The organism is Mycobacterium sp. VKM Ac-1816D (genome assembly GCF_000416385.1).
Classification (GTDB): Bacteria; Actinomycetota; Actinomycetes; order Mycobacteriales; family Mycobacteriaceae; genus Mycobacterium; species Mycobacterium neoaurum_A.
The window spans coordinates 1-57,671 of sequence record NZ_AOHQ01000097.1; the positions used below are offsets into that span (position 1 = coordinate 1).

Below are 57,671 nucleotides of genomic sequence, written 5' to 3' on the forward strand. Positions count from 1 at the left end.
TGCCGTATAGGTGTACGTACCATCGGCATTGACCGTCACGGTGCCCTTGCTCGGACCATTGCCCAGGCTGTAGGTCATCAGGCCCTGCTCACCGGCAGACAGCCCCAACCCACCTGTCACCGTGCCATTACTGCCCGCCTTGGTCACCGGGATGTTCAGGTTGTGGGTGTTGACCGTGATCAGCGTGCTGGCCTCACCGCCCTTGCCATCGGTGACATAGATCGTGAAGGTGGACAACGCGATGGCGCCGAACACCGGATCTCCGCTGTCGAGGCCCGGGATGTAATGCCAGTTGCCGTTCTGGTCGACGGTCACGATCGCACCGTTGGACAGCACCTTCGTCGAGCTGCCACCGGGGCCGTCGACGCTGTAGTGCAGGGTGTCGCCGTTCTCGTCCGAGGCATTCACGGTGCCCGAGGCGATGCCGGAGCCGCCGATCACGGTGTCGCCGCCGATCAGCGGGGCGGTGGGCGCGACATTGGGCTTGGGGACCACCGTCACGGTCGCCACCGTGATCGATTGGCCGTCGACGGTGCCCACGATGGTGAACGTGTCGGACTCGTTCCAGCCCGCCGTGGTGGCCGTATAGGTGTACGTGCCATCGGCATTGACCGTGACCGTGCCCTTGCTCGGGCCGCTGCCCACGCTGTAGGTCAGCAGGCCGGTGTTGGCGTTGTTGCTGATCTGCAGCCCGCCCTTGACCACACCGTCGACGTTGGACGTGACCACCGGATCGATGTCCAGGTCGGCGGACAGCGTGACCGTGGTGGTCGTGGTGCCGCCGCGACCGTCGGAGACATGCACCTCGAACGAATCGAGGGTGAGGCCGCCGAGCAGACCGGCCGGCTTCGGGATGAACGTGAAGGTGCCGTCGGTGTTGATCAGCACGATGCCGCCATTGGCGCTGTGCCCGGAGGAGGCACCGTTGGCGAGCGTGAAAGTCAGGTCGTCACCGTCGAAGTCGGTGGCGGCGACGGTGCCGCGGACGACACCGTCGGAGTCCGGCAGCGCGACGGTGATGCCACCGATCGGGTTGGAATTGATGCGATTGATGGTCACCGTGACCGACACCTCGACGACACCGCCGTGCGCATCGTTGAGAGTGACGGTGAAGGTGTCGGTGCCGCCCTGCGACCGCGCCGCAAGGGTCGGGGTGTACATGTAGCCGAACGGCGTCACCACGACGACGCCGCCGCGCGGGGTCACCACGTCGCCGGTCACGATGACGAGGTCGTCGTCGTCATCCTTGACCTCGAAGGAGCCGGTGATGATGCCGGTGATCGGCTCGGTGGTGGCGGTGCCGACGGTGATCGTCGGCGGGGTGTTGGCGCTGACGATGTCGACGCTGACGACGGTCGGCAGCAGGGTGATGCCGCCGCGGCCGTCATTGGCCCAGATGGAGATCAGATCGCTCTTCACGCCGAGCAGTGCCGCGGCACCGTGGCGGGCGGCATCGGTCGGGGTGTAGGTGAACGTGCCGTCCTCGTTGCGAACGACGCTGCCCCACAAGGCGGAAGCCGTGTAGGTCAGCGGATCGCCGTCGGCGTCGGTGGCCTCCGCGGTGATGGTCACCTTGCCGGTGACGGGGTCGTAGCCGGTCACCTGTGCGTGTCCGCCCGAACCGAAGTACGGCAGGTTGTTGATGCCCAGGCCCGGATACCGGAAGGTCACCGTGTAGTAGGCATCGTTGCCGTCCGGGGTCAACGGATGGTCGAGGAAGCCCAGGCTGTCGTTGACCCGGACGGTGAACGTGACATCGGTGCCGTTGTTGAGGTCATCGAGCGAGCTGGGCACGAAGCTGAAGGTGCCGTCCGGGCTCATGGTGATGAGGCCGTTGCTCGGCTGTCCACTCAGGTCCACCGAGTAGACCAGCGGGTCGCCGTTGGGGTCGATGCTCTTGAGCTTCCAGGTCAACGGAAGCGGGCCGGCCGACACGGTCGGCTCACCCGGCAGCTGGTTTGTCGCCAGTCGCTCGTAGCGGCTGTAGGCCGCCGTCACCAGGACCAGTGCACCGAAGGTGAACGGGGTCGGCTCGCCGTTCCAATAGGTGCCCTGCAACCCGGCGAACAGCGTCATCACCCAACCGGCAGCGACCTGGGTCGGGTTGAGGATCGGATCGGCGGCATACGGCGGGAAGATGGCGTCGACGAACCCCGCCAGCGCATTGACGATTCCCATGAACGGTTCGAAGGCCGGGATGACCGGGGGCTTGGGGACGATGTCGATATCGAACAGCGCCGACGCCAGTGCCGGGGGTGTGGGCGTCGGATCCGAGCCGGCCAGCGATGCGTACTGAGCCGAGTGCCCGACCTCGGGCACGACGACCGGGGCGACGACCGGGGCATTGTCCGAGGGACTGTCGACGGTTCCGGGAGGCACCTCGGCGCCCTCGCCTCCGGGCACGGTGACCGGCGGTTGGGCTGCCGGTTCGGTCGTGGCGACGTCACCGCCGGTGGTGCCGGGTTGTTCGGTCGTGGTCGTCCCGGTGCCGGCCTCTCCCGTGATGGCGGTGCCGGTGCCCTCCCCGGTGGGCTGCTCCTCGACGATCGGGGTCGTACCCGCGCCGGCACCACCGCCTTCGGCACCGCTACCGTCGGTGCCCTCGAGGACCGTGCTGCCGACAGGCTCTTCGTCCTTGAGGCCTTCGTTCTTGACGCCGTCGTCCTTCAGTCCTTCGTTCTTCAGGCCGTCGTTGTCTTTCAGGCCGTCGTCGTCTTTGAGTTCATCGCGTTCTTTGAGGCCACCGGTCCGGGTACCGGACCCGCGGTCGTCGGAGTCATTCTCGGAAGTTCCGAGGCCACCGGTCTTGACGGTGCCCGAGCCACCGGCCCCGTTGGACGCGCCGCTGTTGCCACTGGCCTTGTGGTCGGAATCCGAGGCCGGTCCGGTCGACGGCCCGTCGGTCGTGTCCGCGGCGGCGACGGCAGGCGCGGCAGTGACCGCGAGACCGAGGAATGCCGCCACGGCGAACTCGCCGGCGCGCATCCGCTTCTTCGACGAATTCTTCCGATGGGTTGCCATAGTGCTCCTCGACATCGACCGCTGTGACGGGCCTTCGGCCAACCGCAAGGAGAAACCGAAGGGTATTGACTGCGGCGTAAGTTAACACGCTGGTCAATAACTGAAAGGCAACTTCGGCGGAAGTTTTGCCCGGGATTTCGTCGCCTGTCGGCACTACAGCGGACGCAATCGATCAGTCCGGGAGGCAAATTTCACGATCGGAAAGGTGCTGGTGGGCGCGCCAGCAACAAAGCCACAGCCAACCCACAGCCCATGCGGCGGAACCGTTGCGTACCAGCCGCGTCCGAACGGGCCGGAGAAGTACTGCCGGAACACCCCGAATCAGGCGCCCACGCTGGACTTTCGACATGCCGATACGCGCTGTCAAGTGACTCGACACGGCGGTCGAGGATTACGCGCATAGGTAAACACTTATTCACTTTTAACTACGCGGCAATCACGTGTCAGGAACGGTCACAATCGTGCGCGGCGACACCGCCGGAACCGTCGACCATCGAGAAAAATATTTCGCTTCCGGACCGGATCGCGACGTTCCGCCGGATGTTGTGGAGCTGACCTCGCGACGTTGCTGATTCCGCGTAGAGCGAAGCAAAAGCGTCAGCGCCCGCGTTCTCCCAGTAGCCGCTCGACGTACTTCGCAATCACATCAACCTCAAGATTCACAGGGGTGCCGACATCCGCGGAGCCGAGGGTGGTCAGACCCAGCGTCGTCGGAATCAGCGAAACCTCGAACCAATCCGGCCCCAACCCGGACACCGTCAGCGAGATGCCGTCGACCGTGATGGAACCCTTTTCCACGACATAGCGAGACAACGACGCCGGCAGCGACATCCGCACGACTTCCCAGTTCTCCGACGGCGACCGCGAGACCACCGTCCCGGTGCCATCGACATGTCCCTGGACTATGTGTCCTCCGAGTCTGCTGTTGACCGCGGCCGCCCGCTCCAGGTTGACCCGGCTGCCGACGCCGACGGCGGCCAGGCTCGACCTGTTCAGTGTCTCGGCCATCACATCGGCGGTGAAAGCACCGTCCGGGCGAACTTCGACCACCGTCAGACATACGCCGTTCACCGCGATGGAATCACCATGACCTGCATCGGAGGTGACCACCGGCCCCCGAATCACAAAGCGGGCGGCATCGGGCAAATCTTCCTTGCCGACCACTTCTCCGAGTTCTTCCACGATTCCGGTGAACATGCCCACAGGTTAGTGCGCTCCATGTATCGGACGTCCATCCAGAGCGCTCCACTACGATGCAGAACATGCAGACGCGCCCCCGTGCAGTCCGAATCCTTCTTCCCGTTCTCGCCGCGATCATGGCCCTCGCGTTCGTCGGCTGCTCGTCGAAGACCAACGACGCCCCACTCCCCGACGCCGCGACCTTGTTGACCGAGTCGGCGGCCACCACACGCGCCCAACAGAGCGTCCACCTCGAACTCGCCGTGGGCGGTGAGATCAAGGAACTGCCCATTGCCCACCTCAGCGGTGACCTGACCAATGCGCCCGCAGTCGCCGCGCAGGGCAGCGCCGATCTCATCTTCCTCGGCCAGAAGCTCACCGACGTCGGCTTCGTCGTCGTCGACGGCGATCTCTACGGTGCGATCACCAAGGGCGGCAACATGCAGAACTTCGGTCCTGCCGCCGATATCTATGACATCTCCGCGATCCTGAACCCCGACAACGGACTGGCCAACGTGCTGACGAGCTTCACCGACGCCAAGGCCGTCGGCCGCGAGGCCATCGGCGGCTCGGATGCGGTCAAGATCACCGGCACCGTCCCGCCCGAGGCGGTCAACAAGATCGCACCGCAGCTCAACGCGACCGCACCGGCCCCGGGCACCGCGTGGATTCGTGAGGACGGCGATCACCAGTTGGCTCAGGTGATGCTGGAGCCGTCCGCAGGCAACACCATCACGATGACCCTGTCGGATTGGGGTAAGCAGGTCACCGTCACGAAGCCCGCGACCTGATGTCGGCGGCCACCAGCCACCGAGCCGGGGGGCGCGCGGGTACCAACCGTCGCCTGGCGATAAGTGCGGGTGGCCTCGCGGTCACCCTCGGTGCGCTCGACACCTACGTCGTGATCACCATCATGACCGACATCATGCGCGACGTCGGCATACCGATAAACCAGATTCAGCAGGTCACGCCCATCGTGACGAGCTATCTGCTCGGCTATATCGCAGCGATGCCGCTGCTGGGCAAGGCCTCCGACCGGTTCGGCCGCAAGCTGATCCTGCAGGCCGGCCTGCTCGGCTTCATGGTCGGCTCGACGGTGACCGCGCTTGCCGGCGATCTGACGACCCTGGTCATCGGACGTACTCTGCTCGGTATCGCCAGTGGCGCGCTGCTGCCCGTGACCCTGGCGCTGGCGGCCGATCTGTGGTCCGACCGTGGCCGGGCGACCGTGCTCGGCGGTATCGGCGCGGCGCAGGAACTCGGCAGTGTGTTGGGTCCGCTGTACGGCATCGCCGTGGTGTGGGCGCTGAACACCTGGCGTGACATCTTCTGGATCAACATCCCCATGGCCGCAGTCGCGATGGTGATGATCCATTTCAGTGTTCCGGCCAGGGACAAGGATCAGCCACAGCAGAAGGTCGATGTCGTCGGCGGGGTACTGCTGGCGATCGCGCTCGGCGCGGCGGTCGTGGGCCTCTACAATCCGTCACCCGACGGCAAGAACCTGCTGCCGAGCTACGGCATGCCACTGCTGATCGTCGCCGTAGTGACCATCATCGGATTCTTCGTCTGGGAGAAGCGGGCCACCACGCGCCTCATGGAACCTGCGGGCGTGAAGTTCCGGCCGTTCCTTGCCGCTCTGGGGGCATCACTGTGCGCCGGCGCCGCTCTGATGGTGACGCTGGTGAATGTGGAGCTGTTCGGCCAGGGCGTGCTCGGCATGGACAAGAACGAAGCAGTCGTCCTGCTGCTGCGCTTCCTCATCGCGCTGCCGATCGGCGCGCTGCTCGGTGGATGGCTGGCCACCCGGATAGGTGACCGGCCGATCGCGGTGACCGGCCTGATCATCGCGGCCTTCGGGTACTGGCTGATCTCGCACTGGACCGTCGATGTGCTGTCGGCTCGTCACGATCTGGGTCTGTTCACGCTGCCCGCCTTCGATACCGACCTCGCCCTTGCCGGCTTCGGCCTCGGCCTGGTGATCGGTCCGCTGACGTCGGCGGCCCTGCGCGTCGTTCCGTCAGCCGAACACGGAATCGCCTCGGCCGCGGTGGTCGTCTCTCGGATGATCGGCATGCTCATCGGCATGGCGGCCCTATCGGCATGGGGCCTGTACCGCTTCAACCAGATCCTGGCATCGCTGCCGGTGGTCAACACCACCAACATGATGGACGCCGGTAGGCAACTCATGGAGAACACCCGGACCGCGTACACCATGCAGTACGGCGAGATCTTCGCCATCACCGCAGTCGTATGTCTGGTGGGTGCCCTGGCCGCGGTCTTCATCAGCAGCCGCGGCGAGGTCGTCGAGCCCGACCATGATGGCAGCGATATCGCGAAAACGGCTGGCAACGCCACATTTCCGGCATCTCCGCAGTCCTGACCGCTGAGCCCACCCGCCGCACACACTGTGACCGACTGGGTCACAAAAGGTAGACCCAACATCGGCGACCGACATTGCTAAGGTCGCTGCGTCATGTCTTATCTTGTTGCCGATCGAAGCGTGGCGCAGACGCCGCGCGTGCCGGTGGCGACGCTGGACGCGGCGCACAGCAGGCGTCGCTCGACCATCGTGGTCGGGCCGCTGGCGCTTCCCGCACCGGATCTACTCGCCGCACGACTCGATGCCATGACAGCGGCGGGACCGGTCGCCCGGCTCTGCCTGGTCCCGTCGCCGGCGAGTACCCGTTGGGGTCACGTCGATCCGGCCGATGCACCGCGACTGCACTCGATCGCGACGCCATCGGGCTCCGCAGACCCGGCAGAACTGCTGCACACCGTCCGCACCCTGGACGATCGCGCCGTCACGGTGGCCGCCGCCGGTCAGTGGTTGGCCATCGATTTCAGTCACGGACTCGGTGAGATACCGCTCATCCACACATTGCTCGACGTACTGTTCGGGCTCACCGATCCGGGTGATGCGGCAACCTGGCACCGCTATGCACGCACACCGCACCCGTTGCGCAGCGCAGCCATGAAGACGTTCGCCCTGCATCCGGTGCGCGTCGCCAAACTCCTGGCGGCAGACCGCCTGCGGCCGGTGAAGGCCGGGACCGCAAGGAGAACCGACCCCGGTCGCGATCCGGGGTCGGCCTACTCTCCCACCACCCGCGTGCTGGGACTGACCGCCGCGCAGCTCGGCGAGATGCGTGCGCGCCGCGATGCCGCACTGCCCGGTGTCAGCATGGTTGCGCTGTTCACCTACGCATTGCACCAGGCGTTCGACCGGGCCGGAGTCAGCGTGACCGACACGGTGAAGATCCCTTTCGACGTCCGCCGCTACCTGCCCAGCGGCAAAGACACGCTCGGATCATTCTCGGCGGGGCTGGATTTCACACTCGACCGGGCCGGCGGCCCGGCCGCACTGCAACGTGCGATGACACGGGCCGCCAGAACGGGCCGCCCGGTGGCGAATCTGTTGGTGGGTACGGCGAAAGCGCGCCGATACAAGGATCGAGACGTCATCGGCTCCCCCACCGTTGCACCGCCACCTCAACTGCTGCACTCCAATCTCGGCTGGGCGCAACGCAACGGTGCATGGCCGTTCACCGATCGGCGTCGCGCCTGCATGCTGGTCGCCAGTGATCCGGCAACCCCACGAGGCCTCACCGTCACATCGGTCGGTGTGGCCGAAAACCTGTGGTTCACTGTGGAATTCCACCGCTCGGCGCACGATCCGGACGCGGTCGCCGAGGCGCTGATCCTCCTTCCCCAGACCGTAGCCGACCTGACGGGCGCCGACTGAGATAGTCTGGCCTGAAACCATATTCACCACACTGCCGTGCCCCGTCGCGTTTCCCTGGAGTCGATGCCGTGCCGCCCGTACCAGCGCACGATGGTCTTGCCGTGTCCACGGTAGGCCTGTCGGTCGTCATCTGCTGCTATACCGCTGCTCGGCGCACCCAGGTGCTGCGGGGTATACAAGCCACACTCGACCAGATCGATGCTCGAGATGAGATCATCGTGGTGGTCGACCACAACGACGATCTGCTGGCCGACCTGCAGAGCACGCTGCCCGAACAGATCACCCTGATTGCCAACAGCTTTGAGCACGGGTTGTCCGGTGCGCGCAATACCGGCGTCGCCCGGTCCAGCGGCGAGGTCGTGGTCTTCGTCGACGACGACGCCGTGCTGGCGACCGGGGCGCTCGACCACGCGCGTGCCGCATTCGAGGATCGGAGCGTGGTCGCCATCGGCGGCGCGGTGCGGGCCGAGTGGGCTTGCGGATCAGCCCCCCGCTGGTTCCCCGACGAGTTCGGCTGGGTGGTCGGTTGCGACTACCGTGGACTTCCGGCCTGCGGCGAACAGATCCGTAACCCCATCGGCGCGGCGATGGCGGCACGACGGACGGCACTGGTCGAGATCGAGGGCTTCTCAACAGAACTCGGTCGAGTCGGCGATCTGCTCGCAGGTTGTGAGGAAACATTGATGGGTGTCCAGCTGCACGCCAGATTCCCCGGCCACCGCATCATCCGACACACCGGCTTCCTTGTCGATCATCACGTTCCGGCCGAGCGGGCCACCTTGGGGTACTTCACCCGCCGGTGCTACCAGGAGGGCAGATCCAAGGCCGTGCTGACCCGGATCTCCGGTCGACAAGCCGCCCTGTCCAGCGAGCGTAGTTACACCACCCGCATCCTGCCGTCCGGCGCCTGGCGGGCCCGCGGAAACCCCCGTCGTGTGCTCGCATTGGCCATCGGATTCGGCTACACCGCAGCGGGTTACGTGACAGGTCTGGCATTGAGTACACGATCCGCGAAGGCCGCAGCGTGAGACCGAGCCTATCGGCCCTCGGCAAGGGCTGCGCGCTGGTCGTCGTCGGCACGGTGGTAGGTGCCTGCGCTCTGCTGGGCACTGCCGACACGGCCGACGGTGCTCCGCGCATTCTGTTGAACTCCGAGTTCGACGGCCCCGCCGGCGCGCCGCCCGACGGGATCTGGCAGATCGCGACCGGCGGCGGCGGCTGGGGCAACAACGAGGCCCAGATCTACACCGACCATCCGGACAACATCGCGCTGGATGGCAATGGGCACCTGGCCCTGACCGCGCGTCGGGGCGCCGACGGACAGATCACCTCGGCACGGGTCGACACCAACGGCAGCTTCGCGTTCACCTTCGGCCGCGCCGAGGCACGGATCGCACTGCCCGCTGGCGCGGGGCTGCATCCCGCGTTCTGGCTGCTCGGGGCCAATCTCGACCAGGTCGGCTGGCCGGCCGCCGGTGAGATCGACGTCATCGAGACGCTCAACCAGGCCTCCGAATGGCATTCGGGCGTACATGCTCCGCAGAGCGGAACCGAACGCGGACAACAGATGTCGGCAACCGGTCCAGTACCCTTCCCGCTCGCCGGAGTATTCCGCACCTACTGGGTCGAACGCACACCTGGTCGTATCGTCACCGGCGTCGACGATACGACCCTGCTCACGGTCACGCCGTTGAACCTCGAAGAGGGTGCCACGTGGGTCTTCGACGCGCCGTTCCAGCTGTTACTCAACCTCGCCGTCGGTGGCGACTGGCCGGGCCCTGCCGATGAGTCGACACCATTCCCCACCACCATGCTCATCGACTGGGTAAGGGTCACCGAACTATGACTACCGCAGTGACAATCGGCCCCGTGATGGCACACGGCGGTGCGCCCGACGGCGCGCACGCGCGCTGGATCGGATGCCTCGATATCGACCGGGTGGGAGACCACAACGGTCGAGTCACCGTGAACATCACGCGATCGCACGGATATCGGCGGGCCCGGATCCTGTTGCGCGACCGGTCACAACCCATCGATTTCGTCGAGACCGATATCGTCGGCGACGCCGTCACCCTGGACCTTCCCGGGTCCACCCCGATGCTGGATGTGCCCGCAGCTGATCCAGCACCGCCGATATCGGTGGTGCTGTGCACCAGGGAACGGCCCGAGGATCTTGCCGGCGCCCTGGCATCACTGTCCGCCATCGACTATCCCGACTTCGAGATCATCGTGGTCGACAACGCGCCGGTGACGGATGCGACGGAACGGGTGGTCGCTGCGGCCGGGGATACCCGCATCCGACGCGTGCTGGAACCCATTGCCGGACTGTCCAACGCCCGCAACGCGGGTCTGCATGCTGCTCAGCATGACATCGTGGCGTTCACAGACGACGATGTCGTGGTCGACCCGTACTGGCTGCAGGGACTGGCTCGGGGCTTCGCCCGGTCCGCGGATGTCGCCTGCGTCTGCGGAATGGTTCCCAGTGGGGAACTCCGCACGGCGGCGCAGGTCTACTTCGACCAGCGGGTGTCCTGGGCCGGCACGTTGGCACCGCGGGCCTACTCGATGGCCGCACCGCCGCCGGACCTGCCACTGTTCCCCTTCCAGGTAGGCATTTACGGCACCGGAGCCAACTTCGCCATCAGACGCCGTGCGGCCTTCGAGATGGGCGGCTTCGACGAGGCGCTGGGTGCGGGCACCTCGACCAAGGGCGGCGAGGATATCGATATGTTCTTCCGGCTGGTGGCCGCCGGGCACACCCTGGTCAACGAACCGGCGGCCATCGTCTGGCACCGCCATCGCAGTGACAGCACTGCATTGCTGGCCCAGGCGCGCGGTTATGGTCTGGGCCTCGGCGCCTGGTTGACGAAGGTGTTCTGCGAACCGGCTCATCGCCGGCTGGCATTCTCCGTGGCGCGCAGACAGTTCGGGTCATCGGTGCGCGCCGGCGCAGGGTACGGCGCGATCATGATTCCGCCGGCGGACCTCGGCGACAGCATCCCTCGGGCGATCGGCCGGACGGAAGTCCTATCGGTTCTCGGCGGCCCGTTGGCGCTGTGGCGGGGCCGACGCCAGGGTCGCCGCCGTGATCCGATGCGCCGGGCCGGCTGAGCCGGTCCGGCTAGTCGGATGCCTTCTCCTGGTTGATACTCCGGAACACCAGGGTGGCACCGTCTTCGTAGAAGACCGTCCAGTTCGGCGACGCACGCAACGCGTCCTGCAGGATTTCGATGGCCTCCGGGCGGTAATCACCGTAGTAGCGCACCGCCTTGTTCGATTGTTCGCTGAACATCAGGTAGGCCATGTAAGCCTCGCGTGTCGCGTTGTCGTCCAAGGTGGCGATGTCGTCGTCGGCCGGGAAGTTCGCTTTCAGTTCCTGTAGCCGAGGATCGCGGCCATCCCACAGGTCGTAGGCGATCGACTCGTCGAAATAGGGGTTGAACAATGTCAGTTCGGCATAGTCCGCGTTGACCCGGGTGGGCATGCCGCTCGGCCGGATCATCACCAGCCGAGTGCGTGGATCGGCGCCCTCGGTGATCGAGTTCATCAGGTCGATCTGTGCGCGGGTCTCCACCACCATCGGCCACAGCGCCACATAACCGTGCAGGCCGGCCAAGGAGAGCCCGCTCAGGCAGAGTCCGGCGATCAGCCGACTCGCTGCCCCGCGCATGCCGACACGGCGGCGATCCACCGCACCGACCACGGCCGGTGCGATCAGGATCGCGCAACCCAGTATCGCGTAGAGGTAGACACGGAAGATCGCCTCGCCGCCGTAGTTCTGCCCGAGCAGCAGACCGAATGACGAGAACGCCACGATGCCCAGCGCCACCACCGGTTGCTTGCGCCGCCACCGCCACAATGCACAACCGAAGGCGGTGGCCACGACCACCAGTGACAAGGATCGGACCACGAGCGAGGTGAAATCCTTGGCAGGCATACCCGAACTCACGATATTGCTGGTGGCATTGCTCACCGGGCTGCTACCGGAGAACACCCCGTAGGGCAGCACCGCTTCGAGGTTGAGCAACAGGTAGCCGCCCACGATCGCGACCATCACCACCGAGATCCACCACGGTCGCGCGCGCCGCATCACACACAGCAGGCACACGACGGCGACAGCCCAGAACGGGGTCAGCTGGTGGGTGGGCACCGCGGCAGCGAACACGACGATTGCCAGGACGCCGGCCGATCGGCTGCGCGGTGAGGCCAGCAGTAGCACGATCATCCCGAAAGCCAACACCAACGACCATGCCTGTGGTGAGAAGTAGTCTTGACCAACCCAATTGACCACCTCGGCCAGAAACGCCGCGGTGAGGGCGGTGCGACGCGACTGCCCGATCACCCGCGCCGCGCAGTACACGGCAAGCGCGATCAGGACATGGATGATCGGCGCGAAGACATGGGCGATCGTGATCGGTTGCACACCGGTGACATCGCTGAACCAGGCGAACATGACGAAGAAGGCCGACCACTGGGCGTAGATATCGGTGCCGTCCGGCGCGATACGACCGTGCACGAGGATGTAGTCGACGACCGCCAGATGTTTGTAGGTCCAGTCGTAGAGCGGCACCTCGGTGGCCACGAATGTGGTCACACGGGAGACGATGATGGCTGCTGCGACGGCCACCGCCGCCGGGATCAGCCTTCGGTCGCGCACCGCGACCAGCAGCGCCGATGCGCACAGCACGATACACACCGCCAGCAGTGGCCCGGTGCCGGAGAACAGCAGCCCGTAGTAGCTCGCATCGACACCCGGCAGACCCGGTACGGCAATAACCCAGGTAAGGACCGCGGCAGCGCTGAGCACCAGCGAAAGGTGGGTGCGCACAACCGACCGGTGGGCCACCGTGGGGTTCGGGACCGTCCGCCAGCGCACGCCGGAGCCGGCGCAACCAGGATGGCGGTAGTACCAGTACCCGCTACTGACGCACACCGCGATGACCTCGGTCCACAAGATCTCGGGCGGATTCCAGCGGTAGGACCACATCGCCGCCATGGCCACCAGCGTGGTGATCGCGGCGCCGAGCACGGGAACCGTCGACAACAGCGCTCGCCGTGGAATCGGCACCCAGCTCAGCACAGCAGCGCCGGGACCTATCGCGATGAACACGAGCAGAGCGATCCCGCGCACCACATCGGGCAGGCCCGTCAGGGCGAGGACACCTGACACTGCGCCGGCCACCGCCAGATCGGCCATGCGCACCCGCAGCAATGGCACACGGCGCCTCACACCCGCCTCTGGTCCATCGGAACTCGAGGTCCCCGAACCAGCCTCCAGCGTGGCTGTCATCGACGAAATCCGTTGGCGATCATCGGGTGTACTCGGTTGGTTCGTGGATGCTGGCGGCCGGCGTCCTCGTCAATCCGACGGTGCCCACCGTGATGACGGTGACCAGGATTCCGTAGATGCACAACCGCTGCACCCCACCTGGTCCGACGATGTCCACACCACCGACATAGGCGAAGTACCCGACGAGACTGGCCAGCGACGCGAGCACGGCCACCAGGCGCCGCTCCCCCGTCATCCGGGTCGTCGAACTGGTCGCGATCAGAAACGCCCCCACCGACCCGAGGGTCATGAACACCATGATGGCGGTGAGATTGCCGGTGTAGCTGACGTTCTGCGTGATCGCACCGCTGACCGTCAGGCCGAGTCCCGCCGCCACGAGCAACAGCGCACCAGCCCGGTCGGACACCCGCTGGGCGAAGAGTCCGGCCGCAGTGAACACGACAGCCAAGCCGGCCACCACCAGGGCGATGTTCATCACCCGGTACAGCTCGCTGCACGGCCAGTTGCCCACCGGTCCACAGAAGGCCGTCCCGAGCGGGCCGAGCAGGTCCTCGTGATAGCCGTAGAAACCACGCCAGGACGCGGACACCACCCACTCGGCGGCGAAGAAGAGCAACGGCGCCAAGGACACCCATCCGGTGAACCGGGACAGAAAACTCGGACGCACTACCTCACCCTCCTCGGCCGCGGAGTCCTCGATTCGCCCCACGACGCCTCGCCGGTGACGAAAACACCGTCACGGCAATAGAGTTCGACTCAACTGCTGGAGACTAGCAACTACGCGTACGAAACTGGCCGCTACCTCTACCAGTATGATGAGCGTCACTACTTTGGGTAGGCTAACCAATTTGAAGACGACTCAGTATTGTCCTTCAGGTGGCGCTAACGCCTCATTCGACCTCCCGCTAGGAACTCCGCCACATGCCCACGATCGGCCGACCCGACACCCTGGAATCACGACAAAAGTCCTCGCCGGCAGCGGATCTGAGCGCCCCGACCCCATCTGTCGTCTCCGCGGCCCCGCGACGCGGCGGACTCAGCATCGACATCGCCGCGGTCATGACCTCCAGTGCGGCCACCGGCGTGCTGGGATTTGTGTTCTGGACCGTCGCCGCGCGCGGCTATGACACCGCCGAAGTCGGCCGCGCATCGGCCATCATCACCTCGGCGACGCTGATCGCCATTCTTGCCAATTTCAGCCTCGGCAGCCTGTACGAGCGCTTTCTCCCGCTCGCCGGCTACCGGACCAAGAGCATCGTCCGTCAAGGCATGATGTTCGTCGCCGCGACAGCTCTGGTGTTCGGCGCCGCCTTCACCGTCCTGGGACCGCGCGCCCAGTTGTTCCCGGATCCGGTTGACCTACTGTTCTTCCCATTGTTCGTGGTGATCCTGGCGATCTATGCGTTGCAGGACCAGATCCTGATCGGCCTGGGTCGGGCCCGTGCCATCGCCACCAAGAACATCAGTCAATCCATCGCCAAGCTGATCATCGTCGCGGCCATGATCCCGCTGGCGACGGGTTCGGCGATCGTCTGGTCATGGGTGCTGCCTGCGGCCGTCATCACCGGCGTCATCGCGATCGTCGTCATCCGCCGGGAGACGGGTGCCCGAACCGGAACGGCCGACCTGCCCGGCCGTCGCGAGTTGGTCAACTTCTTCGCCAGCTCCTACGCGATCAACGCCATCAACGTGATCGTGCCGCTGTTGGTACCGCTGATCGTGGTGGCACAGCTCGGCACCGAGATGAACGCGTACTTCTCGATGTGCTGGCTGGTGGTCAACACGCTGGGTGCGCTGATCGTGGCCACTGCGGCGCCATTCATCGCCACCGCATCCACCCCGGGCGCCGACGTGTGGGCGTGCACCAAGCGCTTTGTGCTGTTGTGCGGTGGATCGGCGGTCGCCGGCTGCGTGGTGCTGATGGCGGCCGCCCCGTTCATCCTGGGGATCCTCGGCCCACATTATGCGGCCAACGGCACCACGCTGATCAGAACGATGGCCCTGGTGTTGCCCGCGGTGGCATTGACGACCATCTACACCGCGCTGGCCCGGCTGCAGCGCAAGCTGCGGTTGGCCGTCATCTCCCAGGTGCTGCTCGGTGTGCTGGTGGTGGTCGGAGTCATCCTGACCACCCCCGAGTGGGGGATCGATGCGGTCGGATACACCTACGTCGCAGGCGAACTGCTCATCACACTCGTCGTTCTCGGACCGACGGTCGCATTGCTGCGCCGGGTGGCCGCGACCCCGAGCGGTCAGGCCCTCGACCGCCCGGTCCGCGCCATCCCCGTGAGGCCCGACCTGAGCTGTGTCGCGCCGATCGAGTTCGACTCGGTGAGTGAGCGATTCGCCGAGATTGCCGAACACAAGCGCGACAGCGTGGCAGTACGCACAGCGAATGCGGCCATCACCTATCGCGAGCTGAAAAGCGCCGCCGAGATGTGGACACACGCGTTGCGCCGGCGACACGATCCTGAGGCGCCAGTGGCCATGGTGGCTGATCTCAGTCCGCAGATCGCGGCGGTGGTTCTCGGCAGCTTCGCCGCCGGCGCACCGCTGGTGCCGTTGGATCCCGGCCTGCCCCCGGACCGGATCACCCATATTTTCGACGCCCTGCGGGAACACGGCCGCCACGTCGACACCGTCATCGTCGACGACTCGGGCCACGCACCGGCTCGGCAGATCGCCGACGGGTGCACCGTCTGGCCCGCACACACACCTCCGGAGCGAACACCCGATCCCGGGCCCCCTGCGACGCTTGGCCGGCAACGGGTCACCAGCATCCAGTTCACGTCGGGCTCCTCCGGCGAACCCAAGGCTGTGCTACACGTGCACGGAACCTGGTTGAGCGACTGGATTCTGCACCGCGACCGGTTCGGCATCATCGAGGACAGCCGCGTTGCGCTGTGTATGCCGGTCAGCTTCGCCGCCGGGATGAACGTCCTGATCGGTGCCCTGCTGTCGGGTGCTCAGGTCGTCGCGATCGACCCCCGCAACTGCACCCCGGAGTCGGCGATCGACCGACTCGCGGACGCGGATATCGTGATGTGCACGCCGTCGTTTCTGCAGTCGCTGACCGAGGCCGCCTCGGGTCGCACGCTGTCCGGTGTGCAGCGCATCGTGACCACGGGTGAGCCGGTGTACGGAAACGTCATACGACGCGCGCGGGAGCTCGCGCCGAATGCCGTAGTGACGAACTGGGCGGGATCCTCGGAGACACTGGGCATTGCGCATTTCGACATCTGGCCCGACGAGGACGTCCCCGCGGGCGTCATCCCGGCCGGCGTTGCAGTTCCGCACAAGGAACTCGGTATCGACGAACACGGCCGACTGACCGTCACCTCCCCCTATGTCGCCGCCGGATACCTCAGGGCAGACAGCGCGTCGACAACTTTCACGACCAATCCCGACGGCAGCCGCACATTCGTCACCAACGACCGGGCCAGGATCAACGACGACGGCACGCTCGTCGTGCTGGGGCGAATGGATGCCGCCGTCAAGATCCGTGGGTACCTGGTGGAGCCGGCCGAAGTGGAGGCCGCGCTGCTCGACTGCCCCGGGGTTCGCGAGGCGCTCGTCGTCGCCGACCAGCATTCCGGAACACCGGTGCTCACGGCCTACGTGGCCCCCGACCCAGAGCTGCGCAGTCCCGCGGTGGCCGATATCCGTGCCCAGTTACACACCAGGCTGCCGGCATGGATGGTGCCCACCAACGTGGTGATGCTGCAGGAGCTCCCCCGCAATGAGCGCGGCAAGGTCGACCGGCGGGCACTGCCGGCACCCACCCGCGGACCGATCACCGCACCCCAGGACGGCCTGGAGTCGGCCATCGCCACCGCCTGGGCCGAGGTGCTCAGGCTCGATCAGATCGGCCGGGACGAGAACTTCTATGCACTCGGCGGTGACTCGCTCAACGTCCAGCGCATGATCAGCCTCGTCGGAGGAGAGCACGACATCCGACTCACCGCGTCGGATCTGGCCGCGGCGCCGACCGTCGCGCAGTTCGCCGAGGTGGTGCGATCACGTCGGGCCGGCGAAGCGGTGTTGCGGGACAGGGGAATCCGACCCACCACCGTGGTGCTGCGCACCCCCGGCGAGCACACCCGATCGACGTTGTTCTGCTTCGCCGGTGCGGGCGCCTCGGCGCTGTCGTTCGTTCCACTGACCGACCGGCTGGGCGTCGACACCGCCGTGATCGCCTTTCAAGCGCAGGGTCTGGAAAATCGGGCCTTTCCGGACTGGACGATCGGGCGGGCCGCGCGGCGGCACCTGAGTGATCTGCTGTCCATGCAGCCGATGGGTCCGTACCGGTTGGCGGGCCACTCGCTCGGTGCATTCATCGCCATCGATGTGGCCAACCGGCTTCGGACGCTCGGCCACCAGGTGGAACTCGTCACCCTGCTGGACCCGTTCCTGCCCCCGCGGACCGTTCGCGCGGCGCGGCGGGAGCTACCCGGTGTCGGATCCACACTGCTGGAACAACCTCCGGCGGCGCCACGCGAACTCTGGCGGCAGCGACTGTGGTTGCCACTGGCCGGAATCCTCGACGGCACACCGGACGAGAAGGTGGCAGCGTTGCGTGAGGTGGGCGTGCGGGTCGGCCGGTTACACCGCCCCCGCCCCTACCCGGGCCGGACGCTGTTGATTCTCAGCAGCTTCAACCGCGACGACGAACGTGTGTGGCCGCAGCTGCTCACCGGGGAGTTGTCGGTACAGCGGATCAACTGCGACCACGATTCGGTGGTGCGAGAGCCGCACGTCGGACGGGTCGCCGAGATGATCCGCGCGCAGCGCTGACCTGGAGACGAGCACAAAAATACGGCCCCCTCGGGTGAGGGGGCCGTATTCTGTTCTGCGCTGGCCGAAGCCTCAGTCGCTGCTGGAGCTACCCGAGCTCGACGAGCTGCTGGATCCGGACGAGCTGCCGGCCGAGCTGCTGGAGGGCTTGCTGTCCGACGCCCCGGACTTCGCATCTGCCTTGTCAGCCTTGGCTGCCTTGCTGTCGGCCTTGTCAGCCTTATCGGCCTTGTCAGACTTGGCGTCCTTGTCGGCCTTGTCGGCCTTGGCATCCCTGATGTCAGCCTTGGCGTCCTTGTCAGCCTTATCGGCCTTATCAGACTTGCTGTCAGCCTTATCGGCCTTGGCGTCGGCCTTGTCCGCCTTGGCGTCGGTCGTGGCGTCTGCCTTCGCATCGGCCTTGCTGTCTGCCTCGGTATCGGCGTCCGCGCTCTCACCGGCGGCCGCATCGCCGGCGGTGGTCTCCTCAGAGACAGCCGGAGTGGTCGGATCGACCGCCGCGCCGGCATCGTCGGTGGCCGTCTCTTCCGCGGAACCGGCCTCTTCGGTCGGAACCGAGGTGCCCGGCTCGGCAGTCTCGCCACCGGTGGCCGATTCTTCGGTACCCGACGACACGGATTCGACGGGCGTTGCACCGGAGCCGGTCTCGACACTGAGCGTCACCGTGTCACCCTCGGCGGCCAGAGCGGTCGACGACACCTTGCTGAGCGTCTCAGCGCCGCTCTCCACGGCCGGCTGTCCGGTCAGCGCCTTGAGCGCATTGGCGATGAGCGATGGATACTGCACCAGGAACGAGTCGATCGGTCCGCCCGGCGTCAGCAAGCCGGGGAAGACATTCCAGTCCTCGGCGATGCTGGGGCTGTAACCGTTCAGGAAGGCGCCGAGCACCTTGATCGGCAGGTTGACCGTGTGGCTGATCGCCGTCACCACATCGCCGGCCTGTGCCGCGGCACGGATCTCGTCCAGGCTGTCGGTAAACCGGAAGATGGCGCTCACGAACGGAACCATGATGGCATGCGGGTAACCGGCCAGCGTGGTATCTCCCACCAGCAGCGCATCCAGGATGGCCGCGATGGCGGGAGCGCCGACATCATTGGCAACCTGGCCCGGCACCGCGAAGCTCGGGTACAGCGGCCAGCCCGCTGCGCCCAGACCGAAGATGAACCAGTCGTTGATATGAGCGAAGGCTTCGGTGAAGTTACCCGCCGCCAGTTCGCTGTTGGCCCGCTCCAGGACACCCGGCAGCAGCTCATTGTGCGCGGCCCAGCCGGCCTGCGACTGCTCCCACCCGGTCTGCAGGGTCGCCTGATGCTCGGCAAGCCGATCCTGCAACTGCTGCGCCACAGTCTCCGGACGGAACAGCAGCACCGACAACTCGCGCTGGAGCTCCTCGTTGCCGAGGATCGCCGACAGATTCGGCAGCAGGGTGGCCGAGATATCGGTACCACGGTTGTTCAGGTTCTCGAACGCCTTCGAGAACGTGGCACCGAGCACCGCGAAGGGATTCTCGAAGGCGACGAGCTCGACCGCGCGCTGTTGCGCGATCTCCAACGCCGGCAGGTTCTGCGCAACAGGCGTCACGGCGATGACCGACGCGCCCGTCATCGCGACGGATGCGATGAGCAGCCTCTTCTTCAGAGGCGTGGATGTCGATGGCGCAGACCAGAAGTCACGCCCCGAAGCCACGGGAACAGCGAGTGACACGGTTCTCCTAGATTGACTTGATTGATGATCGGTCAGATGTGACCGACGCGAATGTTATTGCAGCTCAACATCTCTTACAAGCCCTACCCCTCGGGGTACTACCATGCGCTGAGAGGCTTATCAGGAAGCGCCGCACCGCATGTGAGAACACCTAGGCGCACCACGGCTACTCTGCCGATGGCGCCAAAAACACTGCACTGCAAAGCATCAGAACAGTCAAAGGTGAACTTGTGTGTGACTGTGCGCCTCCAGCACCGCACAATCGAAGAGCATCAGCGTCTCGTCCCGGATAAGGGTGTCCATCTTCTTCCCTGCCACCGCGTCGTAGAGCGGTGCCAGGCCACCAGATCCGGGCAGCATCCAGTCATGTGGTTCGATCATGATGCAGGCGAACGAAGCGATGGCCTCCGGCGAGGCTTGGCACACTTCGGATTCGGCGCCCTCGATATCGAGTTTGACGATGAATGGCACTGCACCGGCAATGCCGTCGAGCAGCGCGTCCAGGGTCACCGACGGAGTGGCACCCCCGTCGGAGACCCGATTCGCCCACGATCCCTCGTCACCGGCGCTGAGATCGACCCCGTGGCCATGGCTCCACAACGCGGCGTGAACCGGCCTGATCCGCGGATGGTGCGTGCAGTTCCGCTCGATCAACCGCACGCAGGCGGGATCGGGTTCCACGGCCAGAATCACCGCGTCCGGGAAGTGTTCGGCCAGATACAGCGCGGAGTAGCCGACATTCGCGCCCGCATCGATGATCACCGGAACTCCTCCGGCGCGTGCGATCTCGGATGCCACCACATTCAGTCGCGTCACCCAGAACGGATGCGCGTCGTATTCGCGCGCGGTGAAAATCTGCGCCAGCACAAAGGGATCGCTGTCACACGGACGCACGGTCAGTCGGTGTGCGCCACACCGGACAGTCACGGGCCGTGACATGCCCACGGCCCGCCGCGCCACCAGGCTCACCGCAGCGGGCAGGCCGATACTCTGGCTCAACGCCAGCGTGTGACCCAGCTTCTCGCGCAACCTACTCATCGCGTGGAAGCAGCCGCTCGTGCCACCCCGGCACGGGTGGGACGGCGCCTGTGCTCCCGGCCGATCGTGCGCAGCACCCGCAACCCGTCGGTGACGGCATTGAGGTTGCTGCGTCCGTATATCCGCTTGCCTTCGAAGCTACTGACCTCTTCGATCGCGAGACCGTTGAGCGCGACTCGAACGTTGATGACGGTCTCGATCTCGAATCCGTCACCCCACTGCGCCTCGGTCACATCGGTTCGAGGCAGATCCAACACTTCCAGGTGAGTCCGCCAGAAGGCGTTGTAGCCGTAGCACAGGTCTGTGAAACTGGTGCCGAAAAGTCGATTCACCAGCCAGTTCAATCCCTTGTTGCCGAGCCTGCGCAGTTTGGTGATGTCATCGCTACCACCCGCCTCGGTGAAGCGACTGCCCTTGGCGAAGTCCGCGCCCGCGATCAGAGCGCCGACGAAGTCCGGGATCTCGGCGGGGTCGGTCGACCCGTCGGCATCGATCATCACCACGATGTCACCGGTGCTGACCTCGAACCCACAGGCCAGCGCGTTGCCCTTGCCGCCGCGACTCTGGTTGACGATCAAGGCCTCTGGCCACAGTTGCCGAGCGACGTCGACCGTGTTGTCCACGGAGTTGCCGTCGACCACCACGATCTGGTCCACCGCAGGCATCCGTTTCGCGACATATGGCAGGTTCCGCGCCTCGTTGCGAGTGGGGATGACCACGGTGACGGTGGGCCGAGCCGTCCCGCGGGCATCGTCGCCGATATCCGATACGCGCACACAGTCGTGATCATCGCGACGCTCCGCAAGTTTGCCGATCTCCACCTGTGGCCGCCTGGGCATCGATTTCATCATTTGCTCGACACCCGCTCCCTCCACCGTATCCGTCAAGGTGCTCTTTGCCTTTCGCATTCGGAAGACCCAGGCATGCAGAGTGCAGACATCGTGCACATGCGGGCCACCGCCAAGAAGTTTGATTGCGAGAACGACATTAGCGAGCACTCACATGAAATTGTCAGCTACCTCTTAGGTTATGACGCAGACCACACCGTACTGCTGATGCCAAATGTTCTGCACATCAACGAATCACAGCAGACGGCGGTATCAGGACGACGGAATCGTCTGGGCCACAGCCAGCGTGCTCAACACGCCCATGTGATCGGATCCCGGCAGCGCCAAGCGCTGAAACGACAGCGGCGTGAAACCGCGGGCCAGGATTCGGTCGATGGCCAGTACCGGCGGGATGAGGCGGCCGGCAGGAAACGTGGGAACCACGCCCGCGCCCACGTACTCGGCAGCATCCAGCAGCGGTGCGGTACCCGGACGGGATGAGTTGGCGATCAGTTCGCGGTACTGCTTGTGATCGTATGTTGAGTTGAAATCCGCCCCGACGAGAATCGGATGCTGTTCGTTCTCGAAGACCGGTCGCAGCCTCTTGAGCTCGAACACCCATTTCCAGGCCGGTTCCGGGTACGGCGGAAGTGGGTGCAGCGCATACACGGCGGTCGAGCCCGCACCCGGCATATCCGCTACTACCCGCACATTGTTCAACACGAATCCGTCGAGTTCGGCGCAGTCGCGCAACGGGTATCGCGAGTAGACCCCCGCCCCGCCGCCCCCGGCACGGGGTCGCTCGCACGCATACGGCAGCGCCTCGCGCAGGCCCGCGGCGACAAGGTTGGTCACGGCCTGGTCGGTCAATTCGATCACGGTCAGCAGATCGACGGCGCGCTCGGCCACCTCGTCACGCAGGGCCCTGGCATCCGCGCCGCCGAGTCGGATGTTGGCCTGCATCAACCGTATCTGCACACCCGATGTCCGCACATCCGCCGTCCCGCGGTACAGCGGTACCTGTGTTGCCACACCCGTCCCCAGCACGACCGCCGCCGCCAGCGCCATCCATCGCCTGCCGCCGACCACACAGGCGAGCAATGCCGCCACCGCGAGCAGCACGGCCACGGGTGTGAAAGAGGCCGCCCAGGCCACCAGCGTGCTGGTCAACCCGACGAAGTGTGCCCCCACCCCGATCGCCGCGATGAGGAGTAACAGCGCGCCACAGAGTGCGACCGCCCGGCGAAATGGTTGCACCGTTCTGCGATCCGCGATGTGTGCTCGACGATCCGTCAGGCGGACCGGTACAAGGGTGACCAACTACCGTCCGCGGCGAGCGCCAGCACATCCCGAGCGGACTTGGCCGCGAGCGCGGCACGCACCGTCGCCGGTGCGTCGCTGTGTAGCGGAGCCTCCACGCTCACCGGCACGTCGTCGGGTAGCGCCCGCAGCATGGACACCAGATCGATGCCACCGGCACCCGGCAACAGCCGCGCACAGCGGCCCTGATGGATGAGTTCGGTCATGGTCGCAGGCTGCTCGGCCGGTGCATCACAGATCTGGATGTACCGAATCCATTCGCGCGGCAGCGCTTCCAGTTCGCCAGGACCGGTCCCCGCCCGGTCGTAGTGGATGGCGTCGATCAACAATCCCGTGGGCACCGGGCACTGGGCCACGAGTGCGGCACCCTCGTGTACGTTGCGCACCGCGGTCCACGGCATCGGTTCCACGTTCGCCGTAATCCCGTATTCAGCTGCGAGCAAGGACAACTCGGCGAGATTGTCCGCAGTGCGCTGGTGATCTGGATCATACCCGGTCACCAGGACCTCACTGGCCCCGAGGAAGGCGCCGGTCTCCAGGATGCCCTCGAAATCGGATCGCACATCGGTATCGGGCACCAGTCGGACGACCTCGACATCGAGGAGTCGAAGACCCGAATCATCAAGGCGACGCCGGGTTTCCCTGATCAGTGCCGTCATGCCGATGGTCGGGCGCACCGGTTCCTGATCGGTGGCTGGAATGAGCCTGAGCCCGACCGCGTCGAAACCGGTCGCGGCGGCGCAGGTGACCAACTCGGCGGGGTCCAGTTCCAACACCGTCAGCGGCGCCAGCGAAAGAAGACGCCCCGTGTCCGATTCTCGATGCTGCGCCAACATCACCACCGCCCTCTCCCCTCCGACTCGAACGTTTCGAGCGGAAGTACCGTTACGCGAGTCATCATTGCGGATCGGGACAGAGATATGGGCGCTACCTTTTACGCCCCCGGCATTTCGGTCGGGGGTGCCTGCGCTACCGGATCGGTAGTTTCAGCAAATCAGCAGCGTTCCAGCCCGGGCCGCATGATCTTGGGCCCGTGACCGCACTGGGGGCGGTCGTTGCCCACCCGCAGCAGGTCCAGGAACAACGTCTTCACGGCGCGGGGATTCATCGGGCTGATGCTGAGCCAGTCCTGCAAAGCAGTCATGCTCACGTCCTTTACTAGTGCTCATCACGCGCAACTCGTCGGTGAAGGGCGCTGTCATGGATTCTACCGGCGCAGCCATCCGGCCGGCTCATCGCGACACTCGGCACACGCCTGCTACCAGGCAATTCTGCTGACATCACATTGTCGCCACGGTGTGGGGGCACTCACACACCCAGCGGTCAGTTGGGCACCAGGCTCAGGCGCACGTCGGGACCGACCGGCTCGATTGCGTCGAACCGCCAACGCTGCGCGCCCGCCATGTTCAAAACGCCGATGTCATCGACGGCGGTGATGGGACCGCCCAGCAGAATGGGCGCCACGTAAGCGAGTATCCGGTCGATGACCCCGGCCCGCAGGAACGCGCCCGCCAAGGTCGGTCCGCCCTCCAACAACACCGCTGTACGGTCGGACAGCGCCCTGATCACCTCGTGCGGGTCATGGGTTCGGATCACCATCGTGCGAGTGTCGTCGTTGAGAACGTTTGCCTCCGAGGAGATCTCGCGTTCACCGACCACCACGCGCAAGGGTTGACGATCGGCGAGACTGCCGTCCGGACGGCGGGCGGTCAATGTCGGGTCGTCGACGAAAACCGTTCCGGTGCCGACGATGATGGCCTCGATGGTGCCGCGATGCCGGTGAACGTCGGCACGGGCGGCCTCACTGGTGATCCACTGGCTACTGCCGTCGGCGGCGGCGCTGCGGCCGTCGACACTCGTCGCGAACTTCCAGGTGACATGTGGTAACCCGGTGCGCTGCTTGTGCAGCCACTCCCGCAACGGGCCACCGCCCACCGCGCCGGCCTCGACCCCCGATCGGACCACGACGCCGGCCTCACGCAGCCGTGCCGACCCGCCGGCGGCGATCGGATTGGGATCATCTACCGCGTAGACCACCTGTGCCACACCGGCAGCCAACAACCCGTCCACGCAGGGCGGGGTGCGACCGTGGTGATTGCACGGCTCCAATGTGACCACCGCCGTGCCGCCACGTGCCAGTTCGCCGGCTCGCCGCATGGCGATCACCTCGGCATGTGCACCACCGGTGGGTTCGGTCGCACCGACACCGACGACCTCTCCCCCGGCATCCAGGATGACCGCGCCCACCGGCGGATTGGGGTATGTCGCGCCTTTCACCCGCTCGGACTGCTCGATCGCCAGCCGCATAGCGGCTTCGGGGGTCACAGCGTCAGGTGCGGAGAGGATGCCGCGGCCTGCCTGCGCAGCCGGGCCACCGCGTCAGCAGGATCCTCGGCGCTGTACACCGCCGAACCCGCCACGAAGCAGTCCACCCCGGCCTCGGCGGCCTGTTCGATGGTGTCGGCATTGATACCGCCGTCGATCTCCACCACGATGGTCAGCTCACCGGCGTCGACCAACCGTCGGGCGGTGGCCACCTTGCCGAGTACCTCGGGGATGAACTTCTGTCCACCGAAGCCGGGCTCGACCGACATCACCAACAGGGTGTCGAACTCGCGCAGTATCTCCAGATAGGGCTCCAGCGGGGTGCCGGGCTTCACCGAGAGTCCGGCCTTGGCACCGGCGGCACGGATATCGCGCGCCACCCCGACGGGATTGTCGGTGGCTTCGGCGTGGAAGGTGACGTTGTATGCCCCTGCCTCGGCGTACGGCGGGGCCCAGCGCTCGGGCTGTTCGATCATCAGATGGCAGTCCATCGGGATATCGGTCGCCTTGAGCAGGCTCTCCACCACCGGCAGGCCGAGCGTCAGATTCGGCACGAAATGGTTGTCCATCACGTCCACGTGCAACCAGTCGGCTCCGGCCACCGCTGCAATCTCGTCGGAGAGCCTGGCGAAATCCGCGGACAGGATGGACGGGGCGATCAGCGGAGCGCTGGGAGTTTGACCTGCCATGCCGGTCAGCCTACTTTTTGCCAACCCCGTCGCTGCGCTCGCCCTACAAACCACCCCGTCGCTGCGCTCGCCCTCAATCCTTCGGGGCGCCGACACGCAGTGCCGCGGCGAACATCGCATCGGTGCCGTGCCGATGGGGCCAGAGCTGCACGTACGGTCCGTCACCCAAACCGTCCACCCCTGGGAAGAACTCCCGGGTGTCCAGCGCGGTCACCGGGTGTCTGCGCAGCGCATCGGCGACGACCCCGACCGTCTCTGCCAGGTGCGGAGAGCAGGTGGCGTACAACACCACTCCGCCGGGCCGGGTGAGGCCGATCGCCGAGCCCAGCAACTCCCGTTGCAACCGGCCCAGCGCGGGCACATCCCCGGGCTGACGCCGCCACCGCGCCTCGGGCCTGCGCCGCAACGCGCCGAGCCCGGTGCACGGCGCGTCGACCAGCACCCGGTCGAAACTCCCGGCCTCCAAGCCGGTCTCGCGCCCGTCGACCCGCAGCACATCGACGGGCAGGCCCGAGGTGTTCTGCACCACGAAATCGGCCCTGTGTTCGGCCGGTTCCACCGCGGTGACCCGGGCCGACGGCAAGCCCGACGACGACTGGACCAAGGCACCGAGCAGGGCAGTCTTGCCGCCCGGTCCGGAACACAGGTCGAGCCACCGGCCGCCGTCATCACCCTCGACCGTGGCGAGCGTCACCGCCCGCGCCACCAGCTGCGAGCCTTCGTCTTGCACCAGCGCGGCACGATCGCGCACCGCGGCGACATCGGACGGGTCGCCGCCGGGCAGATAGACCGCATAGGGCGAGTACCGGCCGACGGTGCCACCGGTCTGTTCGGCCAGCTCCGCCGCGGTCAGCACGCCCGGCCGAGCGACCAGGTGCACCACCGGGCGCTCGTCATCGCTGGCCAGCAAGGCATTCAACTCACCTGCTTGGGCGCCGAGCGCATCGACGAAGGCCTGCGCCACCCAGCGCGGGTGGGCGTGCACGAACGCGGCATGGCCGACCGGGTCGGCGCTCGTCGACGGCGCGAGCTCGGCCACCCAGGCGGCCTCGTCCTGACCCGCGATCTTGCGTAGCACTCCGTTGACGAAACCGGCACGCACCGAATCGAATTCGATTCCCGCCTGGTCGACGGTGGTGTCCACCGCCGCATGCGCATCGACCCGGGTACGCAACAGCTGATAGGCACCCAGCCGAAGCAGATCCAGCAGTACCGGGTCGATGCGGTCCACGTCCCGGCCCGCGGCAGCGGCGATGACCGCATCCAGCAGGCCACGGACCCGACAGGTGCCGTAGGTCAGCTCGGTGGCGAAAGCGGCGTCGCGACCGCTGATCCCGCGCTCGCGCAGCAATGCCGGAAGTGTCAGGTTGGCATAGGCATCCCGTTCGGTGACCGCACGCAGGGTGTCGAAGGCGGCCCGCCGGGCCGGGTCCAGCGGAGTGCGTTGCGGGCCCTTGCGCTGCGGACCACGCTGGCCCTGGCGATGCGGCGGGCGCCCGCCCCTGCCCTGTCCCGGGCGGCTCACAGCGCACGCACCGATGCGTCCGGCCGGGCCCCGCGCGCCCAATCCGCGGCGCTCATCGGCTTCTTACCCGGTGGCTGAATCCAGCTGAGTACCACCGCATTCGAGCCGGTGCCGATCCACACATCGCGCTTGCCCACCTCGATCTCGCCCACAGCGAGCTCCTTGTCCTCGTCGGCACGTACGGGTCCCACCTTCACCCGTACGTCGCCGATCATGGTCCACGCCCCCGGATTCGGCGTGACGGCCCGAATACGCCGGTCGACGACATGGGCGGGTAACTCCCAGCGCACCCGCGCCTCGTCCACGGTGATCTTCGGGGCCACGGTGATCCCTTCGGCAGGCTGACGCACCGGAGTCAGCGAGCCGTCGGCAATACCGTCCATCGTGGCCGCCAGCAATCCGGCGCCCGAAACCGACAGTCGGGCAAGCAGATCACCCGCGGTATCGGTGGGCGCAACGGTTTCGGTGACGACCCCGAAGATGGGTCCGGAGTCAAGGTCGCGTTCGATGCGGAAGGTGGTCGCCCCGGTGACGGTGTCACCGGCGGCGATCGCGGCCTGCACCGGTGCGGCACCGCGCCAGGCGGGCAGCAACGAGAAGTGCAGGTTCACCCAACCGTGGGTGGGTACGGCCAGGAGTTCGTCGCGCAGCAGCGCCCCGTAGGCCACCACGGCGCAGGCATCGGGGGCCAGCTCGACCAGTTCGGCCACGAACTCGGCGCTGTTGGGCCGCTCGGGCTTGAGCACCGGGATACCCCGCTCGGCGGCGAACTGCGCCACCGGAGAGGGCGTGGGCTTGCCCCGGCGTCCGGCCGCCGCATCCGGTCGGGTCAGCACCGCGATCACGTCGTGATTCTCGGAGTCCACGAGTGTGCGCAGCGAGGGCAACGCGGGTTCGGGGGTACCGGCAAAGAGAAGGCGCACCGCGCCAGTCTAGGTAAGACGTGGTGTCTGATAGAACTCGCGCTCGCTCACCCCGGCGATCGGCGCGACGAACATCCACGGCATGGTGGTGATCAGTCGATTCACTCCGGCCACCGCATCGTTGTAGTACTGACGCGCGAAGGCCAGCTTGTTCTCGGTATCGGTCAGATTCTGCTGCAGGTTCAGGAAATTGTTCGACGAGCCGAGTTGCGGATAGCTCTGCCCGAGCGCGAGCACCCGGCCGACCGCGCTGTCGAGCTGGCTCTCGGCCGCGCTGCGTTGGGTCACCGAGGCTCCACCGGCAGCGGCGTCCAGCGCCGCGCCGGCCCGGGCAACCCGGTCGAGGACGACCTGTTCGTGGGCGGCGAAGGTGCCGACGGTGTGCACCAGACTGGGGATCAGCGACGCCCGCCGGGTCAGTTCGACGTCGATACCCGAGAGCGCCTCCGACACCCGCAGATCGGCAGATTTGAGCTTGTTGTAGCCGACCACGATGACGACCAGCACCGCCACGGCGAGCAGCAACACCAGAACGAGCACAGCCCTCACCATGAGCCTCCCCCTCCTCCTCCGCCGCCACCGCCGCCTCCGCCACCACTGCTGCCTCCGCTGCTGCTACTGCTGCCGCCGGATGAGGAGGACGACTGCGATGCGGTATAGGCGCTGATCGACGACGACAACGCTGACTCGAAACTGTCGAAACTCGGTCCATCCGAGCTGAAACTCGATGAGCTGCCCGTCGATGACGACGAGTTGTACCAATCCGGCTGTGGTGCAACCACACCGGTACTCGCCTGGTACTTCTGCGCCCACAGGGCCGCGGTGCCCGCGGCCACCGCGAACGGGATGTAGGCGGTGTAGAGATCCTTGCGGGCGGCGAAATCGAATCGGCTTTCGGCCGAGTCCGTGGACAGCAGTCGGTGGAAGCCGCCGACCTGCGACCACAACACGCGGCCGGCCTCGGTCCGCCGGGTGCCGATACCGTCACCCCAGGAGGCGGCCGAGAACAGAAAGAAGGTCGCGAACGGCAGCCCCCACAACGTGGTCGGGAATCCCCACCGACAGAATCCACAGACCATCAGGATGGCGGCGACTGCATTGGCCGTGCGCAGCCAGAGCTCCTTGCGCCGTTTGACCAGCAAGCCGTGGTCGAAGGCCCACGCCTTCACCGTCTTGGTCATCCGTTCCTTGGCAGTGCTGAGTTTCTTACCGGACTTCGCCGACTTCTTGGCCTGGAACTCCGCCCCGACGCCGATGACCCCGAGCGCCGAGCCGACCTGATAGCTGACCTGGTCGGCGGCGGCCCAGGCCTCCGGGTTCGCGATACCGGTCACGTTCCACTGGTCGCTGTCGACCTGGCGTAGTTCGACGAGTTTGCGCTCGGCGAGGTAGAGCAGCGTCGCGGTGAGGCCGTGCTCGGGAACCGATTCGGTGCGGATGTATTCGACCTGTACCGGCCCCAGTCCTGGCGGTGGCGCGTACTGCAGCCCGAAGCCGGGCGCGGGTTCGACGGTGCTGCGGAACCACAGCAGCGCGACCGCCCCGGCGAGCGCCGAGAACCCGAGCAGCACGACCACCGGGGTGACCGATCGGCCGAGAACCCGGTCCCAGTGGTGGTTCCACGGCACCTCGGCACGTGCCGGCGTCGGCATGTCCACTCCGGCACGCACCGTCAGCGGGGTATGCGGCGCGAGGTCCTTTGCCGACAGTGTCACGGTCCGGCCCTGCGCGGTCAGTTCGGTGCATGCCCGGCCACGGCCGTAACCGACCGCGCACTGCGCGCCGGTGACCGGTGCGGGCAGCGTGACGGTGATCTCGGCGTTGTCGATGCGGTTGTTCCAGCCCGGAGCCACCACATTCCAGAAGAACACCGTCTCGGACTCGTCGCGCCCTGTCCCGGACGGGAATTCCCGGCCGGCGCCCGAGGATACCGGATCGAGCACGCCGGGCACCGAGTAGCGGATCTCGTAGACGTGGCTGCCGGGGTCCAGGGTCCAGTCCGGGTCGCCGATCTTGGCCACCCGGAACCGTTCCCGGCCCTCCCACAGCATCTGGTAGGGCTCGGGGTCACCGTCGAGGAGCACCGATTCGACATCGGGCACCTGCCGCACGTTCGGATCGTTGCGGTTGGTGATGTCCCAGTAGCGGAAGATGCCGTGCCTGCCGGACGGGAAGTCCCCGGTGATGGTCTCGACGGCGTGCAGATCGCCATCGGCGGCGACGGTGTAGTGCGCGCGGTAATCGGTGATGCGCACCGGATCCTCGCCTGCCCCGCCCTCGTCAGCGTCGGCGCCGTCGAACCCGGCACTGAACACCACCGGCCAGAGCACGCCAAACGCGATGAGCAGCAACGGGATCAGCATCTTGAACAGCCGTCCCATCACGCACCTCCCGCCGACGTCGTGGCTAGCCTATGTGCAACGGGTCGATTTGGACGCGAACCGGCTCGTGATCGTGGCGCAAGCTCAGCGAATTCACCGCCCGCCGCAGCGCCGCGGCCAGGTCAAGCCCGCCGGATCGCGGCACCCGCACCAGCATGCGCGCCACCGGGCTGTCCACCGCAAGGCCCGGCGGCCGGCGGGCCCCCGGCGGCAGGTCCACCGGCCCCAGTGGCTCCGCATCGTCGGGCAACCGAGCGGCATCGAGCAGGGCGTGCACCGCCTCGGGCACCCCGTCGAGCACCGCGAGGTGCACCGCGGGCGGCAGCGCGACCTCGTCGCGGGCAGCCAGTTCGGATTCGGCATGGCCCAGCGGATCCCAGCGGATCAAAGATTGCACGGTCGGGATCGCCGACTCGGCGATGACGGCCACCGTGCCACCGTCGGTGCGGCTGCGGACCAGCGCCGAGGCCGCCATCCAGCGGCGCAGGGTGTCCTCGGCGGCCCGTAGGTCCTGGCGGCCCAGCAGGGCCCAGCCGTCCAGCAACAGCGCCGCGCCGTACCCACCCTCGGCCACCGGTTCCGCACCGGGGGTCGACACCACGACGGCCGGCCTGGCGGGCACCGTCGAGATCACCGAATCTCCCCCGGAGGTGATGACGCTGGCACCCGGCAGCGCGCGACCGAGTTCCTCGGCGGTGCGCCGCGCACCCACCACGACGGCCCGCACGGCGTCGGAACCGCAGTTGGCGCAGCGCAGCATCAGATCGGTGCGGGCACACCAGCGACACACCGCGCCATGGGCGTCGCGCCCGGTGAGCTGCAGCGGGCCCGTGCAGTGCCGGCAGCGTGCCACGGTCCGGCACTTCGCACACGCCAGCGCCGGGATGTAACCGCGCCTGGGCACCTGCACCAGCACCGGGTGCCCGGCTTCCAGGGCCGTGCGTGCCGTCCGTAACGCCATCGACGGCAGCCGGGCGGTATGGGCGGCCGGATCGCGGGCGTGATCGAAGGCGTTGTCGTCCAGCGCGACCACCCGCGGCGCGTACTGGCGCACCACCGCCCGGGTGGCCACCAGGTCGTGGGCCCATCGACTGCGCACCAGCGCGTGCGCCTCGGCGGTGCGGGCATAGCCGCCGATAACTGCCGCACAACGCAATTGGTGGGCCCGCAGCATCGCGACATCGCGCGCGTGCGGATACGGTGCGCGCGGCTCGGACAGCGAGTCGTCGCCGTCGTCCCAGACGGCGATCAGGCTCAGCTCGGCGACGGGTGCGAACACCGCGCTGCGGGTGCCGATCACCAACCGGGACTGCCCGCGCAGCACCGAAAGCCAGCGGCGGTAGCGCTGCGCAGGCCCCAGCCCGGCCGACAGCGCCACCGCCTGGTCACCGACGAGGGCCGCCGCGGCGCGGTGCACGGCATCGACGTCACGCTGGTCGGGCACGATGATCAGTGCGCCGCGACCGGCCCGCACGGTCACCGCGCCGATCTCGGCGAGCCGGTCGGCCCAGTTCTCCCCTGGCAGCGCCTGCCACACCGCGCGCGCGGCCCGGCCGTCGCCCAAGGCGGCGACGAACTGCTCGCCGCGGCCGTACGCGCTCCACGCGGAGCTCTCGACAGGCGCGAGATCGGCCTGCTCCGATGGCGGCGCGGGTTTCTCGGCCCGGGCATGCCGTGGTGGCACCGCAAGGCGCAACACGTCGGGGCGGGTCCCGGCATAGCGTGCGGCCACCGCGTCGACCAGGCGGCGGATATCGGGCGTCAACACCGGCTCGGGTGAGATGACCCGGTCCAGCCAGCCCAACTTGCCGGCATGGTCGGTGTCTGAACGCCGTTCGAGGACGAAAGCGTCGACCAGGCGACCATGGAAACGCACCCGCACCCGGACCCCCGGCTGGGCATCATCGGACTGCTCGGCCGACACCAGATAGTCGAAGTCCCGGTCCAGGTGTGGAACCGACAGCATCGGGAGTACCCGCGCGATCGGTTCGTGCTCGGCGGGGTGTCGGGTCGTCGGGGTCACCGCACGCCCACTAGTCACGTGTCCCGCGTGCCCGACCGAAGAAGAATCCGGCGGTGATCAGGAACAGCGATGCCGCATAGGCCCACCAGATCGGCACCGCCAGCCGCTCGTCGCCGAGGACGAACTTGCTGATGCCGATCATCGAGTCCGATACCGCGAAACACAGCGCGCCGAGCGCGGTCCATGGCGTGGGCAGCCGGGCCAACAGCGCCGCGCAGACCATCGCGCCGAGCACGCCGATGTACACCGTGACCGGCAACGCCATGCCCTGTTCGAGCAGGGCCGGCCAGAACCACACCAGCAGCGCCAGACAGGCCAGCACGACCAGGCCGGCCGCGACCAACCGGGTCCGTTGCCGGGCCACCAGTGGGATCAGCGCGGCCAGGAAGCACAGGTGCGCGATGAGGAACGAGGCCAATCCCAGCACGAAGGACGGTTCCCACCAAGGCATGGCCAACAGGTAGTCCCCGGCGGCCGAACCGACCAACGCCGCGACCAACCAGCGCCGCTCCCTGGTCACCGGGTGCGTCCACGCCGCCAGCGCCAGCAGCACCGCGGCGGCCGCCTTGACCGCCGGTTGCAGGGCGAACTGCCCGGTGAGCTCGGCACCGGCGGGCATCCGCAGCGCGACGGTGATCAGGAAGATGCCGTAACCGGCGCCCACCGCCACCGCGAGAGCCCACAGCAGACGGGTCCGTCGCGCTGCGTACGGTGTTGCCATGCCTGAAACCGGTACCGACAGACCCGCCTTGGACCCCATCCTGGAGAAGGTACTGGAAGCGGTGCCGTTCCAATTGACCATGGACGGAGGCCCCGAGGCGGCCCGCGAGCGTTTCCGCGCACTGCCACGCCGGGAGGTGCACCCCGAGCTGCGCACCGAGGACCGCACCATCGCCGACGTCCCGGTGCGGGTGTACTGGCCGCCGACGCAGGACTCCTGCCCGCCGGTAATGCTGTTCCTGCACGGTGGTGGCTGGGTTGTCGGCGATCTGGACACCTATGACGGCACCGCGCGTGAGCACGCCGTCGGTGCCGGCGCGGTCGTGGTGTCCGTGGACTATCGGTTGGCCCCGGAGCACCCGTACCCCGCCGCGGTCGACGACTGCTGGGCCGTGACGCAGTGGCTGGCCGCCCACGCCGACGAACTGGGCGCCGACGCCACCCGTATCGCCGTCGCCGGGGATTCCGCAGGCGGCAATCTGGCCGCGGTGGTCGCCCTGCTGGCGCGCGACGCCGGACTGGACCTGCGGATGCAGCTGCTGTGGTACCCGGCCACCACCTGGGACACCTCGCTGCCGTCGTTCACCGAAAATGCCGACGCACCGATCCTCGGGCGCGGCGCCGTCGGGGGCTTCTCGGTGCTCTACGCCGGGGGTGCAGATCTGAAGAATCCGCCGGCTACGCTGGTGCCGGCGCGCGCACCGTCGCTGGCCGGCGTCGCACCGGCCTATATCGCGGTCGCCGGTTACGACCCGCTGCGTGACGACGGCGTGCGCTACGGCGAACTGCTGACCGACGCCGGGGTGACCGCACAGGTCCACAACGCCGAAACCCTGGTGCACGGCTATCTCGGCTATCACGGGGTGGTACCGGTCGCCACCGATGCGATCGATCGCGGCCTTGCCGCACTGCGCGGGGCGTTAGCCTGACGGCATGACCTCTGCGCGTCCGGCCGTCGATCCCGATCTCAAGGCACTGCTCGATGCGGTGCCCCTGGCGTTCTCCGTCGACGATGGTGTCGAGGTGGCCAGGGAGAAGTTCCGCGCGCTGAAACCACCGCCGAACATGCTGGTGCAGCTGCGCATCGAGGAGCGCGTCATCGGATCCGGTGAGCTGCAGGACATCCCGGCCCGGATCTACTGGCCGCCGGTCGAACAGCACGACAACCTGCCCGTCATCGTGTACTACCACGGCGGCGGATGGGCGATCGGCGATCTGGATACCCACGACCATGTCGCACGCGCCCACTCGGTGGGCGCCGAGGCCATCGTGGTGTCGGTCGACTACCGGCTGGCACCCGAGCATCCCTTCCCCGCCGGGGTCGAGGATGCCTGGGCGGCGCTGCAGTGGGTGGGTGAGCACGCCGAAGAGCTCGGCGGTGATCCGAATCGCATTGCCGTGGCCGGAGATTCAGCGGGCGGGAACCTCTCTGCGGTGATGGCGCTGCGGGCCCGCGATGCCGGTGGCCCGCCGCTGGTGTTCCAGCTGCTGTGGTACCCGGTGGCCGTCGGCGACCGCTCGGCACCGTCGTTCATCGAGAATGCCGACGCCTACATCCTCAATCGGGAGGTCACGAACGCCTTCCTGACCTGGTACCTGCCCGGAGTGGACCTCGACGACCCGGCCGGCCTACCGACCGATGTGGCACCGGCCAACGCCGAATCGCTGGCCGGGTTGCCGCCCGCCTATATCGGTACCGCCGAGCATGATCCCCTGCGTGACGACGGCACGAAGTACGCCGCGATGCTGGCCGCAGCGGGGGTCACAGTGCAGCACAGCAACGAACCCACGTTGGTGCACGGCTTCGTCAGCCTGGCCCTGGCATCGGCGGTGGCGACCGAGGCCGCCGATCGCGGTATCACCGCACTGCGGACCGCGCTTCACCCGTGAGTCCCATGACGCCGGATGTCCATACGCTGATCATCGGCGCCGGGTTCTCCGGTATCGGTGCGGCCATCGCCCTGGACCGGGCGGGGCTGGGTGACTACCTGATCGTGGAGGCCGGCGCCGAGGTCGGCGGCACCTGGTACTGGAACACCTATCCCGGTATCGCCGTGGACATTCCGTCGTTCTCCTATCAATTCTCGTTCGAACAGAGTCCGGATTGGTCGCGCACCTACGCGCCCGGTCGGGAGCTGAAGGCGTATGCCGATCACTGTGTCGAGAAGTACGGGATCGCCGCGCGGATCCGATTCGACACCGAGGTCACCGGCGCTCGTTTCGACACCGAGAACAGCCTGTGGGTCGTGCAGACCGACGCTGGCAGCATCGCGGCGCGGCACCTGATCAACGCCGCAGGCGTGCTCAATGTGCCCAAGATGCCCGATATCGCCGGGGTGCGCACCTTCGCCGGAACCACCATGCACACCGCCCGCTGGGACCACGGTGTCGACCTCACCGGTAAGCGGGTCGCGGTGATCGGGACCGGAGCCTCCGCCGTGCAACTGATCCCGGAGATCGCACCGATCGTCGAACGGCTCACCGTTTTTCAGCGAACGCCGATCTGGTGTTTCCCGAAGCTCGACATGCCGCTGCCCGCCCCGGCGCGGTGGGCCATGCGCTTACCGCTCGGTAGCGCCGTACAGCGCGCGCTCAGCCAGGCCTATGTCGAGGTCACCTTTCCGCTGTCCGCGCAGTACCACAGTGTGTTCCCGCTCAGCGGCGGCACCAGGCGCCTCGGTCTGAACTATCTGCGCCGCGAAGTCGAGGACCCGGTACTGCGAGACAAGCTGACCCCGCGTTACGCCGTGGGATGTAAGCGACCCGCGTTCCACAACGGCTACCTGAGCACATTCAACCGGGACAACGTCGAGCTGATCACCGCGCCCATCGAGGAGATCACCCCGACCGCCGTGGCGACCTCGGACGGCGTCGCCCACGATATCGACGTGCTGATACTGGCGACGGGTTTCGCGGTGCTCGACGTCGACTCGGGAACCTTCCCGCTGATCGGCGCCGACGGCGAATCGCTCGCCGAATTCTGGACGCGGAATCGGATGCAGGCCTACGAGGGTGTCAGCGTGCCCGGCTTCCCGAACTTCTACAACGTCTGCGGACCCTACGGCTACGTCGGATCGTCGTATTTCGCCCTGATCGAGACGCAAACCCGCCATATCGTGCGGTGCCTGCGGGAGGCGGCACGGACCGGCGCCATCAGGGTCGAGGTCCGCCGAGAGGCCAATGCGCGCTATTTCGATGAGATGATGCGCAAACGGCACCGCCAGATCTTCTGGCAGGACAGCTGCTCGTTGGCGAACAGTTACTACTTCGACCGCAACGGCGATGTGCCGCTGCGACCGGCGAGCACGCCGGAGGCGTGGTGGCGCAGCCGCAGCTTCCCGCTGCGCGATTACGCGTTCACTGCCGGCGCATAACGATTTCGGCGCGGAAACGTACGGTGAGCGTACGTTTCCGCGCCGAAATCGTAGGGAAGGTGACTAGACCGAGGCCTGGAGCTCGTCGACCTTGTTGGTGCGCTCCCAGGGCAGGTCGATATCGGTGCGACCGAAGTGGCCGTAGGCGGCGGTCGGCGCGTAGATCGGCCGCAGCAGGTCCAGATCGCGGACGATGGCGCCGGGACGCAGGTCGAACACCGCGGTGATGGCCTTCTCGATGCGGGCCGGGTCCACGGTCTCGGAACCGAAGGTCTCGACGAACAGCCCGACCGGGGCCGCCTTGCCGATGGCGTAGGCGACCTGGACCTCGACACGCTCGGCCAGGCCGGCGGCCACGACGTTCTTGGCGACCCAGCGCATCGCGTAGGCGGCCGAGCGGTCCACCTTCGACGGATCCTTGCCGGAGAAGGCGCCGCCGCCGTGGCGGGCCCAACCGCCGTAGGTGTCGACGATGATCTTGCGGCCGGTTAGGCCGGCGTCACCCATCGGGCCACCGAGGACGAACTTGCCGGTCGGGTTGACCAACAGCCGGAAGTCCGAGGTATCCAGGGTCTCGTGACCGAGCTCGTCGAGCACGGTGTTGACGACCTGCTCGCGGATATCGGGCGCCAGCTGGCCGTCGAGATCGATGCCCTCGGCGTGCTGAGTGGAGAGCACGACGGTGTCCAGCCGGATCGGGGTGGTGCCGTCGTACTGGACGGTGACCTGCGTCTTGCCGTCCGGACGCAGGTAGGCCAGCTTGCCGTTCTTGCGCACCTCGGTGAGCCGGCGCGCCAGCCGGTGCGCCAGCGCGATGGGCAGCGGCATCAACTCAGGGGTGTCCTTGATCGCGTAGCCGAACATCAGGCCCTGGTCACCGGCGCCCTGCAGGTCCAGCGGATCGCCGGCGCCCTCGACGCGGGTCTCGTGCGCGGTGTCCACACCCTGGGCGATATCGGGCGACTGGCGGCCGATACCGATGTTGACCCCGGCGGTCTCGCCGTCGAAGCCCTTGTCCGAGGAGTCGTAGCCGATCTCCAGGATGCGGTCACGCACCGTCTGGCTGATATCGGCGAAGGCCTCCTTGGCCGAGGTGGTCACCTCACCGATGACGTGCACCTGGCCCGTGGTGACGGCGGTCTCGACCGCGACGCGGGACTTGGGATCTGCGGCCAGCAAAGAGTCCAGGATCGAGTCGCTGATCGCATCACAGATCTTGTCGGGGTGTCCTTCGGTGACCGACTCGCTGGTAAACAAGCGACCTGCGCTCACGTGGCATCCTCCATTAGTTAGACAGTCAAATCATTGATGTGCTCATTGGCAGCCAACAGGTAAATCTTGATTGGCGCAACCGTTACCTGCACCGCGAAGTCACCGGTGTACGAGCGCTCCGATCGCATCCACGATACGGCTTGCCATCAGAGTCTTCGAACCGTGCTCCAGTGCGGTTTCGGTGCCGTCGGCCGACAGCATCCAGCCATCATTGTGGTCCACCTCGAACGCCTTGCCCTCCCCGACGGCATTGACCACGAGCAGGTCGCAGCCCTTGCGCCTGAGTTTGGACCGCGCATGGAAGAGCACATCGCCGTTGGCGTCGCCGGTTTCGGCCGCAAACCCGACGATGACCTTCATATTGTGCAGCTGGCCGTCGGCCCTGGCCCGCACGGCGCCGGCCAGCACGTCATCGTTGCGCACGAGGTCGACCGAGGGCGCGCTGTCGTCATCGACCCGCTTCTTGATCTTGGCCGTGGCCACCTGCGCAGGCCGGAAATCGGCGACCGCGGCGGCCATCACCAGCACGTGCGCCTCGGGCGCCAGCTTGGTCACGGCGGCACCGAGCTGGGCGGCCGAACCGATGTGCACGACCTCGACGCCGGCCGGGTCGGCCAGGCCGGAGGTGTTCCCGGCGATCAGGGTCACGTCCGCACCCCGCTGGGCCATCACCCTGGCGACGGCATAACCCTGCTTGCCGGAACTGCGATTGCCGATGAATCGGACCGGGTCCAGGGGTTCACGGGTACCGCCCGCGGTGACGAGCACCTTCACCCCGGCCATGTCGTAGGGCAGCGCGTCACCGCGCTCGAGCAGCAACCCGGCCAGAGTGGTGATCTCCTCGGCCTCGGGCAGCCGTCCCGGGCCGGTGTCGGCGCCGGTGAGCCGGCCCGACGCGGGTTCGAGCACGACGTTGCCACGGCGGCGCAGGGTGGCGACATTGTCGGTGGTGGCCGGGTGGAACCACATCTCGGTGTGCATGGCCGGCGCGAACAGCACCGGACATCGCGCGGTGAGCAGCGTTCCGGTGAGCAGGTCGTCGGCACGCCCGGCGGCTGCGCGCGCCATCAGATCCGCGGTGGCGGGGGCGACCACCACGAGATCGGCCTGCTGGCCGATCCGCACATGCGGCACCTCGTCGACATTCTCGAAGACCCCGGTGTGCACGGGCTGGCCGGACAGCGCCTCGAAGGTGGCCGCACCGATGAACTTCAGCGCCGACTCGGTCGGCACGACGCGGACCGAATGACCGGCCTCTTTGAGCTGGCGCACGACTGTGCACGCCTTGAAGGCGGCAATCCCGCCGGCAACACCGACGACGATCCGCTTCTGCTCCATGTAGCCGAAAGGCCCTACTGCTCGCCCTCGGCGTGCTCGAGAAGGTCGGCGTGGATCTCACGCATGGCGATCGACAGCGGCTTCTCCTGCAGACCCGGCTCGACCAGCGGGCCGACGTACTCCAGGATGCCGTCACCGAGCTGGTTGTAGTAGTCGTTGATCTGCCGCGCGCGCTTGGCGGCGTAGATGACCAGCGCGTACTTGCTGGAAGCGCGGTCGAGCAGCTCGTCGATCGGCGGATTGGTGATGCCCAGCGGTGTGTCGTATGCGCTGGCGGCGTCGATGTTCTCGACAGGCGTGCTCACGAAATATCTCCCGGTGTAATCAAGATTCGGCGTTAGCGAAAATGTAGTTGACGGCTGGGTGGCAGCGCTGTCGCGTGGTGCGAGGCGCCATCGCTCAGTGGGCCACCAGCAAGGATACCAATTCCGAGCACGCTGACTCCAATTGACTGTTGACAACCACCACGTCGAAGTCGTCCTTCGCCGCGAGTTCCTGCCTGGCGGTCGCCAGGCGACGGGCCTGGACCTCCGGGCTCTCGGTGCCCCGTCCGGTCAGCCTTTCCTCCAGCGCCTCCCAACTGGGCGGGGCCAGGAAGACCGAGATCGCCTCGGGCATGGCTGCCTTCACCGCGCGGGCACCGGCCAGATCGACCTCGATCAGAACCGGCACGCCGGCGGCCGTCGCGCTGCGCACCGGGGCCGCGGGGGTCCCCGACCGATGCAGGCCGCCGTGGATATCTGCCCATTCGAGCAGTTCGTCGTCATCGATCAGTCGCTGGAACTGCGCGGGCGATACGAAGCTGTAGTCCACACCGTCGACCTCGCCGGGTCGCGGTGCACGTGTCGTCACGGACACGCTGAAATGCAGGTCGGGAATCCGGTCGCGCAGGCAGCGGACCACGGTGGACTTCCCGACAGCGGACGGGCCGGACAAAACCACGACTGCGGCCTTGCCCGGCCCACCACCGGTTCTCACTTGTTCGCGCTCAGGAGAAGTCGAACTTCTCCAGCAAGGCCTTGCGCTGGCGGTCGCCGAGGCCGCGCAGGCGGCGGGTCGGGGCGATCTCCAGCTCGGTCATGATCTCCTGCGCCTTGACCTTGCCGACCTTGGGCAGGGCCTCCAGCAGCGCGGAAACCTTCATCTTGCCCAAGACCTCGTCGGTCTCGGCGTCGGTGAGCACCTGCTTGAGGTTGGTGCCGCCGCGCTTCAGCCGATCTTTGAGCTCGGCTCGCGCTCGACGTGCGGCAGCAGCCTTCTCCAACGCTGCCGCGCGCTGTTCGTCGGTCAACTGGGGAAGGGCCACGGGGTTCCTCCGTCTCTCGCCATCTGTTGTTTCATCACGGCTGGATCACGTAACCAGCCAGCGACGACGACCGTACCCACGCATCCTGACGAAAGCTAACCCCACCCCCGGGTAATCCGGCCAAAAGACCAGCGTGTACAGCGTGCGCCGAGCACACAGCGCCGGATCGGACACATTGCCGATCGGCGCCCTGCGCGCACGATGTGCCTGCATAACAGGGGTTTTCGCACCTCAGCGACGTTGGCGCCGGTTTCGGTGAGCGTCACCGGACCGCCGGTAAACGCCGATCCTGGCGGTGGAATGAGAAATTTTCGCTGGTCATGGCGTGTCGGGCGTGTCGCCGGCCCGGAGCTACCGGTCGGTAGCGTCGCCGAGCGGACGCGGTCGCACCGCGGCGGCCCCTCCTGCGCATGACGGGCCCGATCGGGGCGACAGCGGCACGCCAGGAGGGTGCACGGGGCCCTCAGGCCAGCCGGGCGAGCTGCTCGCGCAGCCCGGCGACCACCGCCCGCATCGCCTCGACGTCCGGACCGGCGCGCAGGATCTCGCGCGACACCGCGGGCAGCACCCGCGGCCCCAGCCGGCCGAGGTCCTGCACGCGGCCGCCCTGTGCTCCGACCCCCGGTGCCAGCACCGGCCCGTCCAACGCGTCCAGATCCGGCGGTTGGGCCAGCGTGGCACCCACCACGACGCCCACCGACCCCGTGCCGGTGCGGCGGTTCTCCGCACCCACCGCGTCGACGATCGTCTGCGCCACGGTGCGATCCCCGGTCAGCGCCCCCTGCAGGCCCGCCCCCTCGGGATTGGACGTCGCGGCCAGCACGAACACTCCCCTGCCGTTGGCGGCGGCGAGGTCGAGCAACGGGCGCAACGATTCGAAGCCCAGATACGGCGACGCGGTGACAGCATCGGCGGCCAGCGCGGTATCGCCGGCCCACGCCTGGGCGTAGGCGGCCATGGTCGAGCCGATGTCACCACGCTTGGCGTCGGCGAGCACCAGCACCCCGGCATCGCGCAGCGCCGCCATGGTCGCCTCCAGCACGGCGAAGCCGGCCGAGCCGTACGCCTCGTAGAAGGCCACCTGCGGTTTCACGATCGCGACATCGGCGAAGGCCTGCACGCAGATATCGCTGAACGTGCGCAGCGCGTCGATACCGGTGCCCAGTCCCCATGCCGCCAAAAGCTCCGGGTGCGGGTCGATCCCGGGGCACAGCGCGCCCCTTGCCGCGACGGCGTGGGCCAGCCGCACCCCGAACGGGGTCATTTCTCGGCCAGTTGGCTGTGCAACTCCTGCAGCGAGCGCACCCCGATATCACCGCGGATCCCGGCCTCGATGCCCTGCACCGCGGCCGACGCGCCCTGCACCGTCGTCACGCACGGGATGTTCACCGACACCGCCGCCGAACGGATCTCGTACCCGTCGATGCGTGGGCCGGAGTTGCCATACGGGGTGTTGATCACCATGTCGACCTCGCCGGCGCGGATGACCTCGACCGCCGAGCGACGCCCGTCGGTGCCGGATTCGTTCTCGGTCTCGAAGTGCTTGCGCACCTCGTCACACGGAATGCCGTTGCGGCGCAACATCTCCGCGGTGCCCTCGGTGGCCAGCACCCGGAAGCCGAGGTCGGCCAGCCGCTTCACCGGGAACACCAGCGAGCGCTTGTCGCGGTTGGCCACGGAGACGAAGACCGTGCCGGAGGCGGGCAGCGAACCGTAGGCCGCACTCTGGCTCTTGGCGAACGCGGTACCGAAGTCACGGTCGATACCCATCACCTCGCCGGTCGACTTCATCTCCGGGCCCAGCAGCGAATCCACCTGGGAACCATCGGCCTTGCGGAACCGATGGAACGGAAGGACCGCCTCCTTGACCGCGATCGGGGCGTGCGGGGACACGGTGGCCCCGTCACCGGTACGCACCAACACACCCTCGGCACGCAACTCGGCGATGGTGGCGCCCAGCATGATCCGAGCGCACGCCTTGGCCAGCGGCACCGCGGTGGCCTTGGAAACGAACGGCACCGTACGGGACGCTCTCGGGTTGGCCTCCAGCACGTAGAGCACATCGTCCTTGAGTGCGTACTGGACGTTGAGCAATCCGACCACGCCGATCCCGTGCGCGATGGCCTCGGTGGCCTGGCGGACCTTCTCGATATCGGTGCGGCCGAGGGTGACCGGCGGCAGCGCGCACGCCGAGTCGCCGGAGTGGATACCGGCCTCCTCGATGTGCTCCATGACGCCACCGATGTAGACCTCGGTGCCGTCGCACAGCGCGTCGACGTCGATCTCGATGGCGTCCTCGAGGAACCGGTCGACCAGCACCGGATGCTCCGGGGACAGTTCGGTGGCGCGCTCGATGTAGCCCTGCAGGGTCTCCTCGTCGTAGACGATCTCCATACCGCGGCCGCCCAGCACATAGGAGGGGCGCACCAGCACCGGGTAGCCGATATCGGCGGCGATGCGGCGGGCCTGCTCGAAACTGGTGGCGGTGCCGAAGCGCGGCGCGGGCAGACCGGCGTTGACCAGCACCTCGCCGAACAGGCCACGGTCCTCGGCCAGATCGATGGCCTCGGGCTTGGTGCCCACGATCGGCACCCCGGCACGCTCCAGTCGCTCGGCCAGGCCCAGCGGGGTCTGCCCGCCGAGCTGCACGATGACGCCGACAACGCCGGGACCGCCACTGCCCGAGTCCTGCTCGGCGTGGTAGACCTCCAACACGTCCTCGAAGGTCAGCGGCTCGAAGTAGAGCCGGTCGGCGGTGTCGTAGTCGGTGGACACGGTCTCGGGATTGCAGTTGACCATCACCGTCTCGAACCCGGCCTGACTCAACGTGGTCGCCGCGTGCACACAGCTGTAGTCGAACTCGATGCCCTGCCCGATCCGGTTGGGTCCCGAGCCGAGGATCAGCACCTTGGGCTTCTCGGTCTGCGGGGCGACCTCGGTCTCGGCCGCGGGGTCCAGCTCATAGCTGCTGTAGTGATAGGGCGTGCGGGCCTCGAATTCGGCGGCGCAGGTGTCCACGGTCTTGTAGACCGGGCGGATGCCGAGCCGCTCACGCAAGGCTCGCACCCCGCTCTCACCGGCGAGTTCGGGACGCAGCGCGGCGATCTGGCCGTCGGACAATCCGTTGTGCTTGGCCCGGCGCAGCAGCCATTCGTCGAGCACCGGGGCGTCGACCAATTCGGCGCGCAATGCCACCAGACCGTTGATCTGGTCGACGAACCAGGGATCGACCCCGGACGCCTCGGCGACCTGCTCGACGGTGCCACCGAGGCGCAGTGCCTGCTCGATGACGTAGATGCGGCCGTCGGTGGCGGTGCGTAGATCGGTGAGCAGCTCCTCGAGAGAGGCGTCGCGATCGGGTCCGGTCCAGAAGCCGGCCCGCTTGTTCTCCAGGGACCGCATCACCTTGCCGAGCGCCTCGATGAAGTTGCGGCCCAACGACATCGCCTCACCGACGGATTTCATGGTGGTGGTCAGCGTCGGGTCGGCACCGGGGAACTTCTCGAAGGCGAACCGCGGCGCCTTGACCACGACATAGTCCAGGGTCGGCTCGAAACAGGCCGGGGTTTCCTTGGTGATGTCGTTGACGATCTCATCGAGGGTGTAGCCGATGGCCAGCTTGGCGGCGATCTTGGCGATCGGGAACCCCGTCGCCTTGGACGCCAGCGCGCTGGACCGCGAGACGCGCGGGTTCATCTCGATGACGATGAGCCTGCCGTCTTTGGGGTTGATGGCGAACTGGATGTTGCAGCCGCCGGTGTCGACCCCAACCTCGCGCAGGATCGCGATGCCCAGATCACGCATCGTCTGGTACTCGCGGTCGGTCAGCGTCATCGCCGGGGCGACGGTCACCGAATCACCGGTGTGCACACCCATCGGGTCGAAGTTCTCGATCGAGCAGACCACCACCACGTTGTCGTGGTGATCGCGCATGAGCTCGAGCTCGTATTCCTTCCAGCCGTAGATGGACTCCTCGATCAGCACGTTCGCACTCGGCGACGCGGCAAGGCCGTCACCGGCCATCCGCTCGACATCCTCGGCGGAGTACGCCATCCCGGAGCCGAGGCCGCCCATGGTGAAGCTGGGGCGAACGACGACGGGCAACCCCAGGTCGGCGACCGTGTCACGCACCTCGTCCATGGTGAAACACACCCGGCTGCGGGCGGATTCGCCACCCACCTTGGCCACGATGTCCTTGAACTTCTGCCGGTCCTCGCCGCGCTGGATGGCATCGAAATCGGCGCCGATCATCTCGACGCCGTAGCGCTCCAGCGCCCCGTTCTCGTACAGCGAGACCGCGGTGTTCAGGGCGGTCTGCCCACCGAGGGTGGCCAACACCGCGTCGATCTTGTTGCCGCGCTCGGCCTGCTGGGCGATGACCTTCTCGACGAAGCCCGGGGTGATCGGCTCGACATAGGTGTTGTCGGCGTATTCGGGGTCGGTCATGATCGTCGCCGGGTTGGAGTTGATCAGGGTGACTTGCAGGCCCTCGGCGCGCAGCACGCGGCAGGCCTGGGTGCCCGAGTAGTCGAACTCCGCGGCCTGGCCGATCAGGATCGGCCCCGAGCCGATGACCAGGACGTGGTTGAGGTCGGAACGACGTGGCATTATTTCTCTCCCGCCTTGCGGCCCAACAGGTCGATGAACTGGTCGAACAGGTACTCCGCGTCACGCGGACCGGCCGCGGCCTCGGGGTGGTACTGCACCGAGAACGCGCTCCCGTCGATGAGCTTGATGCCCTCGACGGTGCCGTCGTTGGCGCAGGTGTGGCTGACGATGGCCCTGCCGAAGTCGGTGTCGAACTCCTCGCCCGCCTCGCCTTCGAGGGCGAACCCGTGGTTCTGCGCGGTGATGGCGACGCTGCGGGTGGCGTGGTCGATCACCGGGATGTTGATGCCGCGGTGCCCGAAGGTCATCTTGTAGGTCGACCGGCCCAGCGCGCGACCGAGGATCTGGTTGCCGAAACAGATTCCGAACAACGGGATTCCAGCGCCGAGCACCTCGCGGGTGACCTCGACGATGTGATCGGCGGTGGCCGGGTCGCCCGGCCCGTTGGACAGGAACACACCGTCGGGGTTGAGCTCGGCGATCTGGGCGAACGTGGCGGCCGAGGGCAGCACGTGGGTGCGGATGCCGCGCTTGGCGAAGTTGCGCGGGGTGTTGGTCTTGATGCCCAGGTCGATCGCGGCGACCGTGAACCGGTGCTCGCCGGCGGGATCCACCGTGTACAGCGAGTCGGTGGACACCTCACCGGCCAGGTCGGCTCCCAGCATCGAGGGCTGGTTGCGCACCCGGTCGACGAGGGTGTCCACCTCTGCGCCGTCGGCGAGGGCGGCACCGGAGAAGATGCCCGCCTTCATCGAGCCGGCCGTGCGCAGATGCCGCACGACCGCCCGGGTGTCGATCCCGGCGATCCCGACGATGCCCTGGCGCTGCAGCTCGTGGTCGAGGGTGCCGGTGGCACGCCAGCTCGACGGGCGCGGCGAGGCGTCGCGGATCGCATAACCGGCGACCCAGATCCTGTCGTCGCGGCTCTCGCCGTCCTCGCCGTTCCAACCGGTGTTGCCGATCTGCGGCGCGGTGGCGACCACGATCTGGCGGTGGTAGCTCGGGTCGGTCAGCGTCTCCTGGTAGCCGGACATGCCGGTGGAGAACACCGCCTCACCCAGCGTCTGTCCGATCGCGCCGAAGGCGGTCCCGGTGAACACCCGGCCGTCCTCCAGCACGAGCAGGGCACGCTCCGCGGTACCGCTGCGCTTGTCGCTGACCGTCACTCGTCCTCCTTGACCCAGTTCTTTGTTTCTGTCCGGTCGTCCGGCCGGAAGCCGGTGTCGATCTCGGTACCCGACGGGAGTGTCCAGCGAATGGCCACGATGCCCTCATGGGTGAGGGCCTTACCCGCCATCGCCCGCTCACCACGCACCGCGACGATGGATTCGTCGGGGATCCAGATGGGACCGGCTCCGCTGCGCTGCAGCATGATCCCTTCCGGATAGCGGGTGAGCGCGCCCTTGGACCGGAAGCCCAGTGCGGCCGCGGCGACCTTGTCATTCCAATGCGGTGCGATGGTGCTGCCGACGTAGAGCCCCTTGGTGGGCCCGGCCAGCGCCGGCCCGACGGTATCGGGCAGCGGAGGCAGGTTGCCGATCATCTCGACCTGACGCTCGATGCGGTGTCGCCACCCGGTGAGCAGCCGGCGGATGAAGAAACCGATGAGCAGGGCGATGACGGCCGCCAGGATGAGCGACCCGATCAGCGTGCCGTCATTCATGCGCGATCCGCTCCGCTACTCGCTGGGCCCTCACGCGGGGCTCCTGCCGTCACGCGCGGTGATCTTGCCGCGCAGCAGCGTCAGCGTCACCTTCGCAGGCAACTCCATCGACTCGAACGGCGTGTTGTCCGACCGGCTGGCCAACGACGATCCGGTGACCGTCCAGGTGGCGTCCGGGTCGACGACGGTCAGGTTGGCCGGCTCCCCCACCGCCAGCGGACGGCCCTGGTCGGGCAGCCCGACGATGGCCGCCGGTGCCTCGCTCATCACCCGGGCCACATCGCGCCAGCTCAGCAGGCCCGGTCGCACCATGGTCTCGACGATCACCGACAGCGCGGTCTCCAGGCCCAGCATGCCGGGGCGGGCATTGGCGAACTCGCAGCACTTCTCCTGTTCGGCGTGCGGCGCGTGATCGGTGGCCACACAGTCGATCACGCCGTCGGCGAGCGCCTGCCGCAATGCCTGCACGTCACTGGCCTCGCGCAGCGGCGGATTGACCCGATTGCGGCCGTCATAGCTGGCCAGCACGCCATCGTCGAGCAACAGATGATGCGGGGTGACCTCCGCGGTAATCGAGATCCCTTGCGCCTTTGCCCATTTGAGCAGTTCCACTGTTCCGGCGGTGGAGGCGTGGCAAATGTGCACCCGGGCACCGGCATCGCGGGCAAGGATCGCATCACGGGCGACGATGGACTCCTCGGCCGAGCGCGGCCATCCGGCCAGACCGAGCTTGGCGGCATGGGGCCCCTCGTGCGCGATGGCGCCCACGGTGAGACGGGGCTCCTCGGCATGCTGGGCGATCAGCACGCCGAGGCCACCGGCGTACTCCAGCGCGCGGCGCATGATCAGCGGATCGTGCACACAGATGCCGTCATCGGAGAACATCCGGACCTGACCGGCACCGGCGGCCATCAGACCCATCTCGGTCAGCTGCTTGCCCTCCAAGCCCACGGTCACGGCACCGACCGGGTGCACGTCGACGAGTCCGACCTGCCTGCCCCGATGCCAGACGTGGTCGGTCACCACCGGGCTGTCGGCCACCGGGTCGGTGTTGGCCATGGCGAACACCGCGGTATAGCCACCGAGTGCGGCTGCGGCCGAACCGGTTTCGATGTCCTCGGCGTACTCGCGCCCGGGTTCACGCAGGTGGGTGTGCAGGTCGACGAAGCCCGGCAACAGGATCTGCCCGGTCGCGTCGATCTCGGTGTCCGCGGAGCCGGACCCGATCCCCGCTTCGATCCGGGTGATCTGGCCGTCGGCGATGAGCACGTCGACGGGGTCGCCCGCACCGTAGCGGCGGACGCCCTTGATCAGAACACTCACGCCACCACTCCCACTCCGTCGGCATCGGCACCCACGAGCAGGTGGAACAGCACCGCCATCCGCACATGGACGCCATTGGAAACCTGTTGCAACACCGCTGATTGCGAGGAATCGGCCACCGAGTAGGCGATCTCCATGCCCCGCAGCATCGGCCCCGGATGCAGCACCACCGCATGCTCGGCCAGCTGCGCCTGCCGCTTCTCGGACAATCCGTAGAGCACCGAGTACTCCCGCGCCGACGGGAAGAAACCGCCGTTCATGCGTTCGGCCTGGACCCGCAGCATCAGCACCGCATCCGCGGCGGGCAGCTCGGCGTCCAGATCATGCGAAACCGTCACCGGCCAGCCCGCCACTCCCACCGGCAGCAGCGTCGGCGGAGCCACCAGCACCACCTCGGCACCGAGCGTCGCGAGCAGTTCGACATTGGAGCGGGCCACCCGGCTGTGCAGCACGTCGCCGACGATCAGGATGCGCCTTCCCGCGATGGTGCCGAGCCGTTGGCGCAGCGTCAGCGCGTCGAGCAGCGCCTGGGTGGGGTGTTCGTGGGTGCCGTCACCGGCGTTGATGACCGATGGTCCGCCCTTACCGCCGGGCTCGGCGGTCCACTCCGAAAGCTGCTGCGCCGCACCCGAGGCCGGGTGTCGGATGATCAGCGCGTCGGCGCCGGCGGCGCGCAGGGTCAGGGCGGTGTCACGCAGTGACTCGCCCTTGGCCACCGAGGATCCCGAGGCGCTGACGTTGATGACGTCGGCACTCATCCACTTGCCCGCCACCTCGAAGGACACCCTGGTGCGGGTGGAGTTCTCGTAGAACATCGTGATGATGGTGCGCCCGCGCAGGGTGGGCAGCTTCTTCACCTCGCGACCCAGCAGTGCCTCGCGGAACCGGTCGGCGTCATCGAGGATCGCCGTCGCCTCGTCGCGGGACAGCTCCGCGGCGGTCAACAGATGCTTCATGAGCGGTCAGGTCCTCCATACGGTGCGATCCGCACGCTGTCCTCCCCGTCGGGTTCCTGCAGGCGCACCTTCACGTTCTCGGCGCGCGAGGTGGGCACGTTCTTGCCTACGTAGTCGGCGCGGATGGGCAACTCCCGGTGGCCGCGATCCACCAACACCGCCAGTTGCACGATCCGGGGCCTGCCGATATCGCGCAGGGCGTCCAGGGCCGAGCGCACCGAGCGACCCGAATACAGCACATCGTCGACCAGGATCACCAGCGCGCCGTCGATACCGCCGGCCGGGATCGAGGTGGACTCCAGCGGGCGGGGCGGTTTGAAGTTCAGGTCGTCGCGATAGAGCGTGATGTCCATCGCCCCGTGCGGCAGCGCTACCCCGGAGAACTCCTCGACCTTCTCGGCAAGCCGCGCGGCAAGCGTCACGCCGCGGGTCGGGATGCCCAACAGCACCACGCGCGGAGCATCCGGTGCGTCCAGCGCGGTCTTCTCGATGATCTGATGCGCGATGCGCGAAATTGTCCGGCTCACATCCGCGGCGGACATCAATTCCCGGTCGGGGCTCGGTACCGCTTCGCCCACAGTCAACCTGGACCTCCTTCTCCGCCTCTCTGGACGGATCGTTAAAGGACGTCGAACTGCCGGAGAGCCTATCAGGCCGCCGCGGCGACTTCGTCGCGCAGTGATGTGCCCTTCGTCTCGGGCAGTGCCCAGGTGCACAGCACGCTGACGGCCACGAATCCGGCCATCATCAGGCCCACCGCCCAGCCGCCGAAGTCGTCGACGAGCAGACCCGCGACCAGCGGCGGCAGCGCGCCGCCCACGATGCCTGCCAGATTGAAGGCCAGTCCGGCGCCGGTGTACCGGTATCGGGTGGCGAACGTCTCGGGCAGGAACGACGCGATCGGTCCGTACGAGACGCCGAACACCGCGAAGGTGCCGCCGATGGCGAGCGCGAACAGTGCCTCGGAACCGGTGTCGATCAACGGCATCACCACGAACGCCCATGGCAGGGCGACGAGGAATCCGGCGAGGATGATCCGGCGCCGCCCGTAGCGGTCGCACAGGATCGCCGATATCGCGGTGGTGCTCATCAGTGCGACCCCGGCGAGCACACCGACGGCCAGGATCAGCGCGCGGGGATGCCCGATCGTGGTGCTGGCATAACTGAGCAGGTAGGTGCCACCCAGGAAGCTCATCGTGAAGATGCTCACCATGCAGCCGGCCGCCAGCAGGACCTGGCGCCACTGCAGGCGGATCAGCTCGGCCAGCGGCGCGCGCGGCACCTGCCCACTTCGTCGTTCGTCGGCGAACACCGGCGTCTCGTCGATGCGTAGCCGGATATAGAGCGCGGCGATGACCAGCAGACCGCTCAGCAGGAACGGCACCCGCCAACCCCAATCGAGGAACACCTGGCTCTTCTCCCCGATGGTGACGGCGACGGTGAAGAACACCAGGTTGCTGGCCGCCAGACCGGCACCCGCGCCCAACTGGGTGAACATGCCGTATCGGCCGCGTTGGGCCGCCGGTGCGTACTCGGCCGACAGCAGGGCCGATCCAGCCCACTCCCCTCCGACGGCGAATCCCTGGCACAACCGCAGACACAGCAGCAGGATCGGCGCGGCGATCCCGATGGTGGCGGCACCGGGCACCAAGCCGACGCCGACCGTCGAGATACCCATGATCAGCAGCGTGGCCACCAGCGTCCGCTTGCGTCCCAATCGATCTCCGAAGTGGCCGAACACCGCGGCGCCGATCGGCCGGGAGAAGAAGGCCGCGGCGAAGGTGCCCAACGACGAGACGGAGGCCATCGTCGGCCCCATTTCGGGGAAGAACACATGCGGGAAGATCAGCGCGGCGGCCGTTCCGTAGATATAGAAGTCGTAGAACTCGATGGCGGTGCCCACGAAGCTCGCGAAAGCCACCTTCCGCATCTGCATGTGGCACACGTTAACGTCAGCGGTGATGAACATCGACAACAACCACGCCTCCATCTCGGAGGCCATCGACGCGGGCCTGCTCGCCGGCGCGGTGACAATGGTGTGGCATGCCGGCCGGGTCGTCCAGGTCAACGAGCTCGGGCACCGCGACGTGCAGGCCTCGCTGCCGATGCAGCGCGACACCATTTTCCGGATCGCGTCCATGAGCAAGCCGGTCACCGTCGCCGCGGCGATGACGCTGCTGGAGCAGGGTCACTTCCGCCTCGATGACCCGGTGTCGCGATGGCTGCCCGAGCTCGACGGGTTGCGGGTGCTCATCGACCCGCACGGCCCGCTGGACGACACCACGGCGCTGCGTCGACCCATCACCTTCGATGATCTGATGACCCACCGGGCGGGGTTGGCCTACCCGTTCTCGATCACCGGCCCACTGGCCAAGGCGTACGGCCGGTTGTCCTACCGCCAGAACGAGCAGCGCTGGCTGACCGAGCTGACGAAGTTGCCGCTGGTGCATCAACCCGGCGTGCGGATCACCTACAGTCACGGCACCGACGTGCTCGGTATCGCCATCTCGCGGATCGCCGGCCAACCGCTCCACGAACTGCTTTCCGAGCGCATCTTCGAGCCACTCGGCATGTCCGACACCGGTTTTGCCCTCAGCCTGGTCCAGCGGCGCCGGATGGCGACCATGTATGCACTCGACGACAAGACCGGACTGCGTGACGATGTGATGGGCCCACCGGCGCTCACCCCACCCGAGTTCTGCACCGGTGGCGGTGGACTGCTGTCGACCGCCGATGACTATCTGACATTCGCCAGGATGCTGCTCGGCGACGGCACGGTCGACGGTGTCCGGGTGCTCTCCCCCGAGTCGGTACGGCTGATGCGTACCGATCGGTTGACCGAGGAACAGAAGAGCGACAACTTCCTCGGCGTGCCGTTCTGGATCGGCCGCGGCTTCGGGTTGTCGATGTCGGTGGTCACCGATCCCGCGCAGTCCGAGCGCTTCTTCGGCCCGGGTGGGCTGGGCACCTTCGGCTGGCCGGGTGCATTCGGCACCTGGTGGCAGGCCGACCCAGCCAATGACGTCATCGTGCTGTACCTGATCCAGAACTATCCGGACCTGACCTCCGATATCGCCCAGGTGGCCGGCAACACCTCCCTGGCGAAACTGCGCATGGCGCAACCGAAATTCGTCCGCCGCACATATCAGGGACTGGGACTCTAGGCGGGTTCGAGCGCCCTGCGGGCATACGCCCGCACGTCGGCGTCGACATCCTTGAGCGCCAGGCCCAGTGCCTCCCGCGCCGCGGTCTCCGACCCCGCCCACCTGGTCAGGCTCAGCACGGCGGCCTTGCGCACATCCAGATGGGTATCGGTGAGTGCCCGCGACAGCGACGGCACCGCCAGCGGCGCCGAGACCCCGGACAACGCCCGGGCCGCACCGACCCGGATCTGCCAGGCCGGTTCGGACAGCGCCCGCTCGATGACGGGCACATCGGCATCGGCGTCGCCGAGCACCCCGAGGGCGGCCAGCGCGGCGGCGCGGACCAGCGGATCGCAGTCGGCGAGCAGCGCGCGCACGGTGTCACCGCCGGCGGCGAGCGTGGCCAGCGCGTTGGCCACGGCAATGCGCACCTCTCGGCTGTCATCGGTGGCGGCGGCGGCCACGCCCTCGACATCGTCCACCGAGACCAGCGCGCGTACCGCCTCGATGCGGACCCGCTGATCACCGTCGGTCACCATTCGGCGGTAGTCGGCCGCGATGCCGGCGCGCCGAGAGCTCAGCACGTACACCGTGGCGGCGCGCACCACCGGGTCATCGCAATTCAGCTGCCCGGCAATGCCTTCTGGATCGGGTAGCACCTCGACGAGCTCACGTACCGAGTCGGCGGCCTGCAGGCGCACCTCGCGGTCCTCGTCACGAAGCGCGGCCAGCAGCGCCGGGCAGTACCCGTCGGGCAGGTTCTCCACCAGCGTCGCCACCGCGGTGCGCCGCACGCCGGGATCGGCATCGGCGAGGTAGTCCGACAACTCGACCAGTGTCGGTTCGTCGAGCGCCAGCACCGCGGCGATCCGCGGCGACGGTGGCTGCACCGCGGGCTCGGCGACCCGCGACACCACGGTAGCGGGCGCCTTGCCGCCGAACAGTTCCGGCTGATCGACCGCGACCGCCGGGGCGTCGAGGCTCTTGCCCGGCACATGGTCCAGCCCGGGCACCGGCACCAGATAGGGCGCAACCGGGCGTTTCAGGAACTCCATCTCCCCGGCGGCGTTCTTGCGCAGATTCAGGTGGAAGCCCCACTCCTGATCGTCGCGCATCGGCACGTCGGCACGGTCATGATAGAGACCCCAACGGGATTCGGTACGCGTCAGCGATGACCGGGCAGCCATCTCGGCGCAGTCCCTGATGAAGGACACTTCGACGGCACGCATCAACTCATGCGGGGTCCGCGCCCCGATACCGGCCACCTCTTCGCGCATCCGCTCGAAGGTCTGCACCGCGATGGACAGCTTCGCGGCCGTCTTCGGTGGTGCCACATAGTCGTTGACGAATCGGCGCAGCTTGTACTCCACCTGGGGTTGCGGCGGGCCGTCCGGTTGACGCAGCGGCTGATAGATCAGATCGTGGGCAGCGGCGAGCTGATCGGCGGGCAGCTCCGCCGGCGCAGGCGCATCGGCCAGCGAGCCCGCTGCGTGCTCACCGGCCAGGTCGCCGTAGACGAACGCGCCGATCATGTAATTGTGCGGGACGCAGGCCAGATCACCGGCGGCGTACAGACCGGGCACGGTGGTGCGGGCGTGCTCGTCGACCCACACCCCGGACGCGGAATGTCCACTGCACAGGCCGATCTCGGAGATGTGCATCTCGATATCGTGGGTGCGGTAGTCGTGGCCGCGGTTGGCGTGGAACGTGCCGCGGGTGGGCCGTTCGGTGGTGTGCAGGATGTTTTCCAGTGCGGTCAGCGTCTCGTCCGGCAGATGTGACACCTTCAGGTAGATGGGGCCGCGGGCCGATTCGATCTCGCTGTGCACCTCCGACATCATCTGCCCCGACCAGTAGTCGGAGTCGACGAAGCGCTCCCCCTCGGCGTTGACCTGGTACCCGCCGAACGGGTTGGCCACATACGCACAGGCCGGGCCGTTGTAATCCTTGATCAGCGGATTGACCTGGAAACACTCGATTCCGGACAGTTCGGCGCCGGCGTGGTAGGCCATCGAGTAGCCGTCCCCGGCGTTGGTGGGGTTCTCGTAGGTGCCGTAGAGGTACCCCGAGGCCGGCAGACCGAGCCGGCCGCAGGGTCCGGTGGCCAGGATGACGGCCTTGGCGGCGACGGCGACGAACTCCCCGGTGCGGGTGTTCAGCGCGGCCGCGCCGACTGCTCTGCCATCGGATACCAGCACCCGGACCGGCATGAGCCGGTTCTCGATCTGGATCTTCTCGCGCATCGAGCGTTGCCGCATCACCCGGTAGAGCGCCTTCTTGACGTCCTTGCCCTCGGGCATCGGCAGCACGTACGACCCGGAACGATGCACCTGGCGCACCGCGTATTCGCCGTGCTCGTCCTTCTCGAACTTGACGCCGTAGCGTTCCAGCCGCTGCACCATCGCAAAGCCGCGGGTGGCGGTCTGATAGATGGTGCGCTGGTTGACGATTCCGTCGTTGGCCCGAGTGATCTCGGCGACGTAATCCTCGGGTTCGGCCTTGCCGGGGATCACGGCGTTGTTCACCCCGTCCATCCCCATCGCCAGTGCACCGGAGTGCCGGACATGGGCCTTCTCCAGGAGCAGCACGTCGGCGCCGTTCTCGGCGGCGGTCAGCGCCGCCATGGTGCCCGCGGTGCCGCCACCGATCACCAGCACATCGCAGTCGAGGCGGATCGTATCGGCGAGATCGGGAATCATGAGTTGTCCAATGCTTCGATGAGTTCGCTACGTTGCGCGCTTCGGTCCGGTCCCTCGGTCCGAGGCCGGGGTACCTCCTGCACCAGCCGCAGGCCGCCGCCGCCCAGCACGGCGACGCGGTCGCCGAGTTTGAGCGCCTCGTCGACATCGTGGGTGACGAAGACGATGGTGGTCGGGTGTGCCCGCCAGGTGTCGATCAACAGGCGCTGCATGGCGGCGCGCGTCTGCGCGTCCAGCGCCCCGAACGGCTCGTCCATCATGACCGCGCGCGGGGCGCCGGCCAGGCCGCGAGCCAGCTGCACGCGTTGGCGCATACCGCCGGACAGGCTCTTGGGCAGGTAGGCGCCGTAGCCGGTGAGGTTGACCTCCTCGATCCAGCGTTCGGCGCGTTCACGGCGGCCCGACTTCGGTACGCCGCGAAGTTTCAGCGCCAATTCGATATTGGACCGGACGGTACGCCACGGCAGCAATGCGCTGTCCTGGAATACCATTCCGCGGTCCCGCGAGGTGCCGACGACGTGCTCGCCGTCGGCGAGCACCCGGCCGGTGTCAGGCGCCAGCAGACCGGCGAGCGCCCGCAGCACGGTCGACTTGCCGCATCCCGACGGCCCGGTCAGCACCAGGATCTCGCCGGGCCGCACGGTCAGCTCCAGCCCGCGCAGGACCGGGGATCCGGTGTAGGACAGGGTGACGTCGTGCAGCTCCAGCGCCATACCGGTGGCCACGGCGGTGCTCATCGGTTGGTCTCCTCGCCGCGCGGCAACCAGCGGGTGGCTCGGCGGCCGATCAGCTCGATGGCCGCGGCGGTGCCGAAGCCGAGCACCCCGATGGTGATGATGCCGACGAAGACGCCCGGGTAGTCCAGCACGGTGTAGGCCTGCCAGGTGCGGTAGCCCACACCGAGTCGCCCCGAGATCATCTCCGCCGAGATCACGCAGATCCAGGCCACCCCCACACCGACCGACAGTCCACCGAAAAGGCCAGGCAGGATTCCCGGCAGCACCACCTCGCGCAGCACGTCGAGGCGGCCGCCGCCGAGGGTGCGCACCGAGTCTTCCCAGATGGTCGGCAGCGCCCGCACCGCGTGCCGGGTGCTCACCATGATCGGGAAGTAGGCGGCCAGAAAGGTGATCGAGACGATCCCCGCCTCATCGGAGGGGAACAGCAGGATCGCCACGGGCACCACGGCGATGGCCGGGACGGGCCGCACCAGCTCGGTGAGCGGGCCGAAAATATCGGCGAACAGCACGGAACGGCCGAGCATGATGCCGGTGAGGACGCCGAGCAGCGCGGCCAGACCGAAACCGGTGAGGATGCGGATCAGTGACTGCGCGAGGTCCAACCAGTACTCCTGTGTACCGGCTCTGGCGGCCAGCGCGGCGCCGATCTCGGTCACCGTCGGCAGCGTGTCGAACCGCAACCAGAACCGGATATCGTTGGCAGTCAGTACTTCCCACAGTCCGATGGCCGCCAGCACCGACGCCAGCCGGATCAGTCGGTGTCGCCACGCCCCCGGCGTGACCGGTTTCGTCGTCACCGGTGTCGCGGTCGTCGGCGGATCGAGCACGGCGGTCATTGCACACCCACCAGAGCTTCGCGATAGCTGATGACGGCCGCGCCAGGATGGGCGGCGATATGCCGGCGGGCGCCCGCCTGGGTACCGAACGGGAGATAGCTCTGGCCATCCTTGACCCAGACGGCCTTGTCGGCGAACCATCGCGTGCCCAGCTCGGCATCGGGGACATATGCCGCGCGCACGGTCGCACCGTCTGCCTCCGCGGCGCGTACCGCGCGAAGCAGTTCGGTCGGGTTGGCCACGGTCTGGGTGGAGTCGGAGTCCTGCAGCCACAGCTCACCGCCGGTGGGCGCGCTGTTCGCGTCCAGCGCCGCCTGGTAGTCCAGGCCGCGTTCGGTGAACGCCTTGCGCAGCGGCCCATCGTTGACGAAACCGGCGACGTCGAGTTCGGCGAAGTCGCCGATCGACTTCAGGTACGGCACATCACCTTTGAGTGCGTCGACCAGTGATGGTTTGAGCGTGGTGTCGAAGGACGTGCCGCCGGGTCCGTTGTACAGGTAGACGACTTCCTGCGGCAGCCCGCTGCCGTCGGCGACGATCCGGCTGGCTTCCAACGGTTCGGCGTTCAGGAACTCGGTGGCGTCGAGCTGGGATTGCAGGAAGGCGTCGAGCACTTCGGGATGGCGGGCGGCGTAGTCCTCGCGGACCACCACGCCGTGCAACGTCGGGTAGTCCAGTTCGGCCCCGTCGTACAGCAGCCGCGCCTTGTCCTGGTAGACCAGCAGCCCCGGCCAGGCGACGAACTGCGAAAGACCGTCAACCTGACCGGATTCCAGTGCCGAGGCACCGACCTGCGGTTGCTGGTTGAGCACGTCGACACCGGTCTTGGGGTCCAGGCCGGCGCGCTCCAGCGCCCGCACCAGGGTGCCGTGACCGGCGGAACCGACGCTGGCCGAGACCTTCTGGCCG

46 protein-coding genes (1 of these 46 running past the window's edge) are annotated in these 57,671 nt (G+C 67.4%); 11 read left to right on the forward strand and 35 right to left on the reverse strand.

Going from position 1 to position 57,671, the window contains the following annotated elements; all coding sequences use genetic code 11:
* Both G154_RS00345 and G154_RS00350 read right to left on the reverse strand, forming a co-directional pair.
* On the reverse strand, positions 1 to 3,021 hold a 3,021-nt coding region (locus G154_RS00345; RefSeq protein ID WP_036478604.1), incomplete at its 3' end, for an Ig-like domain-containing protein.
* Between the two features lie 597 nt (positions 3,022 to 3,618).
* Positions 3,619 to 4,218: a riboflavin synthase gene (locus tag G154_RS00350; RefSeq protein WP_023985712.1), complete on the reverse strand. Its 600-nt coding sequence runs from the start codon at positions 4,216 to 4,218 to the stop codon at positions 3,619 to 3,621.
* A gap of 65 nt (positions 4,219 to 4,283) precedes the next feature.
* Between G154_RS00350 and G154_RS00355 the strand changes: the two genes are divergently transcribed.
* The 6 genes from G154_RS00355 to G154_RS00380 all read left to right on the forward strand — a co-directional run bounded on the left by G154_RS00355 (position 4,284) and on the right by G154_RS00380 (position 11,056).
* Positions 4,284 to 4,991 (forward strand): LppX_LprAFG lipoprotein, encoded by a 708-nt coding sequence (locus G154_RS00355; RefSeq protein WP_023985711.1) that lies wholly within the window; start codon positions 4,284 to 4,286, stop codon positions 4,989 to 4,991.
* On the forward strand, positions 4,991 to 6,583 hold the full coding sequence (locus tag G154_RS00360; RefSeq protein WP_019514116.1) for an MFS transporter: 1,593 nt from the start codon (positions 4,991 to 4,993) through the stop codon (positions 6,581 to 6,583). Before G154_RS00355 ends, G154_RS00360 begins: the two co-directional genes overlap by 1 nt.
* Before the next feature lie 93 nt (positions 6,584 to 6,676).
* On the forward strand, positions 6,677 to 7,945 hold the full coding sequence (locus G154_RS00365; protein WP_131701363.1) for a hypothetical protein: 1,269 nt from the start codon (positions 6,677 to 6,679) through the stop codon (positions 7,943 to 7,945).
* Positions 7,946 to 8,046: 101 nt separating this feature from the next.
* On the forward strand, positions 8,047 to 8,973 hold the full coding sequence (locus tag G154_RS00370; RefSeq protein ID WP_110807415.1) for a glycosyltransferase family 2 protein: 927 nt from the start codon (positions 8,047 to 8,049) through the stop codon (positions 8,971 to 8,973).
* 71 nt (positions 8,974 to 9,044) lie between these two features.
* On the forward strand, positions 9,045 to 9,791 hold the full coding sequence (locus tag G154_RS00375; RefSeq protein ID WP_234713178.1) for a glycoside hydrolase family 16 protein: 747 nt from the start codon (positions 9,045 to 9,047) through the stop codon (positions 9,789 to 9,791).
* Positions 9,788 to 11,056 (forward strand): glycosyltransferase family 2 protein, encoded by a 1,269-nt coding sequence (locus G154_RS00380; protein ID WP_023985709.1) that lies wholly within the window; start codon positions 9,788 to 9,790, stop codon positions 11,054 to 11,056. The genes G154_RS00375 and G154_RS00380 overlap by 4 nt, the downstream gene beginning before the upstream one ends.
* A 10-nt stretch (positions 11,057 to 11,066) precedes the next feature.
* Here G154_RS00380 and G154_RS00385 read toward each other — a convergent pair whose 3' ends face one another.
* Together G154_RS00385 and G154_RS00390 are read right to left on the reverse strand one after the other, a co-directional pair.
* On the reverse strand, positions 11,067 to 13,175 hold the full coding sequence (locus G154_RS00385) for a hypothetical protein (RefSeq protein ID WP_234713175.1): 2,109 nt from the start codon (positions 13,173 to 13,175) through the stop codon (positions 11,067 to 11,069).
* Between the two features lie 79 nt (positions 13,176 to 13,254).
* The gene (locus tag G154_RS00390) at positions 13,255 to 13,944 is read right to left on the reverse strand and encodes a DUF998 domain-containing protein (RefSeq protein ID WP_019514109.1); all 690 of its coding nucleotides are present in this window, start codon (positions 13,942 to 13,944) and stop codon (positions 13,255 to 13,257) included.
* 212 nt (positions 13,945 to 14,156) lie between these two features.
* On the opposite strand from G154_RS00390, the gene G154_RS00395 reads away from it, so the two are divergent.
* On the forward strand, positions 14,157 to 18,029 hold the full coding sequence (locus G154_RS00395) for an AMP-binding protein (protein WP_019514108.1): 3,873 nt from the start codon (positions 14,157 to 14,159) through the stop codon (positions 18,027 to 18,029).
* Between the two features lie 72 nt (positions 18,030 to 18,101).
* Here G154_RS00395 and G154_RS00400 read toward each other — a convergent pair whose 3' ends face one another.
* The 14 genes from G154_RS00400 to G154_RS00460 form a co-directional block, all read right to left on the reverse strand.
* On the reverse strand, positions 18,102 to 19,634 hold the full coding sequence (locus tag G154_RS00400) for a hypothetical protein (protein ID WP_019514107.1): 1,533 nt from the start codon (positions 19,632 to 19,634) through the stop codon (positions 18,102 to 18,104).
* Between the two features lie 315 nt (positions 19,635 to 19,949).
* Positions 19,950 to 20,771 (reverse strand): FkbM family methyltransferase, encoded by an 822-nt coding sequence (locus tag G154_RS00405; RefSeq protein ID WP_081649890.1) that lies wholly within the window; start codon positions 20,769 to 20,771, stop codon positions 19,950 to 19,952.
* Entirely contained in the window at positions 20,768 to 21,610 is an 843-nt protein-coding gene (locus G154_RS00410; RefSeq protein WP_081649892.1) for a glycosyltransferase family 2 protein, read from the reverse strand. The genes G154_RS00405 and G154_RS00410 overlap by 4 nt, the downstream gene beginning before the upstream one ends.
* A gap of 261 nt (positions 21,611 to 21,871) precedes the next feature.
* Complete coding sequence (locus G154_RS00415) at positions 21,872 to 22,855, reverse strand: endonuclease/exonuclease/phosphatase family protein (protein WP_019514104.1); 984 nt, start codon at positions 22,853 to 22,855, stop codon at positions 21,872 to 21,874.
* A 35-nt stretch (positions 22,856 to 22,890) separates the two neighbouring features.
* Positions 22,891 to 23,754, reverse strand: coding sequence for a sugar phosphate isomerase/epimerase (locus tag G154_RS00420; protein WP_031601468.1), 864 nt, complete (start codon positions 23,752 to 23,754; stop codon positions 22,891 to 22,893).
* A 158-nt stretch (positions 23,755 to 23,912) separates the two neighbouring features.
* Entirely contained in the window at positions 23,913 to 24,062 is a 150-nt protein-coding gene (locus G154_RS26680) for a hypothetical protein (RefSeq protein WP_023985707.1), read from the reverse strand.
* Positions 24,063 to 24,241: 179 nt separating this feature from the next.
* The gene (gene ribD / locus G154_RS00425) at positions 24,242 to 25,243 is read right to left on the reverse strand and encodes a bifunctional diaminohydroxyphosphoribosylaminopyrimidine deaminase/5-amino-6-(5-phosphoribosylamino)uracil reductase RibD (protein ID WP_023985706.1); all 1,002 of its coding nucleotides are present in this window, start codon (positions 25,241 to 25,243) and stop codon (positions 24,242 to 24,244) included.
* Positions 25,240 to 25,941 carry a ribulose-phosphate 3-epimerase gene (gene rpe / locus G154_RS00430; protein WP_162269054.1) on the reverse strand — a complete coding sequence of 234 codons (702 nt, stop codon included), beginning with the start codon at positions 25,939 to 25,941 and terminating at the stop codon, positions 25,240 to 25,242. The genes ribD and rpe overlap by 4 nt, the downstream gene beginning before the upstream one ends.
* A gap of 64 nt (positions 25,942 to 26,005) precedes the next feature.
* Positions 26,006 to 27,457 (reverse strand): 16S rRNA m5C967 methyltransferase, encoded by a 1,452-nt coding sequence (locus G154_RS00435; RefSeq protein WP_031601467.1) that lies wholly within the window; start codon positions 27,455 to 27,457, stop codon positions 26,006 to 26,008.
* Positions 27,454 to 28,380 (reverse strand): methionyl-tRNA formyltransferase, encoded by a 927-nt coding sequence (gene fmt, locus G154_RS00440; protein ID WP_019514098.1) that lies wholly within the window; start codon positions 28,378 to 28,380, stop codon positions 27,454 to 27,456. The genes G154_RS00435 and fmt overlap by 4 nt, the downstream gene beginning before the upstream one ends.
* A 9-nt stretch (positions 28,381 to 28,389) precedes the next feature.
* A complete protein-coding gene (locus G154_RS00445; RefSeq protein ID WP_023985705.1) occupies positions 28,390 to 28,932 on the reverse strand; it encodes a LemA family protein in 543 nt (180 codons plus the stop codon).
* A complete protein-coding gene (locus G154_RS00450; RefSeq protein WP_019514096.1) occupies positions 28,926 to 30,761 on the reverse strand; it encodes a DUF2207 domain-containing protein in 1,836 nt (611 codons plus the stop codon). Before G154_RS00450 ends, G154_RS00445 begins: the two co-directional genes overlap by 7 nt.
* Positions 30,762 to 30,786: 25 nt before the next feature.
* Positions 30,787 to 32,727, reverse strand: a complete 1,941-nt coding sequence (locus G154_RS00455; RefSeq protein WP_081649893.1) for a primosomal protein N' — start codon at positions 32,725 to 32,727, stop codon at positions 30,787 to 30,789.
* 67 nt (positions 32,728 to 32,794) lie between these two features.
* Entirely contained in the window at positions 32,795 to 33,505 is a 711-nt protein-coding gene (locus G154_RS00460) for a lysoplasmalogenase (RefSeq protein WP_019514094.1), read from the reverse strand.
* Here G154_RS00460 and G154_RS00465 point away from each other — a divergent pair.
* From G154_RS00465 to G154_RS00475, 3 genes are read left to right on the forward strand one after another with little or no spacing between them, the layout of a single operon-like run.
* Positions 33,504 to 34,433 (forward strand): alpha/beta hydrolase, encoded by a 930-nt coding sequence (locus G154_RS00465; RefSeq protein ID WP_019514093.1) that lies wholly within the window; start codon positions 33,504 to 33,506, stop codon positions 34,431 to 34,433. The two genes, G154_RS00460 and G154_RS00465, sit on opposite strands and share 2 nt — an antisense overlap.
* Before the next feature lie 4 nt (positions 34,434 to 34,437).
* Positions 34,438 to 35,394, forward strand: a complete 957-nt coding sequence (locus G154_RS00470; RefSeq protein ID WP_019514092.1) for an alpha/beta hydrolase — start codon at positions 34,438 to 34,440, stop codon at positions 35,392 to 35,394.
* Positions 35,395 to 35,399: 5 nt separating this feature from the next.
* Positions 35,400 to 36,878: an NAD(P)/FAD-dependent oxidoreductase gene (locus tag G154_RS00475; protein ID WP_019514091.1), complete on the forward strand. Its 1,479-nt coding sequence runs from the start codon at positions 35,400 to 35,402 to the stop codon at positions 36,876 to 36,878.
* A 63-nt stretch (positions 36,879 to 36,941) separates the two neighbouring features.
* Here G154_RS00475 and metK read toward each other — a convergent pair whose 3' ends face one another.
* The 13 genes from metK to G154_RS00540 all read right to left on the reverse strand — a co-directional run bounded on the left by metK (position 36,942) and on the right by G154_RS00540 (position 51,274).
* Positions 36,942 to 38,150 carry a methionine adenosyltransferase gene (gene metK, locus G154_RS00480; RefSeq protein WP_019514090.1) on the reverse strand — a complete coding sequence of 403 codons (1,209 nt, stop codon included), beginning with the start codon at positions 38,148 to 38,150 and terminating at the stop codon, positions 36,942 to 36,944.
* A 99-nt stretch (positions 38,151 to 38,249) separates the two neighbouring features.
* Positions 38,250 to 39,488, reverse strand: coding sequence for a bifunctional phosphopantothenoylcysteine decarboxylase/phosphopantothenate--cysteine ligase CoaBC (coaBC, locus tag G154_RS00485; protein ID WP_019514089.1), 1,239 nt, complete (start codon positions 39,486 to 39,488; stop codon positions 38,250 to 38,252).
* Between the two features lie 14 nt (positions 39,489 to 39,502).
* Positions 39,503 to 39,793 (reverse strand): DNA-directed RNA polymerase subunit omega, encoded by a 291-nt coding sequence (gene rpoZ / locus G154_RS00490; protein WP_019514088.1) that lies wholly within the window; start codon positions 39,791 to 39,793, stop codon positions 39,503 to 39,505.
* A 94-nt stretch (positions 39,794 to 39,887) separates the two neighbouring features.
* Positions 39,888 to 40,466 (reverse strand): guanylate kinase, encoded by a 579-nt coding sequence (gene gmk / locus G154_RS00495; protein ID WP_019514087.1) that lies wholly within the window; start codon positions 40,464 to 40,466, stop codon positions 39,888 to 39,890.
* Positions 40,467 to 40,476: 10 nt separating this feature from the next.
* Entirely contained in the window at positions 40,477 to 40,794 is a 318-nt protein-coding gene (mihF, locus tag G154_RS00500) for an integration host factor, actinobacterial type (RefSeq protein WP_011894593.1), read from the reverse strand.
* Positions 40,795 to 41,257: 463 nt separating this feature from the next.
* Complete coding sequence (gene pyrF / locus G154_RS00505) at positions 41,258 to 42,058, reverse strand: orotidine-5'-phosphate decarboxylase (RefSeq protein WP_019514086.1); 801 nt, start codon at positions 42,056 to 42,058, stop codon at positions 41,258 to 41,260.
* Positions 42,055 to 45,402: a carbamoyl-phosphate synthase large subunit gene (carB, locus tag G154_RS00510; protein ID WP_019514085.1), complete on the reverse strand. Its 3,348-nt coding sequence runs from the start codon at positions 45,400 to 45,402 to the stop codon at positions 42,055 to 42,057. Before carB ends, pyrF begins: the two co-directional genes overlap by 4 nt.
* A complete protein-coding gene (carA, locus tag G154_RS00515) occupies positions 45,402 to 46,568 on the reverse strand; it encodes a glutamine-hydrolyzing carbamoyl-phosphate synthase small subunit (protein ID WP_019514084.1) in 1,167 nt (388 codons plus the stop codon). Before carA ends, carB begins: the two co-directional genes overlap by 1 nt.
* Entirely contained in the window at positions 46,565 to 47,065 is a 501-nt protein-coding gene (locus G154_RS00520) for a hypothetical protein (protein WP_019514083.1), read from the reverse strand. The genes carA and G154_RS00520 overlap by 4 nt, the downstream gene beginning before the upstream one ends.
* Positions 47,066 to 47,095: 30 nt before the next feature.
* The gene (locus tag G154_RS00525; protein ID WP_019514082.1) at positions 47,096 to 48,388 is read right to left on the reverse strand and encodes a dihydroorotase; all 1,293 of its coding nucleotides are present in this window, start codon (positions 48,386 to 48,388) and stop codon (positions 47,096 to 47,098) included.
* On the reverse strand, positions 48,385 to 49,344 hold the full coding sequence (locus tag G154_RS00530) for an aspartate carbamoyltransferase catalytic subunit (protein WP_019514081.1): 960 nt from the start codon (positions 49,342 to 49,344) through the stop codon (positions 48,385 to 48,387). The genes G154_RS00525 and G154_RS00530 overlap by 4 nt, the downstream gene beginning before the upstream one ends.
* Positions 49,341 to 49,928 (reverse strand): bifunctional pyr operon transcriptional regulator/uracil phosphoribosyltransferase PyrR, encoded by a 588-nt coding sequence (gene pyrR, locus G154_RS00535; protein ID WP_277624215.1) that lies wholly within the window; start codon positions 49,926 to 49,928, stop codon positions 49,341 to 49,343. The genes G154_RS00530 and pyrR overlap by 4 nt, the downstream gene beginning before the upstream one ends.
* A gap of 65 nt (positions 49,929 to 49,993) precedes the next feature.
* Positions 49,994 to 51,274, reverse strand: a complete 1,281-nt coding sequence (locus tag G154_RS00540) for an MFS transporter (protein ID WP_023985703.1) — start codon at positions 51,272 to 51,274, stop codon at positions 49,994 to 49,996.
* Positions 51,275 to 51,305: 31 nt separating this feature from the next.
* Here G154_RS00540 and G154_RS00545 point away from each other — a divergent pair, with 31 nt between their 5' ends.
* Complete coding sequence (locus G154_RS00545; RefSeq protein ID WP_019514078.1) at positions 51,306 to 52,508, forward strand: serine hydrolase; 1,203 nt, start codon at positions 51,306 to 51,308, stop codon at positions 52,506 to 52,508.
* On the opposite strand, the gene G154_RS00550 is transcribed toward G154_RS00545, so the two are convergent.
* The 4 genes in view from G154_RS00550 to G154_RS00565 are tightly spaced (each overlapping or abutting the next) and all read right to left on the reverse strand, a layout consistent with a single transcriptional unit that may run on beyond the window.
* Positions 52,505 to 55,186 carry a fumarate reductase/succinate dehydrogenase flavoprotein subunit gene (locus G154_RS00550; RefSeq protein ID WP_019514077.1) on the reverse strand — a complete coding sequence of 894 codons (2,682 nt, stop codon included), beginning with the start codon at positions 55,184 to 55,186 and terminating at the stop codon, positions 52,505 to 52,507. The genes G154_RS00545 and G154_RS00550 overlap by 4 nt on opposite strands.
* The gene (locus G154_RS00555) at positions 55,183 to 55,923 is read right to left on the reverse strand and encodes an ABC transporter ATP-binding protein (RefSeq protein WP_019514076.1); all 741 of its coding nucleotides are present in this window, start codon (positions 55,921 to 55,923) and stop codon (positions 55,183 to 55,185) included. The genes G154_RS00550 and G154_RS00555 overlap by 4 nt, the downstream gene beginning before the upstream one ends.
* Entirely contained in the window at positions 55,920 to 56,762 is an 843-nt protein-coding gene (locus G154_RS00560) for an ABC transporter permease (protein WP_019514075.1), read from the reverse strand. The genes G154_RS00555 and G154_RS00560 overlap by 4 nt, the downstream gene beginning before the upstream one ends.
* Positions 56,759 to 57,671: the 3' portion of an ABC transporter substrate-binding protein gene (locus G154_RS00565; protein ID WP_019514074.1), read on the reverse strand. Its footprint extends 452 nt past the window's final position; the window shows 913 of its 1,365 coding nt (coding positions 453-1,365); its start codon lies beyond the right edge, outside the window; it ends in the stop codon at positions 56,759 to 56,761. The genes G154_RS00560 and G154_RS00565 overlap by 4 nt, the downstream gene beginning before the upstream one ends.

Excerpts from the sequence above, each read along its gene's own strand:
- G154_RS00350 (WP_023985712.1), bottom strand. The coding sequence starts at position 4,218 with ATGTTCACCGGAATCGTGGAAGAACTCGGAGAAGTGGTCGGCAAGGAA.
- G154_RS00355 (WP_023985711.1), top strand. The coding sequence starts at position 4,284 with ATGCAGACGCGCCCCCGTGCAGTCCGAATCCTTCTTCCCGTTCTCGCC.
- G154_RS00360 (WP_019514116.1), top strand. The coding sequence starts at position 4,991 with ATGTCGGCGGCCACCAGCCACCGAGCCGGGGGGCGCGCGGGTACCAAC.
- G154_RS00365 (WP_131701363.1), top strand. The coding sequence starts at position 6,677 with ATGTCTTATCTTGTTGCCGATCGAAGCGTGGCGCAGACGCCGCGCGTG.
- G154_RS00380 (WP_023985709.1), top strand. The coding sequence starts at position 9,788 with ATGACTACCGCAGTGACAATCGGCCCCGTGATGGCACACGGCGGTGCG.
- G154_RS00395 (WP_019514108.1), top strand. The coding sequence starts at position 14,157 with ATGCCCACGATCGGCCGACCCGACACCCTGGAATCACGACAAAAGTCC.
- G154_RS00400 (WP_019514107.1), bottom strand. The coding sequence starts at position 19,634 with ATGACGGGCGCGTCGGTCATCGCCGTGACGCCTGTTGCGCAGAACCTG.
- G154_RS00405 (WP_081649890.1), bottom strand. The coding sequence starts at position 20,771 with ATGAGTAGGTTGCGCGAGAAGCTGGGTCACACGCTGGCGTTGAGCCAG.
- G154_RS00410 (WP_081649892.1), bottom strand. The coding sequence starts at position 21,610 with ATGCCCAGGCGGCCACAGGTGGAGATCGGCAAACTTGCGGAGCGTCGC.
- G154_RS00420 (WP_031601468.1), bottom strand. The coding sequence starts at position 23,754 with ATGTTGGCGCAGCATCGAGAATCGGACACGGGGCGTCTTCTTTCGCTG.
- G154_RS26680 (WP_023985707.1), bottom strand. The coding sequence starts at position 24,062 with ATGACTGCTTTGCAGGACTGGCTCAGCATCAGCCCGATGAATCCCCGC.
- G154_RS00445 (WP_023985705.1), bottom strand. The coding sequence starts at position 28,932 with ATGGTGAGGGCTGTGCTCGTTCTGGTGTTGCTGCTCGCCGTGGCGGTG.
- G154_RS00450 (WP_019514096.1), bottom strand. The coding sequence starts at position 30,761 with ATGGGACGGCTGTTCAAGATGCTGATCCCGTTGCTGCTCATCGCGTTT.
- G154_RS00455 (WP_081649893.1), bottom strand. The coding sequence starts at position 32,727 with ATGCTGTCGGTTCCACACCTGGACCGGGACTTCGACTATCTGGTGTCG.
- G154_RS00465 (WP_019514093.1), top strand. The coding sequence starts at position 33,504 with ATGCCTGAAACCGGTACCGACAGACCCGCCTTGGACCCCATCCTGGAG.
- G154_RS00460 (WP_019514094.1), bottom strand. The coding sequence starts at position 33,505 with ATGGCAACACCGTACGCAGCGCGACGGACCCGTCTGCTGTGGGCTCTC.
- G154_RS00470 (WP_019514092.1), top strand. The coding sequence starts at position 34,438 with ATGACCTCTGCGCGTCCGGCCGTCGATCCCGATCTCAAGGCACTGCTC.
- G154_RS00475 (WP_019514091.1), top strand. The coding sequence starts at position 35,400 with ATGACGCCGGATGTCCATACGCTGATCATCGGCGCCGGGTTCTCCGGT.
- coaBC (WP_019514089.1), bottom strand. The coding sequence starts at position 39,488 with ATGGAGCAGAAGCGGATCGTCGTCGGTGTTGCCGGCGGGATTGCCGCC.
- pyrF (WP_019514086.1), bottom strand. The coding sequence starts at position 42,058 with ATGACCCCGTTCGGGGTGCGGCTGGCCCACGCCGTCGCGGCAAGGGGC.
- carB (WP_019514085.1), bottom strand. The coding sequence starts at position 45,402 with ATGCCACGTCGTTCCGACCTCAACCACGTCCTGGTCATCGGCTCGGGG.
- G154_RS00520 (WP_019514083.1), bottom strand. The coding sequence starts at position 47,065 with ATGAATGACGGCACGCTGATCGGGTCGCTCATCCTGGCGGCCGTCATC.
- G154_RS00530 (WP_019514081.1), bottom strand. The coding sequence starts at position 49,344 with ATGAAGCATCTGTTGACCGCCGCGGAGCTGTCCCGCGACGAGGCGACG.
- G154_RS00540 (WP_023985703.1), bottom strand. The coding sequence starts at position 51,274 with ATGCGGAAGGTGGCTTTCGCGAGCTTCGTGGGCACCGCCATCGAGTTC.
- G154_RS00545 (WP_019514078.1), top strand. The coding sequence starts at position 51,306 with ATGAACATCGACAACAACCACGCCTCCATCTCGGAGGCCATCGACGCG.
- G154_RS00550 (WP_019514077.1), bottom strand. The coding sequence starts at position 55,186 with ATGATTCCCGATCTCGCCGATACGATCCGCCTCGACTGCGATGTGCTG.
- G154_RS00555 (WP_019514076.1), bottom strand. The coding sequence starts at position 55,923 with ATGAGCACCGCCGTGGCCACCGGTATGGCGCTGGAGCTGCACGACGTC.
- G154_RS00560 (WP_019514075.1), bottom strand. The coding sequence starts at position 56,762 with ATGACCGCCGTGCTCGATCCGCCGACGACCGCGACACCGGTGACGACG.